At 34.6% G+C, this 50,504-nt stretch carries 47 protein-coding genes and 1 tRNA gene; 26 read left to right on the top strand and 22 right to left on the bottom strand.

From position 1 onward, the window contains the following. Window positions 1-164: 164 nt before the first annotated feature. On the bottom strand, window positions 165-1,385 hold the full coding sequence (locus AACZ92_RS09500; RefSeq protein WP_339700293.1) for a site-specific integrase: 1,221 nt from the start codon (window positions 1,383-1,385) through the stop codon (window positions 165-167). A gap of 233 nt (window positions 1,386-1,618) precedes the next feature. Continuing rightward, window positions 1,619-1,692, bottom strand: a tRNA-Arg gene (locus AACZ92_RS09495). Window positions 1,693-1,797: 105 nt separating this feature from the next. On the opposite strand from AACZ92_RS09495, the gene AACZ92_RS09490 reads away from it, so the two are divergent. Next, complete coding sequence (locus AACZ92_RS09490; RefSeq protein ID WP_339700290.1) at window positions 1,798-2,310, top strand: adenine phosphoribosyltransferase; 513 nt, start codon at window positions 1,798-1,800, stop codon at window positions 2,308-2,310. On the opposite strand, the gene AACZ92_RS09485 is transcribed toward AACZ92_RS09490, so the two are convergent. The 3 genes from AACZ92_RS09485 to AACZ92_RS09475 form a co-directional block, all read right to left on the bottom strand. Then, entirely contained in the window at window positions 2,304-2,459 is a 156-nt protein-coding gene (locus AACZ92_RS09485) for an SsrA-binding protein (protein WP_339700286.1), read from the bottom strand. The genes AACZ92_RS09490 and AACZ92_RS09485 overlap by 7 nt on opposite strands. Before the next feature lie 66 nt (window positions 2,460-2,525). Further along, window positions 2,526-4,313, bottom strand: a complete 1,788-nt coding sequence (locus AACZ92_RS09480; RefSeq protein WP_339700283.1) for a M56 family metallopeptidase — start codon at window positions 4,311-4,313, stop codon at window positions 2,526-2,528. 1 nt (window position 4,314) lies between these two features. Next, entirely contained in the window at window positions 4,315-4,668 is a 354-nt protein-coding gene (locus AACZ92_RS09475) for a BlaI/MecI/CopY family transcriptional regulator (RefSeq protein ID WP_339700280.1), read from the bottom strand. Window positions 4,669-4,883: 215 nt separating this feature from the next. Here AACZ92_RS09475 and AACZ92_RS09470 point away from each other — a divergent pair, with 215 nt between their 5' ends. The 15 genes from AACZ92_RS09470 (at window position 4,884) to AACZ92_RS09400 (ending at window position 25,019) form a co-directional block, all read left to right on the top strand. Continuing rightward, window positions 4,884-5,843 carry a calcium/sodium antiporter gene (locus AACZ92_RS09470; RefSeq protein WP_339700278.1) on the top strand — a complete coding sequence of 320 codons (960 nt, stop codon included), beginning with the start codon at window positions 4,884-4,886 and terminating at the stop codon, window positions 5,841-5,843. A gap of 163 nt (window positions 5,844-6,006) precedes the next feature. After that, window positions 6,007-8,193 (top strand): glutamine synthetase III, encoded by a 2,187-nt coding sequence (locus tag AACZ92_RS09465; protein ID WP_339700275.1) that lies wholly within the window; start codon window positions 6,007-6,009, stop codon window positions 8,191-8,193. 890 nt (window positions 8,194-9,083) lie between these two features. After that, window positions 9,084-11,936 (top strand): hypothetical protein, encoded by a 2,853-nt coding sequence (locus AACZ92_RS09460; protein WP_339700272.1) that lies wholly within the window; start codon window positions 9,084-9,086, stop codon window positions 11,934-11,936. Window positions 11,937-12,668: 732 nt separating this feature from the next. Continuing rightward, a complete protein-coding gene (locus AACZ92_RS09455) occupies window positions 12,669-14,132 on the top strand; it encodes a curlin (RefSeq protein WP_339700269.1) in 1,464 nt (487 codons plus the stop codon). 127 nt (window positions 14,133-14,259) lie between these two features. Beyond that, complete coding sequence (locus AACZ92_RS09450; RefSeq protein ID WP_339700266.1) at window positions 14,260-14,781, top strand: curlin repeat-containing protein; 522 nt, start codon at window positions 14,260-14,262, stop codon at window positions 14,779-14,781. 10 nt (window positions 14,782-14,791) lie between these two features. Continuing rightward, complete coding sequence (locus AACZ92_RS09445) at window positions 14,792-15,565, top strand: CsgE family curli-type amyloid fiber assembly protein (protein ID WP_339700263.1); 774 nt, start codon at window positions 14,792-14,794, stop codon at window positions 15,563-15,565. Between the two features lie 4 nt (window positions 15,566-15,569). Continuing rightward, window positions 15,570-15,974, top strand: a complete 405-nt coding sequence (locus tag AACZ92_RS09440) for a curli production assembly/transport component CsgF (RefSeq protein WP_339700260.1) — start codon at window positions 15,570-15,572, stop codon at window positions 15,972-15,974. Between the two features lie 12 nt (window positions 15,975-15,986). After that, entirely contained in the window at window positions 15,987-17,354 is a 1,368-nt protein-coding gene (locus AACZ92_RS09435; RefSeq protein WP_339700257.1) for a CsgG/HfaB family protein, read from the top strand. Window positions 17,355-17,383: 29 nt separating this feature from the next. Then, window positions 17,384-18,907, top strand: a complete 1,524-nt coding sequence (locus AACZ92_RS09430) for a carboxypeptidase regulatory-like domain-containing protein (RefSeq protein WP_339700254.1) — start codon at window positions 17,384-17,386, stop codon at window positions 18,905-18,907. A 90-nt stretch (window positions 18,908-18,997) separates the two neighbouring features. Next, a complete protein-coding gene (locus AACZ92_RS09425; RefSeq protein WP_339700252.1) occupies window positions 18,998-20,179 on the top strand; it encodes an AIR synthase related protein in 1,182 nt (393 codons plus the stop codon). A 22-nt stretch (window positions 20,180-20,201) separates the two neighbouring features. Continuing rightward, on the top strand, window positions 20,202-21,320 hold the full coding sequence (locus tag AACZ92_RS09420) for a DUF3078 domain-containing protein (protein WP_339700249.1): 1,119 nt from the start codon (window positions 20,202-20,204) through the stop codon (window positions 21,318-21,320). 306 nt (window positions 21,321-21,626) lie between these two features. Next, on the top strand, window positions 21,627-22,139 hold the full coding sequence (locus AACZ92_RS09415; RefSeq protein WP_339700246.1) for a hypothetical protein: 513 nt from the start codon (window positions 21,627-21,629) through the stop codon (window positions 22,137-22,139). 152 nt (window positions 22,140-22,291) lie between these two features. Beyond that, window positions 22,292-23,368, top strand: coding sequence for a peptide chain release factor 1 (gene prfA / locus AACZ92_RS09410; protein ID WP_339700243.1), 1,077 nt, complete (start codon window positions 22,292-22,294; stop codon window positions 23,366-23,368). A gap of 66 nt (window positions 23,369-23,434) precedes the next feature. Next, window positions 23,435-24,253, top strand: a complete 819-nt coding sequence (pyrF, locus tag AACZ92_RS09405; protein ID WP_339700240.1) for an orotidine-5'-phosphate decarboxylase — start codon at window positions 23,435-23,437, stop codon at window positions 24,251-24,253. Next, window positions 24,243-25,019, top strand: coding sequence for a helical backbone metal receptor (locus AACZ92_RS09400; RefSeq protein ID WP_339700237.1), 777 nt, complete (start codon window positions 24,243-24,245; stop codon window positions 25,017-25,019). Before pyrF ends, AACZ92_RS09400 begins: the two co-directional genes overlap by 11 nt. Window positions 25,020-25,021: 2 nt before the next feature. Here AACZ92_RS09400 and AACZ92_RS09395 read toward each other — a convergent pair whose 3' ends face one another. The 3 genes from AACZ92_RS09395 to AACZ92_RS09385 all read right to left on the bottom strand — a co-directional run bounded on the left by AACZ92_RS09395 (window position 25,022) and on the right by AACZ92_RS09385 (window position 27,057). Beyond that, window positions 25,022-25,204, bottom strand: coding sequence for a Lacal_2735 family protein (locus AACZ92_RS09395; RefSeq protein WP_339700235.1), 183 nt, complete (start codon window positions 25,202-25,204; stop codon window positions 25,022-25,024). Window positions 25,205-25,328: 124 nt separating this feature from the next. Further along, window positions 25,329-26,039, bottom strand: coding sequence for a DUF4197 domain-containing protein (locus AACZ92_RS09390; RefSeq protein ID WP_339700232.1), 711 nt, complete (start codon window positions 26,037-26,039; stop codon window positions 25,329-25,331). A gap of 94 nt (window positions 26,040-26,133) precedes the next feature. Further along, window positions 26,134-27,057, bottom strand: coding sequence for a T9SS type A sorting domain-containing protein (locus AACZ92_RS09385; protein ID WP_339700229.1), 924 nt, complete (start codon window positions 27,055-27,057; stop codon window positions 26,134-26,136). Between the two features lie 175 nt (window positions 27,058-27,232). Between AACZ92_RS09385 and AACZ92_RS09380 the strand changes: the two genes are divergently transcribed. From AACZ92_RS09380 to AACZ92_RS09370, 3 genes are all read left to right on the top strand, one after another. Then, window positions 27,233-30,658: a methylmalonyl-CoA mutase family protein gene (locus AACZ92_RS09380; RefSeq protein ID WP_339700226.1), complete on the top strand. Its 3,426-nt coding sequence runs from the start codon at window positions 27,233-27,235 to the stop codon at window positions 30,656-30,658. Window positions 30,659-30,724: 66 nt separating this feature from the next. Next, on the top strand, window positions 30,725-31,234 hold the full coding sequence (locus AACZ92_RS09375; RefSeq protein WP_339700223.1) for an antitoxin Xre-like helix-turn-helix domain-containing protein: 510 nt from the start codon (window positions 30,725-30,727) through the stop codon (window positions 31,232-31,234). A 15-nt stretch (window positions 31,235-31,249) separates the two neighbouring features. Continuing rightward, window positions 31,250-31,708 (top strand): RES family NAD+ phosphorylase, encoded by a 459-nt coding sequence (locus AACZ92_RS09370; protein ID WP_339700220.1) that lies wholly within the window; start codon window positions 31,250-31,252, stop codon window positions 31,706-31,708. A 3-nt stretch (window positions 31,709-31,711) separates the two neighbouring features. Here AACZ92_RS09370 and AACZ92_RS09365 read toward each other — a convergent pair whose 3' ends face one another. Further along, window positions 31,712-32,107, bottom strand: a complete 396-nt coding sequence (locus AACZ92_RS09365; protein WP_339700217.1) for a hypothetical protein — start codon at window positions 32,105-32,107, stop codon at window positions 31,712-31,714. A 131-nt stretch (window positions 32,108-32,238) separates the two neighbouring features. Between AACZ92_RS09365 and AACZ92_RS09360 the strand changes: the two genes are divergently transcribed. Beyond that, window positions 32,239-32,676, top strand: coding sequence for an Lrp/AsnC family transcriptional regulator (locus AACZ92_RS09360; protein ID WP_117159034.1), 438 nt, complete (start codon window positions 32,239-32,241; stop codon window positions 32,674-32,676). A gap of 102 nt (window positions 32,677-32,778) precedes the next feature. After that, window positions 32,779-33,024, top strand: coding sequence for a hypothetical protein (locus AACZ92_RS09355; RefSeq protein ID WP_339700212.1), 246 nt, complete (start codon window positions 32,779-32,781; stop codon window positions 33,022-33,024). A gap of 7 nt (window positions 33,025-33,031) precedes the next feature. Here the strand turns inward: AACZ92_RS09355 and AACZ92_RS09350 are convergent, their stop codons facing one another. Beyond that, window positions 33,032-34,288, bottom strand: coding sequence for an MFS transporter (locus AACZ92_RS09350; RefSeq protein WP_339700209.1), 1,257 nt, complete (start codon window positions 34,286-34,288; stop codon window positions 33,032-33,034). Between the two features lie 279 nt (window positions 34,289-34,567). On the opposite strand from AACZ92_RS09350, the gene AACZ92_RS09345 reads away from it, so the two are divergent. Continuing rightward, complete coding sequence (locus tag AACZ92_RS09345; RefSeq protein ID WP_339700206.1) at window positions 34,568-35,176, top strand: DUF1684 domain-containing protein; 609 nt, start codon at window positions 34,568-34,570, stop codon at window positions 35,174-35,176. On the opposite strand, the gene crcB is transcribed toward AACZ92_RS09345, so the two are convergent. Together crcB and AACZ92_RS09335 are read right to left on the bottom strand one after the other, a co-directional pair. Next, complete coding sequence (gene crcB / locus AACZ92_RS09340; RefSeq protein WP_339700203.1) at window positions 35,173-35,544, bottom strand: fluoride efflux transporter CrcB; 372 nt, start codon at window positions 35,542-35,544, stop codon at window positions 35,173-35,175. The genes AACZ92_RS09345 and crcB overlap by 4 nt on opposite strands. Further along, window positions 35,545-36,600 (bottom strand): SRPBCC family protein, encoded by a 1,056-nt coding sequence (locus AACZ92_RS09335; protein WP_339700200.1) that lies wholly within the window; start codon window positions 36,598-36,600, stop codon window positions 35,545-35,547. Between the two features lie 121 nt (window positions 36,601-36,721). Here AACZ92_RS09335 and AACZ92_RS09330 point away from each other — a divergent pair, with 121 nt between their 5' ends. Next, the gene (locus AACZ92_RS09330) at window positions 36,722-38,758 is read left to right on the top strand and encodes a dihydrofolate reductase (protein ID WP_339700197.1); all 2,037 of its coding nucleotides are present in this window, start codon (window positions 36,722-36,724) and stop codon (window positions 38,756-38,758) included. Between the two features lie 163 nt (window positions 38,759-38,921). Here AACZ92_RS09330 and AACZ92_RS09325 read toward each other — a convergent pair whose 3' ends face one another. From AACZ92_RS09325 to AACZ92_RS09285, 9 genes are all read right to left on the bottom strand, one after another. Continuing rightward, window positions 38,922-39,707, bottom strand: a complete 786-nt coding sequence (locus AACZ92_RS09325; RefSeq protein WP_339700194.1) for a hypothetical protein — start codon at window positions 39,705-39,707, stop codon at window positions 38,922-38,924. Then, a complete protein-coding gene (locus AACZ92_RS09320; RefSeq protein WP_339700191.1) occupies window positions 39,680-40,858 on the bottom strand; it encodes a CHASE2 domain-containing protein in 1,179 nt (392 codons plus the stop codon). The genes AACZ92_RS09325 and AACZ92_RS09320 overlap by 28 nt, the downstream gene beginning before the upstream one ends. Then, a complete protein-coding gene (locus tag AACZ92_RS09315) occupies window positions 40,855-41,541 on the bottom strand; it encodes an ion transporter (RefSeq protein WP_339700189.1) in 687 nt (228 codons plus the stop codon). The genes AACZ92_RS09320 and AACZ92_RS09315 overlap by 4 nt, the downstream gene beginning before the upstream one ends. Window positions 41,542-41,577: 36 nt before the next feature. Further along, the gene (locus AACZ92_RS09310; RefSeq protein ID WP_339700187.1) at window positions 41,578-43,362 is read right to left on the bottom strand and encodes a sel1 repeat family protein; all 1,785 of its coding nucleotides are present in this window, start codon (window positions 43,360-43,362) and stop codon (window positions 41,578-41,580) included. A gap of 46 nt (window positions 43,363-43,408) precedes the next feature. Next, window positions 43,409-43,915 (bottom strand): hypothetical protein, encoded by a 507-nt coding sequence (locus tag AACZ92_RS09305; RefSeq protein WP_339700184.1) that lies wholly within the window; start codon window positions 43,913-43,915, stop codon window positions 43,409-43,411. Continuing rightward, window positions 43,916-45,361, bottom strand: coding sequence for a C1 family peptidase (locus AACZ92_RS09300; RefSeq protein ID WP_339700182.1), 1,446 nt, complete (start codon window positions 45,359-45,361; stop codon window positions 43,916-43,918). Window positions 45,362-45,383: 22 nt separating this feature from the next. Continuing rightward, complete coding sequence (locus AACZ92_RS09295) at window positions 45,384-46,049, bottom strand: hypothetical protein (protein WP_339700179.1); 666 nt, start codon at window positions 46,047-46,049, stop codon at window positions 45,384-45,386. A 27-nt stretch (window positions 46,050-46,076) separates the two neighbouring features. Next, window positions 46,077-46,778 (bottom strand): hypothetical protein, encoded by a 702-nt coding sequence (locus tag AACZ92_RS09290; RefSeq protein WP_339700176.1) that lies wholly within the window; start codon window positions 46,776-46,778, stop codon window positions 46,077-46,079. A 64-nt stretch (window positions 46,779-46,842) separates the two neighbouring features. After that, on the bottom strand, window positions 46,843-47,250 hold the full coding sequence (locus AACZ92_RS09285; RefSeq protein ID WP_339700173.1) for a LuxR C-terminal-related transcriptional regulator: 408 nt from the start codon (window positions 47,248-47,250) through the stop codon (window positions 46,843-46,845). Between the two features lie 342 nt (window positions 47,251-47,592). Between AACZ92_RS09285 and AACZ92_RS09280 the strand changes: the two genes are divergently transcribed. Next, on the top strand, window positions 47,593-47,979 hold the full coding sequence (locus AACZ92_RS09280) for a nucleoside triphosphate pyrophosphohydrolase family protein (protein WP_339700170.1): 387 nt from the start codon (window positions 47,593-47,595) through the stop codon (window positions 47,977-47,979). 52 nt (window positions 47,980-48,031) lie between these two features. Here the strand turns inward: AACZ92_RS09280 and AACZ92_RS09275 are convergent, their stop codons facing one another. Then, window positions 48,032-49,102 carry a branched-chain amino acid aminotransferase gene (locus AACZ92_RS09275; protein ID WP_339700167.1) on the bottom strand — a complete coding sequence of 357 codons (1,071 nt, stop codon included), beginning with the start codon at window positions 49,100-49,102 and terminating at the stop codon, window positions 48,032-48,034. A gap of 111 nt (window positions 49,103-49,213) precedes the next feature. On the opposite strand from AACZ92_RS09275, the gene AACZ92_RS09270 reads away from it, so the two are divergent. Further along, the gene (locus AACZ92_RS09270) at window positions 49,214-49,759 is read left to right on the top strand and encodes a DUF4920 domain-containing protein (RefSeq protein ID WP_339700164.1); all 546 of its coding nucleotides are present in this window, start codon (window positions 49,214-49,216) and stop codon (window positions 49,757-49,759) included. A 2-nt stretch (window positions 49,760-49,761) separates the two neighbouring features. After that, a complete protein-coding gene (gene mnmD, locus AACZ92_RS09265) occupies window positions 49,762-50,433 on the top strand; it encodes a tRNA (5-methylaminomethyl-2-thiouridine)(34)-methyltransferase MnmD (protein ID WP_339700161.1) in 672 nt (223 codons plus the stop codon). The last annotated feature ends 71 nt before the right edge of the window (window positions 50,434-50,504 follow it).

Here is a 50,504-nt window from a genome sequence, read left to right as displayed (position 1 = left end):
AAGAATAACTGTGGGCAACAATGTATAACCGCAATTACGGCGGATTCGACTGCGTCCGAATCTGACCTCCTCCCGATAAACTGTACCGTTTAAAACTAGAGAATTGCTGTAAAACAAATAATTTATTTTAAATAAATTATTATTTGATCACACACCAAAACCAATTATCCAAGTTTTTGTTTTAATTTTTCCATATCCTCTCCCACCTTTTTCTCAAGAACACGTGCATAAATTTGTGTAGTCGCAATTTTGGTATGGCCTAAGAGTTTTGAGACCGTTTCAATAGGAACACCGTTAGAAAGTGTGATTGTAGTCGCAAACGTATGACGAGCCATATGGAATGTGAGGTTTTTCTTGATACCAACATGATTGGCTACTTCTTTCAAATAGACGTTCAACTTTTCATTAGTAATAATAGGTAAGAGTGATGAGGTTACAGCAGTCATCGGGTGGTTACTGTATTTCTCAATGATTTCTTCTGCTTTTCGAAGCAACGGCACCTTCACGGCTGATTTAGTTTTTTTCCGTTTGGTAGTTATCCAGTTTCCGCAGTCGATGCTTTTCATCACATTGTCTGCTGTGAGGTTCATAATATCAACGTAGCTGATACCAGTATAACAGCTGAACACGAATAAGTCTCGCACTCTGTCCAACCTGTCGCTGTTGAAATCATGGGACTCGAGGTTCTCGAGTTCGGTTTCAGAAAGAAACTCTCGATTAGTTTTCTCGTACTGCGGTTTCCACCGGGCAAATGGGTCGCGCTCGAGCCATTCCATATGATATGCCAACGTTACCATCTTCCGTAGTCGCTGGATGTGTTTCATAATGGTGTTCTGGCCCATTGCTCTTGGATGCCCAATTGGCCAAACATTAGCTAAATAATTCTCAAAATCAATCAAAAATTTATAGTCCATCTGTTTGAGGTAGATATCTGTGGTTTTCTTATGTTTCTGCAGAAACTTGTTTAGGTAGTTCTCAGTAACACCAAAATTTTTGATAGTGCCTTTTGTTAGGGTATTTTCTATTTTCTTGCTGTGATAGGCGATGAGGTCGAGTAGAGATTTTGATTTTTCATCATCCCCAATAAACCTTGCTTTGATGATTTTGGCTGTTATGAGCTCTTCCTTGTACGTCAAGTCTTGATATATTTGGAAAAGTTTGGTGTAGGTCTGGTCAAGGTAATTGTTCATCTGTTTTGTGGCAATACCAGTACCTTTGCTTCTATTTTTCTTTGCATCCCAAAACTTTATTGGCACACGCCTTTTTAAACTTATGTTCGCTCTTTTTTGGTTAACTGTAATTCGAGCATAAACTAGAGCTTCGTTGTTTGTAGCATTCTTTTGGTCTGCCCAAAAGAGAATTGAGAAGGTGTTTGTTGATCGCATAGTTGTCGTCTTTAAGATTATACAAATCGTCTTGACGAAAGTCAAATCAACTATGGCAAGTGTTTCAGTAATTTCTAAAAATCTGTCAGTTGAACTGACATCTTAAAAATTAACTGACGGTTAACTACTATATTGTAGCAAATCATATCATTTTAAATGTTGGTCTAAAAACCAGGAAACCACGCAAATCCTATGAGTTGCGTGGTTTTGATAAGGATTATAATCCTTAAAAGTGACCTTGCCAGGATTCAAACCTGGAACCTCCTGAGCCGTAATCAGGTGCGCTATTCAGTTGCGCCACAAGGCCATTATGTACTTGAAACAATGAAAAAAAATAAAATTCCATTTGTTTCGGGGTGCAAATATATTTCTTTTTACCTTTATAGACAAAGCACTTTCGTAAAAAATTACAATGGATATAGAAAAATACATTCGCGAGATACCAGACTTCCCAAAATTGGGAGTAAATTTTAAAGATATAACCCCTCTATTAGCTAGTGCAGACGCTACTTCCTTTTGTTTGGAACAGTTGTTAGCATTAACCGAAAATCAAAAAATTGACAAGGTGGTGGGAATTGAATCTCGCGGATTTTTATTTGGGACCTTGTTAGCAAAAGAATTAAAAGCTGGTTTTATACCCGTACGAAAAGCGGGTAAATTACCATACGATACTTTAAAACAGCCGTATGCACTGGAATACGGTATGGATGCTTTAGAGATTCACGAAGATGCGATACAAAAAGGAGATAAGGTGTTATTGCACGATGATATTTTGGCAACAGGAGGAACTGCTAGAGCAGCTTGCCAGTTAATAGAAAAATTAGGTGGTGAGATTGTGCAATGCAACTTTTTAATTGAATTGGAATTTTTAAAAGGAGCAGCTAAATTAAAATCGCATGAAGTACGATCATTACTTTGCTATTGATTAATCGCATTTTTTGTCACCCACAACTTATAGCCAAAAAGCGCCAACTGAAACTTGGAAGCCTTGGCAAGATCCACACCCTTTTTAGTAAAATTAGGTAGAATTTTTTTGTTCAATTTAGCTAATGCTTTAAAAAACTTCTTTTTCATAACTATATAAAAATAAAAAAACCTTCCTAAAAAAAGGAAGGTTTAAGAAACTTATAAGAGTTTCAATTACTGCTTGGTAGTTATTTCAACAACACCGTTTATCCCTTTACCGCCATATTTTTTAAGGGCTTTTTTACCTTTTAGAATGTTTATTTTTTCGATAGATTCTGGTGTTATTTTTTTTTCTTTAGCTTCTTTTGTTTCTTTTCCATCTACATAATAGATTGGATTATCTGCTTGATTGTTTGTTCCGGTACTAATAATTTCTATTCTTTCATTAGAAGGGTTTTTGCTTCTATATGCAAGCCTTGAAGAATCTCCAGTTCGTTCTCTTACTACTTTTAATCGCTTTTTCATCGATTGATTTCTTTCTTTCATGCGCTCTTCTTGCTCCTCCATGCGCTCTTTTTGCCTAACTTCTATTTCTTTACGGCGTTCTTGCATGCGTTTCTTCATTTGTTCCATTTCTTCATTTCTTTCCGAAATCATCTCATCACGTTGTGCCATCATTTTTTGTCGTTGCATTTTTTGTTCTTCTGTTAAAACCGTTCTTGAACTGATGGCTCCGTTTTCTGAAACAGTAAGCAAATAATCGCTTATGGGTTGATCGCTGCTTACACTGTAATTGTTATTATTGCCCCGGGAATCGCTAAATGCAATAGAAATTCCGGTTATTTCGCCTTTTGTATTGCGTTTCACATTTTTGTAGTTAAAACTGGCCTTGTCCTCAGCTTTCAGTTTTTGTTTATACGCTTCAAGCTCGGCATCGCTGGTGTTTTTAGTAATTATTATTTTAATGGGCTTTACTGAATCTTGCAAGACTGCGCCGTATCTTTTTTCTGAAGAAGAGCTCGTTTTAGTCTTTTTTTCTTCAGAAGAAATTGCTTCACTATTTAAAGCGCTTGCAACTGTATTGTTGTTCTGTATTTTGGAAACATTCTTTTCAATTTTCTGAATAACAGGGTCAGCAGGAGAATTTTCAACTTCAGCATATTGGACGGTTTCATTTACATTAAAACCCCATAGGAATAATGCCAAGAGTGGGACAATAGCTATTGATTTTAAATTGTTTACTTTTTTTGAATTGTTTTTGTTTAGCATGACGATTCGTTTTTTGATGAATGATTGATAAAAATTAGTAGTCAACGCTGGAATAGGATAAGTAGATGAGGCTCTTACCAGCGCAACTTGATATTCTTTTTTAGATGAAACTTGTGTGGCAGTTTCATTATCTGCAATAAATTCTAAATTTTCTTCTATGTTCTTTTTATATAACCATGCAAGGGGGTTGGCCCATTGAATAGCAGTAAGCAAATTTGCTATAAGAATGTCTATGGAATGCTTTTGATGTGCATGTACTTCTTCATGCTTAAGTATCATACTAAGTTCGTCTGCATGGTGTAAAGCAGGGTTGTAAATTATATAGTTGAAGAATGAAAAAGGCAATACTCTTTCCTCAGTCAGTATATATTTGTACCCACCTTTAGTAGTAGTGGGATGTTTTTGTAATAATAAATAAAGTGAATAGCATTGCTTACTGAACCGTATTAAAAATAGTGTGGTCATTAATATATATGCAATAAGTGCAATACCCCACCAATCTATTTGTTGAGATGCTGTTGCCAAATAAGCAGGAATTTCTTCAGAATATCCTGCTAAGTTTGTTTTAGGAGCGGGAATAGTAACTGTTTTGGTAAATTGAATAAATGGAAAAACAAAAGACAGAAGGAGTCCGCTCAAGAGAAATAGTCTATTGGTTGTAAAATGAGTATCACTTTTTAAAAGTGCTACGTATACAATTTGAAACAGCGAAAGTACTATTGCGGCCTTGCCTATATAAATAAGGAAATCCATATTATTTGTTTTCTATTAGCTCTAATATTTCTCGAAGCTCTGTGGCGCTTATTTTTTCTTCTTTAGCGAAAAAGGAAACCATGCTCTTATAACTGTTGTTGAAATATTTTTTAGTGGCAAGATTCATATAGCGTTCGGTGTATTCAGCTTTGCTAATAATAGGAAAGTATTGGTGTGTTTTACCATAGGCAGTGTATGATACAAACCCTTTTTCTTCCAGGTTCCGAACAATAGTTGATACAGTATTGTAATGATTTTTTCCAGGCAATAGCGTTATAATTTCTTTAACAAAGGCTTTTTCTAATTGCCAGAGTGCTTGCATTATTTCTTCTTCTTTATTTGTAAGTCGTTCCATAGGGGATAAATATAAAACTATTAATTTAGTTTTGAAACTATTTTTGTAGTTATATAACTGAATTTTTAGTTTATTATTGTGTTTTAGTTGCAAGTTTTTAGTTAAACACGGTTTTACATATTCATTCTAGCAGCCAGATATCAAATCGTATTTCGCATTTTGTATTTCGAAAATCGTACTTCATTTTAGTATCTTCGCAGTCTAAAATATCTTTTATGGGAGTTTCGATACTTTTTGTTTTTCTTGGTTTATTACTATTAGTTGTAGGAGGAGAATTTTTGGTGCGTTCTTCCGTGGCCTTATCCTTTAAACTGCGCTTGTCAAAAATGGTAATTGGTTTAACGGTGGTTTCTTTTGCTACATCGGCCCCAGAATTATTGGTAAGTATAGAGGCTGCTCTTAGTGGTTTTAGCGATATTTCTTTAGGAAATGTTATAGGTTCAAATATTGCAAACATTGGTTTGGTACTTGGTATAACGGCTTTTATTTCGCCTTTGGCTATAGATAAGGATTTTTATAAATTCAATTGGCCGGTGATGATGTTTCTTTCCATTGCACTATATTTTTTGTTGAAAAATGGAAATGGATTAAATAGAATGGAGGGGGGAGTCTTCCTTATATTATTAGGAGTATATCTCTACCTATTAATTAATAGAGCTAGAAAACAAAAGAAATCAAAACCAGTAGATGATGGAATTGATGAAGGACTTTCTAAAACTTCAAATTTCAAAATAATCATTTGGCTTGTATTAGGAGGTCTAGGTTTGTGGGGTGGAAGTGAATTATTGGTTACAGGTGCCGTGGATATGGCTACAGCATTAGGAGTGACAGAGCGTGTTATTGCTGTAACGATGATCGCTATTGGTACAAGTGTTCCTGAATTAGCAGCATCGGTAATTGCAGCAATAAAGAAAGAAAAAGCAATTTCATTAGGAAACTTAATAGGCTCAAACATCTTTAATATTGCTTCGGTATTAGGAATCACCGCAATTATCAAACCGATAACGGTACAAAGCCAAGAAGTGTTGACCAATGATATTTTCTGGATGTTAGGTTTTGCAGCTATTTTAATTCCATTAGCATTTCTTCCAAAGAAATTTGAGATAGGTAGATTTAAAGGATTGTTTATTCTTGCCGCTTATGTAATATTTATAAGTTTAGCTCTTCTTGAATAATAAAGTTGCTTAAAATTGAGTCGTTTGTATTTTAACCCCTATAATTTTAGGGGTTGTTAGTAATAAATCATCATTTATTAATAAGTTAACATTAAAAATTAGGGGGTATAAAAAAAATAAACCTATTTTTGTCCCATTCTAATTTTAAACAAAGTATATCTGTATGTCAACTTTACGATTTCACGCAATCAAAGAAACCTTTAACAGAAAACCTGTAGAAGTACAAGAACCTGAACGACGTTCCGCTATCTTCGGAAAAAACGTATTTAATGAGTCGGCTATGCGCCAATACTTGACAAAAACCTCTTACAATAGTGTAATGGATGCTATTGAAAATGGAAAGAAAATTGAGCGTAGTGTAGCAGATCACATTTCAACAGGAATGAAAGAATGGGCCATTTCAAAAGGAGCAACCCATTATACGCACTGGTTTCAGCCTTTAACAGGAGCAACTGCTGAAAAACACGATGCTTTTTTTGAAACTATCGATAATGGTCAGAGTATCGAGAAATTTGGTGGCGGACAGTTAGTACAACAAGAGCCAGATGCCTCTAGTTTTCCTCACGGGGGTATAAGAAATACCTTCGAAGCTCGTGGTTACACAGCATGGGATCCAACCTCGCCTGCTTTTTTATATGGAACCACATTATGTATTCCAACTGTTTTTGTTTCATATACAGGTGAAGCGTTAGACTATAAAACACCATTATTGCGTGCATTACAAACAGTGGATCAAGCAGCAACCGCTGTAGCAAAATATTTTGATAAAAATGTAACTAAAGTAAACCCAACACTTGGATGGGAGCAAGAGTATTTCCTTATTGATAAGGCATTAGCCCTTTCTCGCCCAGATATTATGCTTTCCGGTCGAACTTTATTAGGACATTCTTCACCAAAAGGACAGCAGTTAGACGACCACTATTTTGGCTCTATACCTATGCGTGTCCTTAATTATATGCGTGATTTGGAGACTGAATGTATGTTGTTGGGGATTCCCGTAAAAACAAGACATAATGAAGTAGCTCCCAATCAATTTGAATTAGCACCAATTTTTGAAGAAACCAATCTTGCTGTAGACCACAACTCCTTATTAATGGACTTAATGGATAAAATAGCAGACCGTCATAACTTTAAAGTATTATTTCATGAAAAGCCATTTGCAGGTGTAAATGGAAGTGGAAAGCACAACAACTGGTCATTGGCTACTAATACAGGGGTTAATTTACTAGGCCCTGGAAGTACACCAATGAAAAACCTTCAATTTTTAACCTTTTTCATTAATACTCTTAAAGCTGTAAATGATCACGAAGAATTGTTAAGAGCTTCAATTGCAGGAGCAAGTAATGATCACCGTTTAGGAGCTAACGAAGCACCGCCTGCTATTATTTCAGCATTTATTGGTTCACAATTGACTGATGTTTTAGATGAATTAGAAAAGGTAACCGACGGAAAACTATCTCCACAAGAAAAAACGGACCTTAAATTAAATGTGGTGGGTAAGATTCCTGAAATTTTAATGGACAATACAGATAGAAACCGTACTTCTCCTTTTGCCTTTACTGGTAATAAATTTGAGTTTCGTGCTGTAGGTTCTACTGCTAACTGTGCTAACCCAATGACAGTGCTTAACGCAATTGTTGCAAAGCAGTTGATTGACTTTAAGGAAAAAGTTGATAAGCTTATTAAGGGTGAAAAAATGAAGAAAGACGATGCTATCTTTAATGTATTGAGAGAATATATTAAGGATTCTAAACGCATTCGTTTTGAAGGTGATGGCTATGGAGAGGCTTGGGAAAAAGAAGCAAAGAAACGTGGTTTAAGTAATAATAAAACAACTCCAGAAGCTTTAAAAGCACGAATCTCTAAAGAATCCATCGCACTGTTTGAAGAGCTTAACATAATGAGTAAAGTTGAGGTTGAAGCTCGCTATGAAATTGAAATGGAAGAGTATGCAATGCGTATTCAAATTGAAGGAAGAGTTCTAGGCGATATTGCTAGAAACCATATAATCCCTACGGCTATTCAGTATCAAAATATATTGATAAGAAACGTTAGGGGCTTAAAGGAAATTTACGGAGACAACTTCAAAAAATTTGGGGGAGAACAACTAAACCTTATCGAAAAGATATCACATCATATTGAAAGTATTAATAAGGGAATCACAGAGATGATAGAGGAACGTAAAAAAGCAAACAAGATTGAAAATGCTGAAAAACGGGCCAAAGCATACTGTAATAAGGTAAAGCCTTATTTTGATGATATACGGTACCACTGTGACAAATTAGAGCTTTTAGTAGATGATGAGATTTGGCCACTAACTAAATATAGAGAGTTGCTCTTTACTAAATAAGATTTAATGCGTGTAAGTATAAGGTCGTTTAACGAAAGTTAAGCGACTTTTTTTTGCTTTTTCTTGTCCTGAAATAAGCTAAGATAACATCCGCTTATTCAGTAAAATTAAATTAGAATCTTTTTAGACACAACTTATTTAGAAATTTATTAAAATCACTAATGATATGTATTGTGGTATTTTTAAAACTCGAGCTATCTGTATAGTAAATGCCTCAGGATATTTTAAACCAGAGAAAAAAAACTCTTTTCAATATTTTAAAGAAAATGAGTGCGCTTGTAAAATGTAGGAAAATACTATTATTCTGCCTTTAATCAAGTCTATTAAGACTTTAATGGGTGGGGTCTTCTTACAACATTAATAAGTTTATATTTGTTTTTTTGTAAAATGACTCATTATTTTAATAATTTATATTCAATTAAATAAAACCTATTTGTTTCTTACAAAACAATTATTTTATTGCTTAATTAGAATGCTTGAAATAGTAGTTAGTAAATAATACTTACAAGGTAGTAATTATTTTTTTTAACAAAAACTTAACAAGTGCTTCCTACAAGTAAATTTTAGGTATTTCACCGTTTTTTTTATTTCATTCATCCTCAAAATTCAACTTTTTTAAATTATAAAATTGTTTTAAAACTCTTACAAATAGGGTCTGAAAGACCTCTTTGTAGGAAAATACATTTTTTTATTGGACATTTGAGCTGTAGTTAAAAAATAATGATCTGTTTTTTAAATACGCCCTCAAATTTAGAATAACAAACTTTCTCCTCAGACGCATGCCCAAAATGGATATCCTACAATCCATTTTAAAAAATCATAATATCCCCATTATGTAACGAATAAGTTTATTTTAATTTTTTAACCAAATATTTAATTAAATTTTAATTATGAAGAAAGTTATTTTAAGTGCAGCAGCACTTATGTGTGGGGCAATGATCTTTGCACAAGACAATGTAAGTAATGTAGATCAAAATGGAAACAATAACGGTTCTGCTGTTATTCAAACCGGAGGTAACAATGACAGTCAAGTGTTTTCCACTGGGGATGGAAATTCATCTGAAGTTACTCAAGATGGTACTATCCATAATTCTACTGTCAATCAAATTGGAGATGATAACTCAAGCAAAGTTACTTCTATTGGTAGAAACAACAACTCAAAAGTAGGTCAGGTAGATGAGCGCAACTCTAGTGTTGTAAAACAAGAAGGTGGTAACAATAATACCTCAAGAGTAAACCAAGGAATAATAAGTAGCAATGGCAACATAAGCAGAACAGGAAGGGATAATGAAAGCACCGTTGCTCAAGATGGTAACAGCAATAAATCTGTTGTAGAGCAATTTGATTCAAATGCACTTTTAGGAGAATTTAATAAATCTGCAGTTTCTCAAGTTGGGGATGCCAATGAAAGTAATGTAAAACAAACAGGAGATTTTAATGAGTCTGATGTACAGCAGCAAGGAGATAGAAACACAAGTAGTGTAAACTCTGATGGTTTGTATAATACATCTTCAGTAACGCAAAATGGCGATGACAATACTTCTAGTGCAGATCAAACTGGGATTGATAATAAATCTACAGTTTATCAAGGCCTTAGTGGTAATGACAGCGAAGTGTCACAAATAGGAAATGAGAACAATAGTAATGTGCAACAGTACAGAAATAATAATAATGCAAACATTACTCAAGATGGTTATGATAACAGAAGTAGAGTAAGACAGCGTTTAGGTGATGATAATGTCGCTACTGTATCTCAAGATGGAGACGATCATACTAGTGATGTTTTGCAATCTGGTACTTTAAACAACGCCGAAACCATTCAACAAGCTACAGACCATAATTCTAAAGTTACACAAACAGGAGACAGTAACAGGTCTCGTGTAAACCAGGGTGCGGGAACAATGGATGATGCTAATGTGTCTCAAATAGGAAATGGTAACGATAGCTATGTATTACAACGTGCATCTTACAACGTGGCAGACGTAGACCAAATTGGTAATGAAAATATAAGTCAATTGCGTCAGAGAATGGGTGACTCTAATATGGGTACTGTATTGCAAACAGGTGATGAAAACATTAGTAATCACAACCAAAATGGAAACTTAAATAATTTATCTGTAAACCAATCTGGGTTTAGTAACAGGTCTGTGGGAATCCAAACAGGTGATAGTAATAAAAATACAGTTTCTCAAACTGGTGATGATCACGAGTCAAGTGTAGATCAATTAGGAGATTTCAATGTTGCTAAACTTATACAGCGTGATGGTGACAGAAATAATTCTGATTTAATACAAACTGGTTCAAGAAACCATACCAATTCTGTTCAAGATGGATCAGACCATCAATCAGAAATTACTCAAACAGGTAATAGTAATGGAGCAAGCGTTTCTCAATATGGAAGTGCTAACGAAAGCGTTACAACACAAACAGGTGATTTTAATGGAAGTGCAGTAGCACAGTCTGGTACTTTGCATATGAGTACAGTTGAACAAACTGGAACTTATAACCAAAGCGGTGTAAAACAAAATGGAGGAGATGCTAATAGTAATACTGTTTCACAAAGCGGTAATTTCCACGAATCTCTTGTAGTTCAAACTGGAGATTTAAACGTAGGTAAATTAATACAGCGTAATGGTGATAGAAATAATTCTGAATTGACACAAACTGGTATAAGAAACCATACTAATTCAGTACAGAATGGATCAGATCACCAATCAGAGATTGCTCAAACTGGCTTTAGCAACGGTGCAAGTGTTTCACAATACGGAAATGTTAATAAAAGCACTACAACACAAACAGGAGATTTAAACGGAAGTGCAGTAGCACAGTCCGGAAGTTTTCAAAGGAGTACTGTTGAGCAATCAGGAGATGACAACCATAGTGATGTAAGACAAAACGGAGGAAGTTCTAATATGAGTAGCGTGTTGCAAGTTGGAGACGATAATGAATCTGATGTTGACCAAATAGGAAATGATAACGTTTTAAATTTCAGACAAAAAGGTTCTCGTAACACTTCAGATGTTGCACAAACAGGAGATGATAACCAAGGTGTATTACGTATTATAGGTAGTGAAAATATTACACACCTTCAGCAATTGGGTAGCCGTAATGATGCATCAGTAGATGTTGCAGGTGGTAACGGAAGTGATTTTAACAACGTGAGTATTGATCAAGTTGGTGATGATAACTATATGGTGACAGATGTTTTTGGAGATCTTAACGATGTGGATGTAAGACAATATGGTAACCGTAATAATAGCAATTTGATCAACGATCTTCATCCAGGTGATGGAATTATTATTAAGGGTGATGAAAACGTAGCAGAAGTAGTTCAAGCTGGTGATGATAACAATGGTTCTATTAAAACTACAGGAGATAACAACAGCGCAAAATCTGCATCTACCGGAGACTTTAATAATACCTCGATTGTGCAAGAAGGAGATACTAACCATGCGTATGCACGTCAAGTAGGTAATATGAACATTAGCACTATTAGCCAAACAGGAAATGGTAACGATGGTCTATTATTAGGTCAAACAGGTAATTCTAATTCAAGTGCAATGGATCAAACTGGAGATAATAACACTTCTATAGTGACACAAGATGGAGAATTTCATATAAGTACTGTAGCACAGGACGGAGTTTTAAACTCGAGTACTGTTTCACAAATGGGTAATGACAATAATAGTATGGTAAATCAACTAGGTAATAATAATATATCTACTGTAAACCAAGGAAACTAATTCGGTACCCTTTTACTGAAATATATATTCTTGAAAAAGGCGTCACACGACGCCTTTTTTCTTTTTTAAGTCATATAATAGCTTTAATATCCTAAGAACCTTAACAGTAATTAGTAGGAAACTATACCAACTATTTGCTTTTGAATATTTTTCAAAAAGCTATTTTTTACCACACAGATGTAGTTGTAAGTAGCATAATTAAATGGAGTAAAACCTTTGTTTTAGCGCATACCTAAAGAGAATTACAGTTTTTTTAAAGTTAAAATGTGCTGAGGATCAATGGTATATAGGTTTGTGCAACAGAATGTAGGATAGTGACCACATCATGATAATTTTAACATAATTTTAACATATTGAATTTTATGTCGTTTAAAGGTAGTTGAACGGTTTTTTTATATGTACGCCCTTTAGCAGTAATTCTTTTAACAGGAAAAATCCTACAAATCAATTTGTTAATTGCTACGTACGTGTTTACACTTAGTGGAGATTGTATTTTTTTTTGCAAATTTGAATTGTATTTCAAACGAGATTAGAAGTTTAAATACAACTCCTCACTTAAGTCCCCTAATCGCTAAGACATTATAGTATATTAATTTCTGTTTAGTAGAACAGTTGTTAATTTAAATTGATCAAGATAGTAGTCTTGTTCATATAGTAAAGTATCACATGTTGAGAGTCAATGTGTGTAGATTAAAACCAATATAAATCAATTAGTAACTAAATTTTTAAATTATGAAAAAAGTAATGTTAAGCGCAGCAGCGCTAATGATTGGAGCGATAGGTTTCGCTCAAGTAAGTGGAGCTCCTAAGGCAGTTGCAGTACCAGCACAAGCAGGTGCGGCAGCCGGTGCCAATACAGGTGAATCCATTCAAAATGGAAATGATAACCGTGTATGGGTTCGTCAAGCTGGAACAAGTCAATCTGTTTATACTAACCAAAACGATGGTGCTGGTACTGGTGGTAACTTAGCTCGTGTAAGACAAATGGGGGCTGTACAAGCTACTAGTGGTGTTGAAAATTTAGCAGAGGTGCTACAATCTGGTGATTTAAACCAATCTACTACTTTGCAAGAAGGAGATAGAAACAACGCAGTAACTCGCCAAGGTCAGAATGATAATAGTAGTGCGAGCAACATGGCTAGAATTCGTCAAGGAACGGGTCAAAATGCTGAAGATAACTTTGCAGCTATCGATCAAGATGGTGACGGTAACAGTGCTTGGACAAGACAAACGTTTGATAACAGTGATGCGTGGACTCGCCAAGTGGGTGACGGTAACAAATCAGAAATTGATCAAAATGCAGGGCCAAATGGAACAGATGGTCATTTAGCTGAAGCAGAGCAAGTTGGTGATGGCAACATGTCTATTATTAACCAAAGCGGAGCTGGTGCTAGAAATACAGCAAGAACATTCCAAGATGGTAATGGTAACTATGCTGAGCAAATGCAAACAACAGATGCAGTTATGGGTGGAACAGGTAACACGGCTATTATAGCACAAGGAAATGTTACAACTGGACATACTTTTAGCTCAATCTATAGTGATTTACTAACTGTTGATGACATAGAAAACGGATCTCAAAGTTTAGGTTCTTTTGGAGGACAAGCGTATCAAGACCAAAGTGGTAGCGATAACGACGCAGACATCCGTCAATTTGGAGATGATCCTGCAAACGCAAACTACGCAGAACAAAACCAGTCAGGTTCAGGTAACTCTGCTTTTGTAGTGCAAAACTTATACGGTACTCCTTCAGGAGCTGGAAACTATGCACGTCAGGACCAAGATGGGACTAATAGCGAAGCAGGTATTGGCCAAAATGGTTTTGATCATAAAGCATACCAAAGACAATCTGGTAATGACAACGTAGCGCTTTCAACTCAAAGAGGAGAAGACAACTTAGTGAATACATACCAAGATGGTGATGGTAACCGTGGTATGACAGCACAAAGAGGTCAAAATAACCAAATATTATTGGTGCAAAGAGGTGGTCATAGCTATAGCGTAACGCAAAACTTGCCAAACGGTTCTCCAGTAGGAATGCCTAATGGTGGTAACGTAGCTGATGTACTTCAATTAGGACCTAACGGTGACTTTGCTACAGATGGTATCCTTTGTGAGTTCCCAGATATGAATACTCCAGGTACTCCTAACATGCCAGGTGACTTTGACATCGATGATGTTTGTCCAGGTTGCTAAGCCTTTGGCATAGCAAGTGGGATTTAAACCTAGATAGTTTATAAAAAAGGAGGGCTCATTATTATGATGCCCTCCTTATTATAAAATTATAACGATTATTAAATAATTATTTAATATATTTATTATTATGAAAAAATTAACAAGTACTTTTATTATTATGTTGTTTGTGAGCGCGATATCGTTTTCGCAAACGTATAAGAATGAAAAAACAGAAAGTCAGAAAACTGGAGAAGAGCAAATGGCAACTCCAGAAATCTTTAAATCCTTGGGGATTGACAATAGCGTTAACCCTAGAAATGCTGCATTAACCGACAATTCGGTTTTTATAAGGCAAGTTGGGGAAGGCAATCGCGCTGCTATAAGCGCTGCTACAAATGCCAGTGAGATTAATCTAACACAAAACGGTTTTCAAAATGGAGTCGATTTAGATTACACCGCTAATACGGTTGTAGCAGATTTACGCCAAAACGGAAATTATAACTTTATAAAAGATTATGTATACGATCCTACGGTAGATGCCTCATTAGAATTAACACAAGATGGTGACGGGAGTTATTTTGAACGCTTTGGTACTAATGAAATAACAAAATCATTGAAGTTTAGGCAAACCGGAAATTCCCCCGATATTATTGTCAGAAGCTTTCAATAAACAATAGATTTTGAAATTAAATACCTTTTTTATAATTACATTTTTTCTATTTGGCTTTATACCTACAGCATCCCTTCATGCTCAATTTTATAATAAAGAAGTAAAAGCTGAGATTTTTGTTGAAAAATCTAGTGAATTTACAACCTTCAAGGCATCGGCAGAAAATCTAACTCCTTCAGATTATCCGTTGCAATATGATTTTATGGTTTTTAAAACCGATGCTAATGGCAATACCACAAAAAGTAGTCAAGCAAACGATTTTTTTATAAAAGGCAACGATAAAATACTGCTTGCCCAAGTAAACATAAATTATAATGATGACGGTAAAATAATCATTGCGTTGCTAATCTTCGATAAGGATGGCAAACCCATTGGTAAAGACCGAATAGTTCTAAAAGATGGCGGTAAATCTGAATTAGATTCTGCACGCGAACAAAAGATTGCTACATCACAAGATCAGGCCAAACCACAAGATGGCTTTGTAATAAATGGATTGGTTATAGAAAATACTTTAACAAAAGCCGGTAGGGACTTTTATAGATATTTTTACTCTGAATATTTTAATAGGGGAATCATATCTGCTAAAAATATTACCATTGATGAAGCACCAGGACGAGGTCGTACCACAAGAGTTAGTGTTAAAGTTGGTGATGATTTAGTATGGCAATTTTTCTCCCAGCCTAGAAAAGAATTTTTAAAGGAAATGGCAAGTACTGCATTAAATCGTTCAATTGCTTATTTGCAAAGACTTCAACAACAAAAACAGCAAATTACTAGATATTGATATTATGAAATACCCAATCTATTTATTACTTATGTTTTTTACTTGTGCTTTAAGTGCACAGCAATTAACCTACGAACCTATAAACCCTGCATTTGGAGGCGAAACATTTAACTATCAGTGGATGTTAAGCTCTGCCAGTGCTCAAAATGGGTTTACGGCACCTTCAAATGCCAGCGCAGATCAGTCAGATTTGGATCGATTTGGAGAATCATTGAATAGCCAGATTTTAAGCCAAATATCAAGAAGTTTATTGCAGCAACAACTTGAAGGTATTGGCGACCTTACCCAACCTGGTACTTTTTCTTTTGGTACCCTCGCTATCGAAGTGTTTGAATCTGGAGAGGGATTAGTAATAAATATACTCGACACTTCCAACGGAGAGCAAACTCAAGTAATAGTTCCTAATTAACCAAATATACATATGTTTAAAAAAATTACATTGGTTTGTATAGCCTGTATTGCTTTGAGTTCTTGCAGTACTTACTTTAACCAACCTTTACAACAAACACCATCAAGAGTTGGTGAATTCTCAAAATCTACACAAACTTTATTAGACCTTCCAGAAGCCGCTGATCCTGTTGAAGTTGCTGTGTATAATTTTAGTGACCAAACTGGACAATATAAGCCCGTTGAAAATGGGAGTACTTTTAGTACTGCCGTAACTCAAGGAGCAACCACAATATTGATAAAAGCATTGGAAGACTCTGGTTGGTTTATCCCAATTGAACGAGAAAACCTAAGCAACCTATCCACTGAACGGAGCATTATAAGGAACACCAAGCAGGAATACATTAAAAATCTAAATCCAAATGAACCACCATTACCACCTTTGTTATATGCAGGACTTTTATTAGAAGGTGGAATCGTTTCGTACGATACTAATATAGTTACCGGTGGTATAGGGGCTCGATATTTTGGCATTGGCGGATCATCAAGGTATAGACAAGACCGAATCACCATATACTTACGTGCGGTTTCCACTAGTAATGGGGAAATTTTAAAAACCGTATATGTTTCAAAAACAATATTGTCACAATCGTTGGATGCAAGTTATTTTCGTTTTGTAAAATTTCAGCGCCTGTTAGAGGCTGAAACTGGGATCACACGTAATGAACCATTACAAATAGCCGTTAAAGATGCAGTTGAGAAGGCTGTACATGATTTAATTGTTGAAGGGATAAAAGAACGCTTTTGGTCAACAAAAGAGGGTGCTGAAACCAATAAACAATTAGTTGAAAATTATACCAAAGAAAAAGAAGAAGAAGAGTCTATTGAGCTGTATAATAGAGTTTTCAAAAAACGAACAGCCAGAAGTAGCTTAAGTTTGTCGGGAGGAATTTCATTAATCGATGCTGATTACGCAAAAAGGAATGCAGGTTTCTTAACTCGTTTAGAATATCAAGGAAATATTACCGAAAATCTAGGGTATGGTTTGTCTACTTCTTTTATGCAATTAGATAGTGGTGAGCAATTTTCAGATACCTTTAGTGACCTGAATTTAAGCGCTTACTTTAACATATTGCCTGATGACGATTTATCTCCATACATTTATGCCGGAGCGGGTGGAGTTTTTAACGTTAGTGGTGCATCAAATAAAGAAAAAGATACCTTTTTTAAAATGCATTATGGAGCCGGACTAAAATATTACCTTTCACAAAGAATAGGTTTAAAGCTTTTTGCAGAGCATAACCTAGTGTTCAGTGATGAGCTGGACCATACGATAAATGGAAAAAGAAACGATTTTTATTATAACTTCGGTCTTGGCCTTGATTATTATTTTGATTTTTAGAAGAACGTAAACACAAAGCAACCTAGAAGATGAAAACTAAATACTATTATATCTATTGCCTGTTATTATTTGTTGCACTATATAGTTGTAATGAAGATACCTTGGAAATTGAACGAAAAGGATCGATAATAGGGACCGTATTAGATAAAGAAACCGGTGACCCCTTGGAGAACGTACAGGTATCTACAAATCCTGCCTCTTCAACGGCAATAACAGATGAAGACGGGAATTTTTCCATTTTAGACATTTTAATAGATGATTATTCAGTACAGGCAGAATTAGAAGGATACAGGACTGGTTTTGAACCAGTAAATGTAGTAGAGGGTGGTGTTTCTGAAGTAGTAGTCAACCTTGAACTAAGCGATGCAGATAATCTACCGCCTACACAACCAGAATTGGTTTTTCCTGAAGATGGTGCCGAAGAGGTTGAGCTTGAAGTGCAATTTACTTGGGAAGCCTCAGACCCTGAAAACGACGATATATTTTATACCTTAAAACTCCGTAATGGGGCTACTAGTGAAATGCAAGAATTTGAGGTAGAAAAAGATACATTTTTCACTGTTGACAACCTTCAATTAGCAACTAATTATTTTTGGCAAGTATCTGCTAAAGATGAGGATAGTGATCCTGTAGAGTCCGCTATTAGTGAATTTAGAACATTGACAACACCTAATAATCCTTACTTTTTTGTGAAAAAAGAAAATAACAATAATGTTATTTATTCAGGGAATTCAGATAGTGATACCATAACAAATACCGTAGATCAAAACCTATTTAAGCTTACTAGTGAAAACGCTAACAGTTTTAAGCCTAAAAAAAATAATACATTACAGAAATTGGCATTTTTACGTACTGTTGGTGGAGACGCACATTTATTTACTATGAATTTAGATGGTACGGATGTTAATCAAATAACATCTAATGTACCCGTGGCAGGTTTCAGACAAGAACAAATTTCATACACGTGGTCTAATGATGGTGCTTTTTTATACTACCCCTATTTTGATAAGTTATACAGAATAAATAATGATGGTAGTAACCGTACCTTAGTGTACCAGACTACAGATGGTTCTTTAATTTCTGAAATTGAAATTCCTGAATTTGATACTGATCTGCTATTACTTAAAACAAATGATAACCAGGGGTATAATGTGCGTATTTACACTTATCGATTGTCAACAGAAGCTGAAGAAACAGTTGTGCTTGAAAATGTTGAAGGTGCTGCAGGAGCTATAGATATTACAGCAGATGGAGATTTAATATTATATTCAAAGGACACTTCAAATTCAGAAAATCAGGTTTATCGGCAGTTTGAGGCAAGGATGTTCTTGTACGATGTGGCTTCATCTGGACCTGCAACAACAATCGATACCGACGTTGTTTCTGGAGAGAATGAATTGCAATGTCAATTTTCACCTAGTGAAGGAGGTGTAATCTTTACAAGAGTGGCTAGTAATTTTAGCGCTAAGCCAAAAATATTCTCATTAATATTTGGTGGAGATATAGATGATGATGAACTTTTTACCGAAGCCTCCATGCCCAATTGGGAATAAAGTTATAAATAAATCAATTTAATTAAAAAAGCGTCCTGTATTTCCGGGACGTTTTTTATTACTTATTTTTGCAGTTGAAAATATATTGCTATGAGTGAAGAAGTTTCAAAAAGATATGCAAAACGAGGTGTTTCAGCTTCAAAAGAAGATGTACACAAGGCTATTAAAAATGTGGACAAGGGATTATTTCCTAGTGCTTTTTGTAAAATAGTGCCAGATTACCTTACAGGAGATGATGATTACTGTCTGGTTATGCATGCAGATGGGGCTGGAACAAAATCTTCTTTAGCATATATGTATTGGAAAGAAACTGGAGATGTATCTGTATGGAAAGGGATTGCTCAAGATGCGTTAATTATGAACTTGGACGACCTTCTTTGTGTGGGGGCCACCGATAATATTATGCTCTCTTCTACTATTGGGCGAAATAAAAATATGATTTCGGGTGATGTGATTTCAGCAATTATTAATGGCACGGAAGAACTTATCTCAGATCTTAAAAAACATGGTGTTTCCATCCACTCTACGGGTGGTGAAACGGCAGATGTTGGTGATCTGGTTCGTACTATTATTGTTGATTCTACGGTAACTGCAAGAATAAAACGTAGTAATGTTATTGACAATGCAAATATTAAATCTGGTGATGTTATTGTTGGTTTGGAATCTTTCGGTCAGGCTACTTATGAAACTGAATATAATGGCGGTATGGGAAGCAATGGATTGACATCTGCAAGACACGATGTGTTCCATAACTATTTAGCAAAGAAATATCCAGAAAGTTTTGATGCTTCAGTACCAGAAGATTTGGTGTATTCTGGTTCAAAAAAATTGACCGATCCAATAGCCGAAACCTCTCTAGATGCAGGTAAATTAGTATTGTCTCCAACCCGCACATATGCTCCTGTTATTAAACAAATACTATCACAATATACCAATGAACAAATTCATGGGATGGTACATTGTAGCGGTGGAGCACAGACTAAAATTTTACATTTTATAGAAAATCTTCATATTATAAAAGACAATTTATTTGAAGTACCACCTCTATTTAAACTTATACAACAAGAAAGTAAGACGGATTGGAAAGAAATGTATCAAGTTTTTAATATGGGTCACCGTATGGAGCTATATGTTCCAAAAGAAATAGCTTCAGATATAATTAAAATTTCTAAATCTTTTAATATTGACGCACAGATTATTGGGCGTGTAGAAGCTTCAGAAGAAAAGAAATTGACAATAAACACATCTCAAGGTAGTTTTACGTATAAGTAAAAAATTACTTAATATTTTTTTGATGATGCGATTTGCAATTATTTTATTGTTAATGCTACCTATAGTTGGGTTGGCACAAGAGGATAGCGAAAGGGGATACGTTTTTATGGTTAACACACTCCATACTGCAAATCCAGTATATTTTCATACTCCAGTTCCTCAAGAAGAGAAAAGAGATCCTGTTTTAGCTGTTAATAGTTTGCAAAGTAAAAGGCCTGTTTTTTTTCGAGTTCCTTTAAAACCTAAGCCTATTAAAAGAAGTAGTGTGTACGGTTTTGTGAAACCTACTTTGTGGGGCTCATATAATAGAATTGGTGTTAATGTTAGTGAAGTAGCTTTTGTAAATTGGAATGCTGGTGGTGTGAGTTCTGTTTCAGGTTTACTGAATGTAGATTTAAAGCGAACCTACAAAACCAAAAACACGCGTTGGAAGAATGAGCTATTTGCCAAATACGGTATCAATAAACAAAAGGAATTGGGGGTGCGAAAAACAGAAGACATCATAGAGTTAAATAGCTCTTATGGATATCGAAAAGATACCTTAACCAATTTATATTATACTGCAAAGCTACGTTTTGCAACTCAATTTTCTAATGGATATGAGTATCCAGACACCTCAAACGAAATTTCCACGGTTTTCTCTCCCGCCTATCTTTTCTTGGGGATCGGAACAGAGTACGGTGCTAATGATGGTAACCTGTCTGTTTACCTCTCTCCATTGACAGTAAAATCTACAATAGTTTTAGATCAAGAATTGGCAAATAATGGTGCTTTTGGTGTTACTCCGGCAGTTTTAAATGATCAAGGTGATGTAATAGAAGAAGGTAAAAATTTGCTTACCCAGATGGGTATTTTGATTACCAGTGAATATAAAGCTGAAATATTTAAAAACGTCAGTCTTTCAAATAGAGTGACCTTATATACTGATTACTTAGACGATTTTGGTAACATAGACATTGATTTGCAAACAGAGTTTAACTTTCAAGTAAATCATTTTATAGTTGCTAATATTGGCTCTCATTTCAAATATGATAATGATGTAAAAATGACAGTGGAGAATGAAGAAGGAGAGCTAATCGAACAGGGGCCTATTGCACAATGGAAACAGCAATTGGGAATCGGTATAATAGTCGAGTTATAATTTTAATCTATTAAAAACCTAATTAAAGGTTTTTTCGTAGATTAAATAAGTTTAACTAACTTTTAACCACTCAAAACCAAATTATGATTTCTCATTACTTGCCTAGCAAGTACGTCAAGCTAACTATTGTTGCTGTGATGCTACTTGTAATAAACATCCTTGTTGTTCAATATTTTGAAATTGATGAAAGCCGAATTTTACGAGTAGCTTCAGTATTCTCCTTGCTTTTGTTTTTCTTTTATTACAAATCTTATTCAGAAAAATTAATCCTTTTTTGCACTTGTACTATTTACAATCAGGGATATCATGATTTTAGATTATGAAAATGTTTTTTTTAAAACTGTTTCTTTTATCTTAACAATTGTTGCATACTCTTCCATTTTATTACTAACTATTAAAAGACTTAAAATTTCAAAATCTACTCCAATAATAATATTGTTAGTTACTATACTTATTTTTTTAAATGCTTTTAATGTGTACTACCTTTCTGATATTATAAAAAGCGGTTTGGATAACCAATTGCAGTTCGTCTTGTTTTTTATTCAAGGTGGGGTGTTAATATTGCTAGGTTTTGCTGCTTTTATGTATAATGAACGTTTCCAAGGTAAAACACCTTTAATATACCTATATATGGTATTGTGTTTTGTGCTATCAGATTGTTTTGGTTTAGGGGCTTATTTTTATGAGGCACAATTGGCTTATTTCCCCGAACGCGTTTTCTATCTTTTAGCCCTTGTTTTCTTGGTCAATTTTGCACTAAACACAAAAACACAAAAAGAAGAGGGGATTTTACTTACCGAAAAAGAATACATTCTCTAAATTTTTAATGTAATCAACAAAACCATATATTGTTCTTGATGTATTTGTGTTAAAAAAAATATTTCTTTGATTTCTATACAAAAGAAATATTCTTCAAATTATCGTAAATTTGTATTCTCTTGCTCCAACGGCAGGTTATTATAAAAAACAATATGTTAGAGAAACTTCAAATAGTAAAACAACGATTTGATGAGGTAAGTGACCTTATTATTCAACCAGATATAATCAGCGATCAAAAAAGATATATTCAGCTAAATAAGGAATATAAAGATCTTAGATTGTTGATGGATAAACGAGAACGGTATCTTACCCTTACTAATCGTATTGAAGAAGCCGAAGAAATTATAAAAGAAAGCGGCGATGATGAAATGATTGAGATGGGTAAAATGCAGCTGGAAGAAGCTCAAGAGGAATTACCAAAATTAGATGAAGAAATTAAATTTCTTTTAATTCCTAAAGATCCAGAAGACTCTAAAAATGCCGTTATGGAAATTAGAGCCGGTACAGGTGGTGATGAAGCAAGTATTTTTGCAGGAGACTTATACCGCATGTACACTAAATATTGCGAAAGCAAAGGCTGGAAAGTAAATACTGTCGATTACAGCGAAGGTACTAGTGGTGGTTTTAAAGAAATTCAAATGGAAATTGAAGGTGATGATGTTTATGGAATCTTGAAGTTTGAAGCAGGCGTACACCGAGTACAACGAGTACCACAAACCGAAACACAAGGACGAGTGCATACCAGTGCTGCAACAGTTATGGTATTTCCTGAAGCAGAAGAATTTGATGTGGAAATTGATCCTAAAGATGTTCGTATTGATTATTTCTGTTCTTCTGGACCTGGTGGCCAATCTGTAAACACAACTTATTCTGCAGTACGTTTAACGCACGAACCAACTGGTTTAGTAGCGCAATGTCAAGACCAGAAGTCTCAGCATAAAAACAAAGAAAAAGCATTTAAAGTACTTCGTTCTAGATTATATGATATGGAGTTGGCGAAGAAACAGGCCGAAGATGCAGCAAAAAGAGGCTCCATGGTAACTAGTGGTGACCGTAGTGCTAAAATTAGAACCTATAATTATTCACAAGGACGTGTTACTGATCACCGCATTAACTTAACATTATACGATTTAAGTAATATTATTGATGGAGATATCCAGAAAATAATAGACGAACTACAAATGGTGAGCAATACAGAAAAACTGAAAGAAGCGGGAGAAACCTTTTAGTATTTTTTTAATTAAATAGATTTATTTTTCTCTCCCTTTGGGAGAGATGCCGAAGGCAGAGAGGTCATGACAACACAGCAGCTAATTTCAGAAATATACAAGAAAAAGTCATTTTTATGCATCGGGTTGGATGTCGATTTAAATAAAATCCCAAAGCATTTATTAAAGGAAGAAGATCCTATTTTTTCTTTCAATAAAGCTATTATTGATGCTACCCATCACTTGGCGGTTGCCTATAAGCCAAATACAGCTTTTTATGAAGCCTACGGAATTAAGGGGTGGAAGTCGCTCCAAAAAACTATAGAGTATTTAAATAACAACCACCCAGAAATCTTTACCATTGCCGATGCTAAGCGAGGTGATATAGGGAATACCTCTTCCATGTATGCTCATGCTTTTTTCAATGATTTAGGTTTCGACTCGCTAACGGTGGCTCCTTATATGGGGAAAGATTCAGTAGAACCCTTTTTAGCTTTTGAAGACAAGCACACGGTATTATTGGCTTTGACCTCTAACGAAGGAGCTTTCGACTTTCAAACAAAGAAGATAGATTCTGAAGAAGTGTATAAAACCGTTTTAAAGACCTCAAAAGGCTGGAAAAACTCGCAAAACTTAATGTACGTGGTTGGAGCAACCAAAGCAGAGTATTTTTCAGAAATACGAAACATAGTTCCAGACAGCTTTCTGTTAGTGCCGGGAGTCGGTGCACAAGGAGGTAGTTTGACCGAAGTCTGTAAATATGGAATGAATAAAAATATAGGGCTGTTAATTAATTCTTCTAGAGGTATTTTGTATGCTTCAAATAATTCAGATTTTGCTGAAGCTGCTCAAGCTGAAGCTGAAAAGTTACAACTGCAGATGCAAAAGCTAATGCATGCAGTTTAAGGACCAAATAGGAAATATCATTTCACTGCCCATAACTCCTAAGAGGATTGTTTCTTTAGTGCCTTCTCAAACTGAATTATTGATAGATTTAGGTTTAAAAGAAAACCTAGTTGGAATCACCAAATTTTGTGTACACCCTAAAAATTTAAGGAAAGAAATAAAAGTAGTAGGAGGTACTAAAAGCTTACATTTTGATAAAGTGGAAGCAGTTAAGCCAGATTTAATAATTTGCAATAAAGAAGAAAACACTAAAGAAATGGTAGTTGAACTTCAGAAAATTGCACCAGTTTGGGTAAGTGATATTTTTTCTATAGATGATAGTTTAGAAATGATTAAAAGAATAGGTTCAATGTGTGGTGTGGAAGATATTGCGACATCTATTTGTTCAAAAATCATTTCTGAAAAAGAAGATTTTTTAAATTTCGTAAAAGATAAACCTACTAAAAAAGTAGTCTATGTCATTTGGAAAAAACCTCTAATGATAGCAGGTAAAAATACCTTTATTAATGAATTGTTAGTGCTCAACAATTTTGAAAATAGTTACGAAGACGAATCCTCACGATACCCAGAAGTGAAAAAAGACTTTTTAAAACAAGCTGATGAAATTTTATTGTCAACAGAGCCTTTTCCTTTTAAAGAAAAAGATGCTATAGCTTTGAGTAAAGAGCTAGATAAAAAAGTTTCGATAGTAGATGGGGAGTATTTTAGCTGGTATGGGTCAAGACTTATAGAAGCCTTTTCATACTTTAAAAGCCTACACTCTTAAGTTTATTTCTCTGCGTATTGATATCGAAGTGATTTTATTTGTTCAAAAACCGCTTCGGCTTTATCATGAATATAATCGCTTTTTTCTTTATCCTTTAATGCGATTTCATAAGATTTTCGCATTAAAAATTTATATCGTTTTTTTAACTTATCGAGCTTCGTTTCTCTTTTAAACCAATTCATCATAACTGCTATCTTTCATGTTATACAAAAGTAGTTGTGATAATAAAAAAGTGCTGTTAGTGTTAGGTTAATTCTATCACAATTGTTTATTGTATAGATAATAAAGGCGTTAATACCTTAACAGATGTTAATCTTGGAGGGCAAAAACTTGTCTTAGTAATGTAGTTGTTCTAGATTGGACAGAGTTCCTGATTTCCTTTTCTTCAACTCCAATCATAGTATAAACACCTTTTAAAGCTTCGTTTGTTACATAGTCGGTAAGGTCTGGGTTTACTTTGTTTACAAAAGGGACGGAATTGTATTTTGTAATGATATTTGTCCAAATTCTATCAGCACCGACTTTTGAAAATGAGTTTTTAATTACAGGATTAAATTTAGCATATAATTTAGAATTCGTTCTGTTTTCTAGATAACTAGTAGCGGCATTGTCTGAACCTAACAGAATGTTTTTTGCATCATTAAAAGTAATTTCTTTTACTGCGTTTACGAAAATTGGTGTAGCCTCTTTAACAGCATCTTCAGCTGCCCGGTTCATCGCTTTTAGTCCTTCATCGGCTAAGCTTCCTAGTCCGATATCTCGTAAGGTTCGATCCACTTTTTGAAGCTCTTCTGGAAGTAGAATCTTTACTAATTGATTTTTATAAAAACCATTCTCTTTAGTTAATTTGGTAACTTGTTTATCAATACCAAAGTCTAGGGCTTGACGCAATCCATTAGCAATCATAGTGGGATCAGTACCCATTTGACCAGTAGGCAGCGTGTTGACGACGTTTTGAAGTTCGGCGCAAGAAACCAACATAAATATTGAACAAAACAAAGCTATTTTCTTATAAAGCATAGGAGCGTGATTTTTATTTAAAGTAAAGATATAAAAAAGCCCTTCAATCCTGATATAAATCGGGAGAAGGGCTTTAAAAAGTGATTAATTAAAATTATTTAATCACTTTAACTGTTTTAGAAGCACCATCTATAGTTACTTGTACTAAGTAAGCACCAGAAGAAAGAGCGCTCATATCAATACTTGGAGAAATAGCATCCGGTTGAGCCGTAAGTACTGTTTTACCAAGAACATCATATACAGTTACATTGTTTACTGCAGCAGCAGACTCAATGTTTAGTACATCTTTAACTGGGTTAGGGTATACGCTAAATACATCTGCAGCGAAATCGCTTGTACTTAATACGCCAACTCCAGCAGTTACATTATCCACATAGAATAATGAAAATTCACTTGGCGCAAAAAAGTCAATACCACCTAAGTAAGGTGCTGTTGGTTCATTAAATTCTGTTCCTGCTGGTATGGCTTCGGCGCCGTCAACAAATAATTGATACTCTCTATCATCAAGGTCAAAAATAATTTCTACCTCAAACCAAGCATCGTGAGGAAAAGACCAAGTAAAAGTAGCATCAGCTGTTTGTCCCTGTCCTGGAGTTGCGTTGTCTGGGTTAAAGTAGTGATCTGTTAATAAAAAACTATTAGCATTAGTTTGATCTGGCGTTATCTCCCCTTGAATATTAAAAAAGCCTTCTTGACCTGTAGGTATGTACATTTGCCATTTTAAAGTGTAAATTCCAGAATTGGGTTGAGACTGCACCAGATATAATTGATCTTGTGGTCCTCCACCTGATTGACCAGGGCCTATAACCACAGATTGAAATCCTGAAACAGCTTGGTCAAAAGTTACTTGACCTTCTTCAGCGCCACCTTCTTCACCAGACCACGTTCTCCAATCATCAGATTGTGGCGAAATATCTCCTATGGTGTAAGAATCGATATCATCGAATTGTTCAATTTGTGCAGTGCCTGTAAAAGCAAATGCGCACAATGCAAAACCTAATAAGTAAATTTTTTTCATAATGTTAAAATTTTAGTTGTTTTAAAGTTTATTTATGATAGTAGCAATATACAAAAATATTATAATTATTACTAATTTACTAAATTTTTCTTTTTTTGTTACCTATCTTATGAAAGCCTTTTATTGTTGGCTTTTTCGTAAATTTGTACTTTAAAAAAAAATACGAAAGCTATTTATGAAACAAGCAAAACCCTATATTCCAAAAAATAAAGTACGAATTGTAACCGCCGCCTCGCTTTTTGATGGTCACGATGCCGCAATAAATATCATGCGACGTATCATTCAGTCAACCGGAGTTGAGGTTATCCATTTAGGGCACGATCGCAGTGTTGAAGAGGTAGTGAATACTGCGATACAAGAAGATGCAAATGCAATAGCAATGACGTCCTATCAAGGGGGGCACAATGAGTATTTTAAATATATGTATGATCTGCTCAAGGAAAAAGGTGCAGAGCATATTAAAATTTTTGGTGGTGGAGGTGGAGTAATTCTTCCCGAAGAAATTGAAGAATTACAAAACTACGGCATTACTCGTATTTATGCGCCAGATGATGGTAGGGAACTTGGTTTGCAAGGAATGATTAACGATTTGGTTGAAACATCCGACTTTCCTATTGGTGAAAACTTAAATGGAGAAGAAGCAAAGCTTTCAGAAAAAAATGATAACGCTATTGCTCGTGTTATTTCAGCAGCTGAAAACTTCCCAGAAGTTGCCAAAAAGACCTTAGATTCCATTCATAAAAAGAATGAAAAAAGTACGATCCCTGTTTTGGGAATCACAGGTACAGGAGGTTCAGGTAAATCGTCACTAGTTGACGAATTAGTTCGCCGTTTTTTAATCGACTTTCCAGAAAAAACAATTGGGATTATTTCCGTAGATCCTTCAAAACGGAAAACAGGCGGAGCTTTATTGGGCGATCGTATTAGAATGAACGCTATAAACTCACCGCGTGTATATATGCGTAGTTTGGCTACGCGTCAAAGTAATTTGGCACTTTCTAAACATGTTGCTGAGGCGGTTCAAGTTTTAAAGGCTGCCGAATACGACCTTATTATTTTAGAAACTTCGGGTATTGGTCAAAGTGATACCGAAATTTTAGATCACAGTGATGTTTCTCTTTATGTAATGACGCCAGAATTTGGCGCTGCAACGCAATTGGAGAAAATCGATATGTTAGATTTTGCCGACTTAGTTTCTATCAATAAATTTGATAAACGAGGTGCTAAAGATGCGCTTCGAGATGTGAAAAAACAATATATGCGTAACCACCAACTGTGGGATACCGCAAAAGAAGATTTACCGGTTTTTGGGACTATCGCTTCTCAGTTTAACGATCCAGGGATGAACAAGCTTTACAAATCCATTATGGATGAGATTGCTTCTAAAACAAAAGCCGATTTAAATAGTAACTATGAAATTTCAGATGAAATGTCTGAAAAGATTTTCGTAATTCCACCGGCAAGAACGCGTTATCTTTCTGAAATATCTGAAAATAACAGAGCTTACGACAAAAAAGCTTCCGAACAGGCCGAAGTAGCTCAAAAACTGTATGGTTTTTTTAAAACTATAGAAACCATTTCTGGTGCTACGCCTACATTAGATAAATCTGGAATTGATTCTGGAGCACTTAATGTTTCCGAAGAAAATGAAGATTTAGTTAAACTATTGGTAGCAGAGTTTGATAAAGAAAAATTGAATTTAGATCCTTACAATTGGGAAGTTATTACCAGTTGGGACGAAAAAGTAAATCGCTATCAAGAACCGGTTTATAAATTTAAAGTTCGTGACAAAGAAATTAGTATCGATACACATACCGAATCATTGTCGCATACTCAAATTCCAAAAGTCTCATTGCCTAAATACCAAGCTTGGGGCGATATATTAAAATGGGTGTTACAAGAAAATGTGCCAGGGGAGTTTCCATATACCTCAGGCTTATATCCATTTAAACGTACAGGAGAAGATCCTGCTCGAATGTTTGCCGGAGAAGGTGGCCCAGAGCGAACCAACCGCCGTTTTCACTATGTAAGTATGGGGTTGCCTGCTAAGCGGCTTTCTACTGCTTTTGATAGTGTAACGTTGTATGGTAACGATCCCAATCACCGTCCCGATATCTATGGGAAAATTGGAAATGCAGGTGTATCTATTTGCTGTTTGGATGATGCTAAAAAACTATATTCTGGATTCGATTTAACCCATAAAATGACATCGGTGAGTATGACTATCAATGGTCCCGCCCCTATGTTACTTGGCTTTTTTATGAATGCAGCCATCGATCAAAGCTGTGAAAAATATATTAAAGAATATGATCTTGTAGATGAAGTAGAAAAGAAAATCGCTAAAATTTACAAAGAAAGCGGAATGGATCGCCCAAAATATAATGGCGAACTACCTGAAGGGAATGACGGCCTAGGTTTAATGCTATTGGGGGTTACTGGAGATCAAATACTGCCACAAGATGTGTATCAAAAAATTAAGTATGATACGTTAAAACAAGTTCGAGGAACGGTACAAGCTGATATTTTAAAAGAAGACCAGGCTCAAAACACCTGTATTTTCTCTACTGAATTTGCACTTCGTTTAATGGGTGATGTACAGGAGTATTTTATCGAAAAACAAGTTAGAAATTTTTATTCCGTTTCTATTAGTGGTTATCATATTGCTGAAGCTGGAGCTAATCCAATTACACAATTGGCTTTCACTTTGGCAAATGGCTTTACCTATGTAGAGTACTATTTAAGTCGCGGGATGGATATTAATAAATTCGGACCTAATTTATCGTTCTTTTTTAGTAACGGTATTGATCCTGAGTATTCAGTAATTGGTCGTGTGGCTCGTAAAATTTGGTCTAAAGCTTTAAAAGAAAAGTATGGTGCCAATCCAAGAGCACAGATGTTGAAATATCACATTCAAACGTCTGGACGTTCGTTACACGCACAGGAGATTGATTTTAACGATATTAGAACTACGTTACAAGCATTATATGCGATTTATGATAACTGTAATTCATTACATACCAATGCGTATGATGAAGCGATTACAACACCTACGGAAGAAAGTGTGCGTCGTGCAATGGCAATTCAGTTAATTATTAATAAAGAGCTAGGATTGGCGAAAAACGAAAACCCAATTCAAGGGTCGTTTATAATTGAAGAGTTGACCGATTTAGTTGAAGCAGCTGTTCTAGAAGAATTTGATAGATTAACGGAACGTGGTGGTGTATTAGGTGCGATGGAAACCATGTACCAGCGCGGAAAAATTCAAGAAGAAAGCTTGTATTATGAAACGTTGAAGCACACAGGAGAATTTCCTATAATTGGTGTAAATACCTTTTTAAGTAGTAAAGGTTCGCCAACTATTCAGCCTAAAGAAGTAATTAGAGCTACGGAAGAAGAAAAGCAAGCTCAGATTACTACATTAGAGAAACTTCATAAAACATACGAAGATAGTGCAGAAGAAACATTAAGTAAAGTGCAAGATGCGGCTATTGAAAACAAAAATATGTTTGAAGAGCTTATGGAAGCAACCAAGGTTTGTTCGTTAGGGCAAATTACTGAAGCCTTATTTGAAGTAGGAGGGCAGTACCGTAGAAATATGTAACAAGCTTGAAAAAATTATAAATAATTTGAGATTAATTCTTAAACTACGACAAAAAACCGTATATTTATGACAAATGTCGTAACCATGGAAAAAGGTAAAGTTATTAATTTAGTACAAGAGCCCGAAGTTTTTTATCGTATTCAAAATAAGTATGATAGGATAATAAGTGTTTTGGGTGGTAGCACACAGGTTTCACAAGTTGTAAATAGTGATATAGACCTTATTGAAATTACCCGCAAAGGATTACCAACATCGGTTGTTTCTACCTTAAGTGCTGTGTTGGGTATTTCCATGGAAAAAATGAGCAGTTTGCTTCATATTTCGCATCGTACTATACAGCGCAAGAATAGCAGCGATTTATTAAATGTGTATAGCAGTGAGCAAATTCTTGAAATCGCCGATGTCATTTCCCGTGGTATCGAGGTGTTAGATACCCTTGATAACTTTACAAGTTGGTTGCATTCAGACGTACGTGCTTTAAACTATGCTAAACCTCTAGATTTTCTAGATACCAGTTTTGGTACCAAGCTCGTTAAAGATATTTTAGGCAGGATAGAGCATGGAGTTTATTCATAATACATCGTATTTATTTTGAAGCTTTATAGAATAGCAAAAAAGAAGTTTATAAATGATGTTAGTGGGGAAGGTGCTCGGCTTTATGGTGGGCGTTGGAACAAGGTTGGCGATGCTATGCTCTACAGTTCTGAACACTTGTCACTGTGTGTTTTGGAGGTTTTGGTACATATGGACTACCAATATTTTACCGATGAATATTATTTTATTGAGGCCGAAATTTCAGAAAAGGATATTTTTTTTCTGAAAGATATTGAAAAGGTTACCACTAATTGGCGAAACAACCCTCCTTTGTCTCAAACACAAGATTATGGCTCGTACTGGTTGGAAAAATCAGAACAGCTTGCTATAGCTGTGCCTTCAGCTGTTTTACCTTTTGAGTATAACATTCTTGTTAATCCAAGGCATCCCAAATTTACTGAAATTAAATTTTCAAAAGAAAAACGCTTAGGTCTTGATGCAAGAATGCAGGTTTGATGTTTACAAGGTCAGCATCCAAGTGCGCTGTAGTTTTCTAAACTTTTTAAGCTCGTGCCTTAACAGGTTTAAAAACTCTTTCCCGTTGCTGTTGGAATGTTCTAATCGTTCACAATTTTTGTAAAGTAAATTGGTCAATCGAGCTACCGAAGCAGCGTGTTTGTGTTTTGCTTCAGAAAAAAGTTGGTTTTCAGCTTTTAATATTTCAGGAGCTAAGTTTGTAGATTGTTGTACAATATCCCCTGTAAAATAAACGTGCGGATCTTCTGTTCCATCTTCTTTCAAACTAGCTAAATCGTGTACCAGATATTCTGAAACTCTTCGTGATAAAGCAAAAATTTCCTCAGCCTTTTTATAAAGGGCTGTCTGTGGAAATTTATTTGGAAGAGGTGTTGCCATTATAGCTATTATTAATATTTAAATACTGAAACCCAAATTTACTAAGAAAAACGATTAGTTGTCAGTTGAAATTAAGGTGTTTTGTTATATTTGAATTAATATTTAACGTATTTTAAAAATAAACTTTAAAAATGATTGATGACTTAAATTGGAAGATTTTAAAGCATTTACAAAAAAACGCAAGACTGTCCAGTGCCGAAATAGGAAGACAAATTGGTATGAGCTCACCAGCAGTTTCTGAGCGGATAAAAAAAATGGAGGATGCAGGTGTAATTCATGGATATCACACCGTTGTTTCTCCATTTGAAGCTGGCTATCAATTAAAGGCCATTATAACACTACGGGCTTTTATGGGGAAATTAAAACCCTTTTTAGAAAAAGTAAAAACATATGATGAGGTTTTAAACTGTTACCGAATAACTGGTAATGAAAACATCGTGATGGAAGTAGCTTTACGAAATCAAAAACATTTAGAGGCGTTCATTGACCAATTGATTGTGTATGGCGAAACTAAAACCCAAATAGTGTTGTCTCATGTAGTTAAAAATAATGAAATTAAGAAAGCTTAACGTTTCATTTTAATTCAGTTAAAGTTATATCAATTAAGGTATTATTAATACAAAAGTGAAGTGTCGTATTCTAAATTTGTAACGAATCAACTACTACAAATTATGAAAAATTATACACTTCACTTTTTAATACTTACTATTATTACAGCTATTATCGGATTTTCAGGCCTTGAATTTATTGGAGGTTCTGTAGTTCGATTTATTTGTTTGGTTTCTGGTATTGGGTTGTTTATTTCCTGTTTAGATTCAGTGCTTATTACTCGAAAAAATAGAAAATTTAAAAAGCAAGTTGAAGCTAAAAAGGTGAAAAGCGATTCTGGATCAAGAAACTTCAGTAATAACCATTAATTGATTATTACGAAATAACCTCCTTTTCTATAGTTACTGTCTTTGTAGGAGTTACGCTACTTGATTTATTCATCAATTTGTGTAACCACCATACGGCTAAGCATATTACCACAAGGAAAACAAACATTGTATACCAAGTAAGGCTGAATCCTAGACCATCTACAAGATTCATCCCTGCATTATGACCAACAATATGAGAAATTGAAAAGCTCATACTGTATAGCCCCATATAGCTTCCTTTTCTTCCTTTTGGAGCCATCTCAAGTGCTAGAGCATTTGAGAACGGTGAACCTATCATTTCTCCAAACGTCATTAATACCATTCCTATTAATAATACACCACTCCAATAGCTTATATTTAAAACAATAAAACTTATTGCCAAAAAGAAGACGCCCCAAAATGTAGCCATGGTTTTCGACATTTTTTTTCGTTCTAACCAAGTTATTAAAGGCATTTCAAAAATTACAATCAATGCCCCGTTTATGAAAAATAACCATCCAATGAGATCCTCACTTAAAAAGTGTGCCTTCTCATAATACAAGGGCATAACTGAAAAATATTGTACAAAACAGATGCTATTTGCTACCATGATGATAAAAAATAGAATGAAAAGTCCATTTAAGTATGGAGGAACTCCCTCCTTTTTTACTACTTTTTCGGTTTCATTTTCTTTAGATTTTTTAGGCTTTAAGAGGATAAATAGACCAATAGAAGCTATTACGCAAGTAAGGCCATCAATCCAAAATAGAGAAGTATAGCTAATTGTAGCTATTATAATTCCACCAATTAATGGGCCTATTGAAAAACCAAGATTAATAGCTAATCTAATTAGTGTTATGCTTCTAGTTACATTGCCAGGCTTACTATATACTTCACATGCTACAAAAATGGCTGGGCGGTACGCATCGGCTACCAAAATGAGGGTGAAAATTCCGAAACAAAACCCATAAAATGTATCTACAAACTGTAGAAAAACAAATCCTATACCTCCTAAAAATAAGCTGGAAACAATTACTTTGTAAAAACCTATGGTATCGGTCAATCTACCACCAATCCAAGTTCCGACTAAAGAACCTACACCAAAGGAAGTCATAATCCACCCTACTTGCGGCAATGTAAACCCTTTTGCATTTACTAAATACAATGAAAGAAAAGGAATTACCATCGCTCCAACTCGGTTAATAAACGTAACCAGTGAAAGTAACCAGATTTCAGGTGACAAGCCCCGAAAGTTATTGATGTAATTGGTGTATAGTTTTTTCATTTTGATTTGTATAAAAATAAAACGTCCCGGAAAGTTCCGGGACGTTTTTATATTGATTTAATTTATGTTTACATAACTCAACACATACATATCCCGTTTCTATGGCTAATCACCACAGATTGTTTAACAGAATTATAGGTGCGTTTTTTCATTTTTTGTTTAATTGATTATTCAAAAGTAGTAAAAAAATGAATTCAATTTACATGTAAGGGGCATTTCTGAAATATAATGCAATACGTATCTATTAAAATGATTTGTATATTGAGTTAAAATTTTAGTATGAAATATCTTTTTACCTCGATAATATTATTAATTTCTTTCTTCTCCTTAGCACAAACTAATGAAGAAATTATTCAGGAAATTGAAACCTATCATGCTTCAGAAAATGAAAAATTTAGTACTGCTGAAACCACCATTTTAACCGAAAAAGATTTTAAAGATTTTGAACAATTAGCGTTTTATCCAGTTGATTTGAAATATAGAGTCGAAGCTAAACTTATAAGAACACCTAATGAAGAACCTTTTTTAATGCCAACTACGACAGAGCGTTTACCAGAATACGTGAAATATGGAGAAGCTCATTTTACTTTAGAAGGAAAAAATTTTAAACTAAATTTATATAAAAGCACAGAACCCTACGAAGAATCAGGTTATGAAAACTATCTTTTTTTACCGTTTACAGACTTAACAAGTGGAGACGGCTCGTATGGTGGAGGAAGATTTCTAGACGCTAGAATTCCTGAGGGAGATACCATCGTTTTAGACTTCAATAAAGCGTACAATCCATATTGCGCTTATAACTCGCGGTATTCGTGCCCAATTCCGCCTAAAGAAAACGATTTATTGGTTAGAATAGAAGCAGGGGTGAAAAATTTTGGAAAGCACTAAATAAATTTAACTAAGTACATTCCTAAAAAAACGGCAGCAAAACCAATTACAAAACTTCCTAATGTGTAAAGTGCAAAACTTAGAAAATCACCCGATTTTAAAAAGATGTGATTTTCGTAAGCAAAGGTAGAAAAGGTAGTAAAACCACCACAGAAACCTGTGGCGACTAATAAAACAGTGTTTTGAGAAACAGAGTTATTCTTTAAAGCTAAACCTAATACAATCCCTATAATAAAGCTACCTATAATATTTGCGGCAAATGTGCCGTAAGGAATACCCGTTTCTACGCTATTTAAGTATTTACTTATCCAGTAGCGTAGTGAACTACCTAAGCCACCACCAATAAATACCAATAATAGTTGTTTCATTTAAAAATCTTCTTCTGATTGAAGCACGGGAATGTAAATTTCTGTAATCCAATTTGATGGATTAGGAACTTCCCCTGGATCTGTTGCATAGACTTCAAACATATTGGAATAGGTGTCTATTTCCAAATTGTTTTCTGCTATATACTTTTTTGCTGTTTCATAAGCTTCGGGCAAGTTATCGTAGTTTCCCTTTAGGGTAGTTTTAACAGCGGTAGTAGTTTCCATAAAGCCTGTTAAAACAGGACTGCCCTCTGGTGTGATAACTCTATCTTTTATAGGAATAGCAGCTGAAAAAATTACGGCTCCATTTGCTTCATCTATATTATTGTAAATAGTGAAAGGCATCCCAGAAGACCGTATGTTGTTTTGTTGCATATATCCCATAACTTGACCTAACATTGGCCCCATTTTATCCCCAATTTCACTCTGTTTAGCTGCTGTAGTATTGTACATATAGTATCCACCACTATAAAGGGTAAGACCATCAACATTAATAGTGTATTGTTTCATGCTTTCTTCAACTACTTCTTCAAGATTGTTCAACCCGTTTGCAAACATTTTTGACAAACCGGTCTCCATATCGTCTTCTTGAAATGACATAAATACTTTTTCCATAAACGATTGCTCACCTTTCATACCCCAAGTTACTTTGGTCTGTCCGTCATTCTCAGTTTCTTCAAAATACCAATACACATCACTCTTACTGTCACCTATTGGTGTATTGAAAACAATCTCTTGGTTAATTTCTTTGTTGGGTATTACTTTTACTGTTTTCATAGAACCATCACCTACTGCTTCGCTTGTCCAAGAATAAGAAGCTCCTTCACCTTCTGTTTTTTCGGCATAATCAATTTTCATATTCTCATCTTCTTCCATCCAAGGTCCCCATTGTGACCAACTTTTAAAGTCTTTCACATTATTATAAACAACTTCAGCAGGAGCATTTATTACTTTTGTTTCAGCAACATTAAAACTACCATCTTTGGTAGCAAAATAGATAGCTCCGCCAATTATGACAATTAAAAGTAAGAAAAAGAGGTATTTTAAAATTTTCATGAAAAGAAGTTTGTTGGTTATAATCCATAAAGATAATCATTTTAACATAATAGCATAGTTTATAAACCTTCTTTGAGTAAAATGAATTTGCTACATTTGTTGAAATCTAAAAATCAACAAAATGAAGAATACTTTTATTATAGCTGCTGCTATGAGCGGGTTTTTGTTTTTTTCTTGTGCTGAAGAGAAAAAAGATAAACCTGAACAAGACATTGCTGAAGTGAAAACCGATGACTTTAAATATCAGGTAGATACCTTTGGTGATATTAAAGTACTGCGTTACCAAATTCCTGGATGGGAAGACCTTTCTTTAAAGGAGCAGAAATTAGTGTACTATCTTACACAAGCTGGCTTGGAAGGACGTGACATTATGTGGGACCAAAACTACCGTCACAACCTTAAAATTAGAAAAGCCTTTGAAAATATCTATACTTCGTACGAAGGGGATAAAACTACAGATGACTGGAAAAATTTTGAGACGTATCTAAAGAGAGTTTGGTTTTCTAACGGAATTCACCACCATTACAGTACGGCAAAAATGAAGCCTGACTTTAGTAAAGAGTATCTTCAAACGTTATTAGATAATACTAACTCTGAACTTACAGGTGAAGCTCTTGAAGTCTTATTTAATGATGAGGACTCTAAAAAAGTAAACTTAAGTAAGGATGCAGATATAGTAAAAGAAAGTGCTATTAACTTTTATGGACCAGATGTTACTACTGCAGATGTAGAAAAATACTACAGCTCTATTGAGGTAAATAAGGAAGAGCCTATAGAAGTAGGCTTAAATTCTAAGCTTGTAAAAGAAAATGGAAAGCTAGTAGAGAAAACTTATAAAAGTGGCGGAATGTATGGTGCTGCTATCGATAAGATTATTGAATGGCTAGAAAAGGCAAAAGGTGTTGCTGAAGATGAAAATCAAGCAAAAGCTTTAGGTTTATTAATTGAGTATTACAAAACAGGAAGCCTAGATACTTGGGATGACTATGCTGTTGCTTGGGTAAATTCTACCGAAGGGGATATCGACTGGATTAATGGCTTTATTGAAGTGTATAACGATCCTAAAGGGTATAAGGGCTCATATGAAAATATTATACAGATTAAAGACTTCGATATGTCTAAAAAAATGGCTGTACTTTCACAAGAAGCACAGTGGTTTGAAGACAACTCACCTTTAATGAAAGAACATAAAAAGGACAGTGTAAAAGGAGTTTCATATAAAACAGTGATTGTTGCAGGAGAAGCAGGAGATGCTTCCCCAAGCACCCCAATTGGAGTTAATTTACCAAACAACAACTGGATTAGACAAGCTCACGGAAGTAAGTCTGTTTCTTTAGGAAATATAATCAATGCATATAATAATGCAGGCGGAAGTGGCCGTTTACAAGAGTTTGCTCATGATGAAGAAGAGATAGCTCTTGAAGAAGAATACGGAAAAAATGCAGATAAACTACATACAGCACTACACGAAGTTGTAGGGCACGCTTCTGGACAGATTAATCCAGGTGTAGGTACACCTAAAGAGACATTGAAAAGTTATAAATCTACTATTGAAGAAGGTCGTGCCGATCTTTTTGGATTGTACTACTTAATGGATCCAAAATTACAAGAACTAGGCCTTGTTGAAGACTGGGAAAAAACTGGAAAAGCTGCTTACGATGGTTATATTCGTAATGGTTTAGTAGGGCAATTAGTTCGTTTAGAGTTAGGAGATGACGTAGAAGAAGCACATATGCGTAACCGCCAATGGGTGAGTGCTTGGGCTTTTGAAGGAGGACAAGAAGAAGGTGTTATCGAAAAAGTAACTCGTGACGGAAAAACGTATTACGACATCAAGGACTACAGTAAATTACGTGAAATTTTCGGTGAATTATTGCGTGAAACACAACGTATCACTTCAGAAGGGGATTATGAAGCTGCTAAAGCACTTGTTGAAGATTACGGTGTAAAAGTAGACCAAGAACTTCATAAGCAAGTAATTGATAGAAATAGTCAATTTAAATCACCTCCTTACAGCGGTTTTGTAAATCCAGTAATTGTTCCGAAGATGAACGATGAGGATGAAATAGAAGGCTTTACTATTGAGCAACCCGCTTCTTTTGAAGAGCAAATGTTGATGTATTCTAAAAACTACGGAAATTTGCCGGTAGAAAACTAAATTAATGGATTCTATTTAAATCAAAAACCTCCCGAATATTTTCGGGAGGTTTTTTACATTCAAATATGAAACAAAATCTGATTAGTTAGTAGTCACATCAAAGGTAGGCTGTTTTTGAAGTAGATAAAATACCCAATTTCGGGTATATTTTTCCTTCTTAGTACTAATTACATAAATTGTAAAATTGGCATAGCTCTTTGTCAATTTCTTCTTGAGATAGCCCTAACCTTGATAGGTTTCCTGAAAGATTTTCGATTTCTTCCTTTTCTCTTTCATAGTCTGCTGTTGTAAGATACTTAAAGGTATTAAACTTGATTTGTGTGAAATTAGGAAACTCTTCTTGCGATACGCCCCAAGAAAATGAATTACCCTTGGTAAGAAGTACATCATCGACAAATAATGTGATGGAGTTACCGTGAACACCTATTTTTGATAGGGTATTTAATGTATTGTTTCGTAAGAAAAAATAATAATAAGCACTGGGATTTTTTTCATCCCAAGAAAAAGTAACGTCATTGCTAAAAACACGAATACTATCTTTTGGGGTTACTAAAATATCTAATAAATTATCCCTATAGACATTACCAGTATGTTGTTTAGTATTTTCAGCTCCTTTTAATTGTTTCCACACATAGGTGAAATATTTTTTTGAAAAGGCACCATCGTCAATAGGTTTTGGATGGCTTTTAATTTCTGAAATTTTATAACTCCCAGCATCGGCAAGTTCATATAAAGCTCCAGCTTTATCAATAAAAAGAGCCATATTTTCTTGTGAAATTTCTATAGCGCCGTTGTTGACCAGCGTTCCTTTTTTAAGGGATTTGGTGGTGTTTTCAACTTTATTAATAGGTGTTCCTTTTGTTTTATAAACCACATATTCTTGTGCTTGAATTGTAAGTGATGTAAAAAAGAGTATATATATTACTCTTGAAAAAAGTAGCTTTTCCATTTGTATTTTCTATTTAATTTAAAAATCAAAATCTTATATAATCCAATAAATTCAACACTTAACACTAATACAGCTATAATCAATTCTGGTTTAAAGAGTATTTTATTTTTATATAACCACAACGAAAACCATAATAAAAAAACGGTAAATAGAAGCTGAACAACTTTTTTATTAAGCATATAACTAACAGGTTTTTTTGTACTTGCATACATAAAATATAACAATGCTGTATAAGTGATAATTACTGTTATTAAAAGAATAATCCATTGAGGAATCACTTTAATAAAGTCTTTGTTAATAAGCATCGCAATAATATTGGCATGTATAAGTACTCCAAACATATCTGGCGGACTTTTCCCAGCTGTTTTAGTATTTAAAGGAGTGAAAAACTTGTCTTCAATATCATAAACACTAGTGTGCGGTGTACCAACGTAACCAACCAAAACAATTTTATCTTTTACAAAAGGGTGTGTTTCAGTTTCCATAAATTCTTGATAGGAGAACGTAAAAAATTGATCCGTTGTCCCGCTGTAATTTATGGGAATAGGTTTTGAAAGTTTGCTTTTCATATTTTCAGCTTCCCATTTTTCACCTACATATTTTTTTGAAACTAATGTAGAAAAAGATGTTTGTGTAGTATCACTAAGGTCTTGATAGCCTTCAAACTCCCTGATAACATCTGTTTTTAAATTGAAATTTAAATTGGAGTACCCAACGAGTTCGTGATTTTTCTTAAAAGGAGCTGCATTGTACGCCCAAGTGTCACCTAAAAATGCTTTGGAAAGAATGATGTTTTCAGACTGTAAGCTTTCTCCCAATAAAGAATCTAAGAAATTGTCTTTTCTGTCTTTAAATACGATATCGAGCCCTATAACCTTAGAATCTTGTTTTTTTATATGTTCTATTAATTGTTGTATTTCAAACCTGTCTTTATGTTCTATATTAACCACGACAATGTCTTTAACAGGTTTTTTCTCGAACATTTCTTGTGAATAATAAAGATCTAAAAAGCTAAAATCTTTAAAAGCATTTGTAAATGGATTGAATATAGAAAGGTTAACAATTAGAAAAGAAATAAGATATAAAATAATAACTGAAAATAGGAGGCATAGGCCGGCATCCTTCATTAATAATTTAATGTTCTTCCTCATTCTTTACTGGCTTTAGTTGCTTTTGAAAGAGCAGCAGCAACAATACCTGCCGGCACGGTTACAATACCCAAACCAACAATTAAAATACAGAAAGTAAATAATTTACCTCCAGTAGTAACTGGATAGACATCGCCATAGCCCACAGTTGTTAAGGTTGATATAGACCACCACAAACTGTGGAAAATCGATTTAAACTTTTCCGGTTGTACATCATGTTCAAAATAGTAGATGCCAACAGCAGACAGATAAATTAAAATAGCAGTTATGAATAAAAACAAAATAACCTCTTCTTTAGCTTCTACAGCGGCTGTTTTAAAACGATTTAAGGCTTTATTATAACGAACAAGTTTTAAAACTCGGAAAATTCTGAAAACTCTAAAAGCTCTCAGCGATCTTAGATCTACCCCAATGGCGATGTAAAATGGAAGAATGGCCAATAGGTCAATTAGTCCATAGAAACTGAAAATATATTTGAGTTTAGAAGCTGCATAATAGACGCGAAAAATATATTCAATTGTAAAAACCACGACACAAAAAACGTCGAATACTTTTAAAAAAAGTACTGTGTTAGGATGAAGGTTTGGTATTGTTTCAACTGCAAATGCAATCATAGAAAGCACAATGAGTATTTGAATAAAAATATCAAAACGCCTCCCTAATTTGGAGTTTATATTGGTAATCATGTTTTTTAAAAGTTGCAAGAAATAAGTTTTGTTAGCTTACCATTCTCCTAACCTTGTTAGGTTGTTAATAGCATCTACATTTCCTTGCCTAGCAGATTTTTTCCACCACTCTACTGCCAAATTTTTATTCTTCCGAATGCCTTTACCTTTATAATAGAGCCATCCTATTCGTTCTTGTGCATATGCGTTACCCTTATTGGCAGGTGTTAAGTACATTTCAAAAGCATCTGAGTACATTCTTTGGTTAAAATAGGAGTCTCCTTTAATTACTTGCTTTGCAATGGTTTCTACGTCTGTTTCTCTTGTTTCTGTTTTTACAACCGGGGTAGGAGTCGATTTTTTTGCATTCTCATCAGCCTCTATTTTAGCTAAACCTTCTGCTGCTTTTGGGTGATTTCCTTCTGCTGCTTTACTAAACCAAAAGCGTGCGTTTTTCATATTTTTAAACACACCATAGCCTTCATAATAACAAGTTGCTGCCATATATTGCGCTTCAACATAGCCCTGTTGTGCAGCGGTAATGTACCAGTTTAAGGCCTTTCGGGCATCTTTATCTACTCCTCTTCCAGAAAGATATAAATCTCCTAATAGATGTTGAGCTTGAGCATTTTTACTTTCTGCTGCTTTAGATAATAACTCAAACGCTTTACTATATTCTTCATTTTGAATATAAAGAGCACCTTTTTCTACAGATTCTTCTACACTCATTCCGTTAATACCCTCTTCAATCTTTTCAAACTCACTAGTTGCAATTACTTCAATTATATTGCCATTTTTGTCAGGGTCTTGCGAACGGGTTAAAAATTGATTTCCAAAAGTAATTGCCTTATCATAGTTTTTACCTTTATAAAATGATTTACTTAAATGGTATACTACCGATGGATTAGCAAAAAAGGCAGTATTATTTATGGATGATTGTGTATATAATTCGCTAATTTCTTTAATTCTTGGTTCTTTATCTAATCCCTCTATACTTAAATAGTTAACATACGCATCCATTGCTTTTTCATCATCTCCTACTCCTGCGTAACAAATGGCTTCAAAATAACGAATGTCTTCAGTGTAGCCTTTATAGTATGAATTTCTAGCTACGCTTAATTGTTTTAAGGTTTTTCTATAGTCTTCCTTGGTTAGTGAGTTGTTTTTTAACTTATTGTCTATAATTTCGACTAATTTTAAAGCTACTTTGTTTACGTCTTCTTTTCTAACTTTTATAGTAAGTGCTTTATTCTTCACTGATTTCCAGCCATCTTCTGCTTTTTGAGCTCTATCTGCTCTTGCGGGGTGAGAGGAAGATGCTTTTTCGGGTAACCTACTTGTTACCAATAATGTTTCTTCTAAAGAGGCTCCTAAATTTGCCAGAGCACGTCCAGCAAAGTAATCTGCTTGCAGTTCATAATCGTGATTACTACTTCCGTTATTAAGACTATGGCCATTGAGGTGATGCCCAATTTCATGAGCAAGAACAAATTTACCAGACCAGTCATTAGAAGTACTGTTTATAAGCCCCTGTAACCAATCGCTATCATAGATAATATAGCGGACATCTTCACCACCAATAGGAATGATTTTGGCTACTGCATTTTCAATGTTTGAACATTCTTTAAGCTCAAAACCTGCTTTGCTTACTCCTGCTGTTTGTACAATTTCATTAACAATGTCTTCTACTTCTTTTGGCGTACTCATAAAGCCTAAACCAACAGTTTGACAAAGTTCATCTACCTCTTCTTCGGTATCGGCTTGTACTACATCTTGAAATTTCTGCGATAATACAGGGCTTACTGTGAAAAAAATGAAACCCCAAACTAGTATCTTCTTCATAATAAAAATTTATATAAAATTTGAGCAATACATTAATATTGCACTTCTACTTTTTTTCTTTTTTTAAAAACGAAACAAAACTGTCTCGGACGCTAATTACTTCTTGACCTTCTAAATTTATAAATCCTAACTTTTTATTTTTTGAATCTAATAAAATTGAAAGCTCACAATTTTCGGCGCATAATTCATATTGATAATCAGGTTCAAATGCTATGTTTTTATCTTCAGTGGTGTTATAATTGTTTGAGTTTGTAATTTCAGTAAGAAACGTACTTGCTTCTTTATTTATCAAACTATCTTGTTTAACTGCCTTTTTTCCATATTCATTGGTTGTCCCTTCAATTAACACATCCTCAATTTTATAAATAATTACTTTTTGAGTGTTTTGAACATGATCCAACTTTGCGGTACCAACTGTTGCTTCTAGATTGATACTTTCCATTTTATCTTCGGCTTCTTTTACAACATCTTGCGAACTGTATAAGCTTTCTTTTTGTCCTTTACAGCAAATAGTCAAGGCGCAAACCATTAAGGTGACAGTTATTTTTTTCATTTAAGATCGTTTTATATCTAAGACCATCATTGCTGTCGTCCCTTTTTTGAAAGTTGCATCAAATTTCATTTTGTCTTTTGAAAGTTCTATGTTTTCCTTTGGAATTAGGCTATCATTAAATATTACATATAGCTTATCAAGCATATCACCTTCAAGCGTGTCTAACTGTTCTTTAACTTTATGAGAGTCTATTTTTTCAAGTGAAAAGACAACGATTGTGTAATCTGAATCTACGTCCTTATTAAGCCTAAAAAAATACTTTTCTCCTGGGATTACCAATTCGGCTTCTGTATTATCAAAATATGGAGAGATTCCTTCTTGGTGCGGGAAGAGTACACCATTTTCACCAGCGCTGTCTGCAGCAAATACATATACGTAACTTGGTTGATTAACCTTAGCATACATGCGATATCTGGTCTCTTTTGGGTAGGTAGCAGTAGTTTTATAATCGCCTACTGTTTTTTCGTCGGCTTCTTCTTCTTTAACCACATCTTGCCAACCGAGAACACTTTTCTTGAAAGTGGCATCACCTTTAACAACTTCCATGGCATGTCCGCCTTTTAATTCGATCCGTAGTTCTCCTGCTAAAGTTTTAAATTCGTTTACTGGTTTAGGCTTCGGAATAATTTCTAAGGCATAGCGAGTGTAGGTTACAAAATCATCATACTTTACCCATATGTATCCATTGTTACCCCAGTCTGTACCCCAGCTGTTTATAATTTCAAAAGCTCCACCGTATTTTTCATCGTCAAAACCAACCACACACATGGCATGACCACCGCCTGTTAATTGATTATCTGGCACGTAAACTCCTTTGGCTATATGTAGTGCTTTTTCTACTTTAAAACCAATTATCACAGGATTTCCGTTGTGAACGGCCCGTTTTACATTTTCTATTTTTTCTTGCTTTGTTTCGCTACCAACAATAACACGATTGTATTCTTTAATAACATTTGATTTCGCTTTTTCAAAGACATTTTCTGGAATGGCATCGTCACAAAATTGAGCATCTTTATAATCTTCAAAATAAGGAGAGCCATCATTTATTAATGAACGTAATGCACGATCTAATGAAGCTCCTTTTTGACAGTTATAACTGTTTTCTTTGGTTGCAGCGTTTAAATAGGTGAAAATAGGGGAGAAGGCTATTTTATTTATTTCTTCTTGGTCTTTTAACCCCAACTGTTTAGCTTCTACTATGGTACGACCGTAATAAGCTGTAGCCCAGCCAGTACAAGTGCCATATCCCCCTTGGCTTCTAACAACCGGAGCATATTTTTTAATTGAAGCGCTTGATATGTCGGCTAGATCATCAAAAAAAGCGACATTTTTAGGTTTTGACGGTATCTCTTCGTATGCTTCATCATCAAACACCAACCCTGTGCCATGCTGAGCAAGACACAGAGAGGTGGTTAATAAAATAAAAAAGAAAACAAACTGTTTCATATGTTTTTTTTAAAACTTAAAATTATTGACGATCTGATAATCCATCGAAGTCTTCAAATAATCTTCCTTCTCCTTCATCTATCAATTCATCTTCCGTATCACCAGTTTTTTCAATTATTATAAATCCAGATTCTACATTCAAAATACCTTCTTCTGATATAGTTCCTGAAATAGCAAGGCCATTAGTTATTGAAACATTGTTTCCAGATCCGGTTTGATTTACTCCGTTTGTTCTAATAATTATTGTAAAATTGTTTCCCGAACCAGTTATAAAAGATTCAGCACCAGTTTCTGTAGAAGTTACATTGCCTTCAGGATCAATTTGAGCACCACTGTATTCAATGCTTAAGTCATCATTGTTTTGGGAAAAAAATGAAATTCTTTTATCGAAAAACCCATCACCAATATCAAAACCATCGTCAGGTATATTTGTTGCTTTTAAAACATTAGGGCTTATTAAATAACTTCCAACTACATCTGGAGGAGTATTACCCGTATTAACATTAATTCCTAAGTCTAATAATCCTTGATATGCATCTTCTGTTAAAAAGTCTATAATATCATCCTCTGTTCCGGTAAAGCCTAAATCTTCACCATCTTCAAGAAAAGACGCTTCAGAATCAACATCACAAGAAGACAATCCTAATAGCGATATAAATAATGTAATATATAAGTATGATTTTTTCATCGTATTGTTTTTTAAATTATAAGTGTATTAAAGGATGTTGAAACGTAAAGAAATGTTTAGTGTAACAGGAGTTTTGTTTTTAAAATTCACTTCGTCCACTTCACCATCAACTCCTAATAATTTTTCTTTATTGAATGCAAAAAGTGTTGGTGTTGTTAAAGCATCTGCCCCTACAAAAACTCCATTAACAATTTTCCAAGTTAATCGCAGTCCACCCGCTACATAATAACTGCTTCCGTAGTTAGCTTCGTCCGCTTTTCTTTGAAACTGCAACCATCCCAAACCTAGTAATGGAGATATTTCAAAGTTTGTATCAATAGGATCACCTAACGCGAAATCATATTTTAAAGCAAAAAATCCATCATAAGCTCTAATGTCTTCTCCGCCAATAATCGAGAAATAACCCATAGAACCAAATCCTAGTCCAGATTCGTTAAAGTCTGCATTTACTACTAGACCTATACCTACGTTAAAGATGTTCTCGTCATTAGAAAAATTCTGCGTATTTCCATCTTGAGTAATTTGAATTTCATCTATAAATAAAGGAATAGGCATAAACATAACACCTAAAGAGTATTCCTTGAATGTTTGCACCTTATCTTGAGTAAAAGATTCTTCTAAAGAATATTCATATGTTTCTCCAGGGGCTTGCAGTAACATGCTAGTCTCTTGTGCTTTAGTAGCACTCCAACACAAAACGCATAAAAGAATAAGTGTAATTTTTTTCATAATTAAAATTTGGTTTATAATTTTTGTTAAAAGTAAGTTAAGACGGAATGTTACAAAATACCCACTATTGGGTATTTTTTGTAGGAAAAGGATTAACTGCCTTGTTTTCAGTGTATTTGTAGGCCAAGGCTTGTAACTGTCTACTTCCTGTTATGTTTAACTTTTTGATTATATTTTTTCTGTGAGTACCAACGGTAGCTTGGCTTATAGAAAGCATTAGTGCAATTTCTTTAGATCGAAAACCATTGCCAACTAAATTAAATATTTGAGACTCTCTACGGGTAAGATTTTTAACCTTGGGGCCTTGCTGCTTAAGTACTAAAGCATGGTAAATAGTCTTATCCAGAATTTTTTTGTTTTCTGAAATATGCTTTAAAGCATCTAGAACGGTTATCGTTTCATTAGTATTTAACTGAAACGAGTGTTCTTTGGCTTCTTCTAGAAGTGTAGTTAATTTTGTGTAAATATTCACAGCCCAAAAATAGAAGGCCTGAGCAATACTTAAAATACCCGATTTTGGGTATTTTCTTAGTAATCGGTTCTTTTTTTAACCGAATTATAAAGTAAGAAAGGGTTTTTTTAGCCTTTCACATATGTTTTAATGGCTAAAAGAAGTACTATGAAAATAATAAAGCCAATAAGGATCCAAAAGCTTCCTTTGTAGTATTTTTTATGAAGCTTTTTATCTTTTCGATAACTAAAAAGAATAATACCTATAAAAGCGAAAGCAAAAATAGCAGCAAAAATCCATTGACCGGTACTAAACATAAATGTGTAATTTTACGTTTGCAAAAATACAATTAAACTACATATTATGAAGAATAAAATTGCTGCTGTTGCTGAATTTCATGAGGCTTTTGGCTTAGGAAGAAAAGAAACCCCAACAGCCACCTTAGGAAAGGAAAAAAACCTATTGCGTTATAAATTAATGCGGGAGGAAAATGAAGAGTATCTAGAAGCTGCCAACGATAATGATTTAGTAGAAGTAGCCGATGCCCTTGGTGATATGCTCTACATACTGTGTGGAACAATAATTGAACACGGCATGCAGCATAAAATAGAAGAGGTGTTTAGTGAAATACAAAGAAGTAATATGAGTAAATTAGGTGCAGATGGAAATCCAATCTATAGAGAAGATGGGAAGGTTTTAAAAGGTCCTAATTATTTTAAACCAGACATTCAATCTATTTTAGACAAATAAAAAAAGCCGAAAGAAGTTTTCTTTCGGCTTTTAATTTTATAAAGTTAGCTTATTAAGCTAAAGGATATCTCCACCCAAAAGGATCTTCTGCTCTGTTTTGCTGAATATCCATTAATTCTTTTTTAAATCGAACAGCGTACCCATCGTTTGTTTTAGGAATATCGTACACTTCTTCTTTGTAGCTAAAAGCGCTTACTGGGCTAATTACCGCAGCAGTTCCAGCTCCAAATATTTCCATTAACTCATTATTTTTTGCAGCCTCAACTAGTTCTGAAACTTGTATACGTCTAATTTCAGTTTTTATTCCAGCACGTTCAGCTAGCTTTAAAACACTCTTCCTTGTTACGCCGTCTAAAATTCTATCACTAATTGGAGCAGTAATCAATGTGTCCTTAATTCTGAAGAAAACATTCATCGTTCCAGCCTCTTCTAAATACTTATGCTCATTAGAGTCGGTCCATATTATTTGTTGAAAACCTTTTTCACGAGCTAAATTAGTAGGATAAAATTGTGCGCCGTAATTTCCAGCTGCTTTGGCATAACCAACCCCGCCATCTGCAGAACGACTAAATTTTTCAGCGATTACAACCCGCACATCGCCTGTATAATAGGCCTGGGCAGGTGCCATAAGAATCATGAATTTATATTCATCTGAAGGGGCTGCCGAAACACCAACTTCAGTAGCCATAGCAAATGGGCGTATGTAAAGTGAATTTCCATCGCCTGGCTGTACCCAATCTTTATCAAGCTGTAAAAGTGTGTGTAATGCTTCAAAAAAGAACTCCCTAGGAAATTCAGGAATCGCCATCCGTTTTGACGATTTATTTATACGCTCAAAGTTCTCTTCAGGACGAAATAAGAACACTTCGCCATTATCATCTTTATAAGCTTTCATTCCTTCAAAAACAGCTTGGCCATAATGAAAAACCTTTGTAGCAGGCGATAAAGTTAAATTGCCATAAGGTTTAATAGTAGGGTTTTGCCATTTACCATCTTTGTAGTCACACTCAAACATATAATCTGTAAAATTCTTGCCAAAGGTCAATTTATCAAAATCTACTTGATCTATTTTTGATTTTTTGATTTTTTCGATTGAAATATGCTCATTTGCGGTAAGACTCATGGAATACGTTGTTTAGCTGTCAAAATTAATTAAAAAATACTCTAAAAAAAATGTAAAAATTCCTTAAAATTGTAGAATTATAATATACGATTAATTTCTGAAAAAAATATCATGAAAAATATACTATTTGCCATTACCTTCCTATTTATAGCTATAAGTTGTAATGAGAACAAAAAAAGTGAAGACGTTGAAAACGAGATGACAACAGTAGGTGAAGTTACTGAAACTTCAAAAGAAATGGCTTATCAATCTTTTGGTGAAAAAATAAACGACAATAATGTTATGACAGCTGCCGAAATGAAAGAAAAATTTGAAGCCATGAAAGTTGGTGATACGGCAGAAGTGAAATTTCGGTCAAAAGTGAATTCGGTTTGTCAGAAAAAGGGATGTTGGATGCGCCTAGATATCGGTGATGAAGACGAAGCTTTTGTAAAATTTAAAGACTACGATTTCTTTATGCCAAAAGATATCGCTACCGATGAAGTTATTGTTGCTGGAAAAGCATATGTTGAAAAGACGAGCGTAGAAGATTTAAAACACTTTGCAGAAGATGCAGGTAAAAGCGAAGAAGAAGTTGCTGCTATTACAGAACCAGAACTTACATATGCGTTTTTATCACACGGAGTATTATTGCCAGAAACTGCAGAAAAGCAATAATAATGAAACGTACATTCCTTAAAACTGGCGATGGATCTATAACGATCCATTTGCCAGATTGGGATGAGCAATACCACTCAAAACATGGAGCAATAGCTGAAGCTCAGCACGTTTTTATAAAAACAGGTCTTCATTATTTCTGTGACAAATACACCCCCAATACACTTTCTATTCTCGAAATTGGTTTTGGCACTGGGTTAAATGCTTTTTTAACTGTTATAGAATCCAAAAACAAACAACTACAAGTAGAATATACTGGAGTGGAAGCATATCCAATTGAGGTTAAAGAATTGGAGGCGTTAAACTATGCTGAGGTTTTAGAAGTTTCAGAAAATGATTTTCAAAAGCTTCATTCTGCAGAGTGGGAACGAAAAACCACGATTGTTCCAAATTTTCAGCTGCTAAAACGAAAACAATTTTTTTCTAAAATAGAAGATAAAAAAGCATTTCATCTTATCTATTTTGATGCTTTTGGAGCACGGGTCCAACCTGAATTGTGGACCTTAGAAATATTAAAAATAATGTACGATTCACTTAAAGAGAAGGGTATGTTAGTTACCTATTCAGCAAAAGGAAGCGTACGCCGGAATATGGAAGCTGTTGGTTTTACAGTAGAGCGGTTGCCAGGACCTCCCGGAAAAAGGGAAATGCTGAGAGCCTCAAAAAATTCGTAGAATCTAATTGATAAAATCCTTTTAACAATCTTTAGCATATTCCACTCTTAATATTGCGTTAAGTGCTTTGG

Origin of the sequence: uncultured Marixanthomonas sp., from assembly GCF_963974425.1 — a bacterium.
Taxonomy (GTDB): Bacteria; Bacteroidota; Bacteroidia; order Flavobacteriales; family Flavobacteriaceae; genus Marixanthomonas.
This window is presented reverse-complemented; position numbering and strand designations above follow the sequence as displayed.

What these genes read in the sequence shown, in the direction of transcription:
- AACZ92_RS09500 (WP_339700293.1), bottom strand. Translation starts at nt 1,385, where the DNA reads ATGCGATCAACAAACACCTTCTCAATTCTCTTTTGGGCAGACCAAAAG.
- AACZ92_RS09490 (WP_339700290.1), top strand. Translation starts at nt 1,798, where the DNA reads ATGGATATAGAAAAATACATTCGCGAGATACCAGACTTCCCAAAATTG.
- AACZ92_RS09485 (WP_339700286.1), bottom strand. Translation starts at nt 2,459, where the DNA reads ATGAAAAAGAAGTTTTTTAAAGCATTAGCTAAATTGAACAAAAAAATT.
- AACZ92_RS09480 (WP_339700283.1), bottom strand. Translation starts at nt 4,313, where the DNA reads ATGGATTTCCTTATTTATATAGGCAAGGCCGCAATAGTACTTTCGCTG.
- AACZ92_RS09475 (WP_339700280.1), bottom strand. Translation starts at nt 4,668, where the DNA reads ATGGAACGACTTACAAATAAAGAAGAAGAAATAATGCAAGCACTCTGG.
- AACZ92_RS09470 (WP_339700278.1), top strand. Translation starts at nt 4,884, where the DNA reads ATGGGAGTTTCGATACTTTTTGTTTTTCTTGGTTTATTACTATTAGTT.
- AACZ92_RS09465 (WP_339700275.1), top strand. Translation starts at nt 6,007, where the DNA reads ATGTCAACTTTACGATTTCACGCAATCAAAGAAACCTTTAACAGAAAA.
- AACZ92_RS09460 (WP_339700272.1), top strand. Translation starts at nt 9,084, where the DNA reads ATGAAGAAAGTTATTTTAAGTGCAGCAGCACTTATGTGTGGGGCAATG.
- AACZ92_RS09455 (WP_339700269.1), top strand. Translation starts at nt 12,669, where the DNA reads ATGAAAAAAGTAATGTTAAGCGCAGCAGCGCTAATGATTGGAGCGATA.
- AACZ92_RS09450 (WP_339700266.1), top strand. Translation starts at nt 14,260, where the DNA reads ATGAAAAAATTAACAAGTACTTTTATTATTATGTTGTTTGTGAGCGCG.
- AACZ92_RS09440 (WP_339700260.1), top strand. Translation starts at nt 15,570, where the DNA reads ATGAAATACCCAATCTATTTATTACTTATGTTTTTTACTTGTGCTTTA.
- AACZ92_RS09435 (WP_339700257.1), top strand. Translation starts at nt 15,987, where the DNA reads ATGTTTAAAAAAATTACATTGGTTTGTATAGCCTGTATTGCTTTGAGT.
- AACZ92_RS09430 (WP_339700254.1), top strand. Translation starts at nt 17,384, where the DNA reads ATGAAAACTAAATACTATTATATCTATTGCCTGTTATTATTTGTTGCA.
- AACZ92_RS09425 (WP_339700252.1), top strand. Translation starts at nt 18,998, where the DNA reads ATGAGTGAAGAAGTTTCAAAAAGATATGCAAAACGAGGTGTTTCAGCT.
- AACZ92_RS09420 (WP_339700249.1), top strand. Translation starts at nt 20,202, where the DNA reads ATGATGCGATTTGCAATTATTTTATTGTTAATGCTACCTATAGTTGGG.
- AACZ92_RS09415 (WP_339700246.1), top strand. Translation starts at nt 21,627, where the DNA reads ATGATTTTAGATTATGAAAATGTTTTTTTTAAAACTGTTTCTTTTATC.
- prfA (WP_339700243.1), top strand. Translation starts at nt 22,292, where the DNA reads ATGTTAGAGAAACTTCAAATAGTAAAACAACGATTTGATGAGGTAAGT.
- pyrF (WP_339700240.1), top strand. Translation starts at nt 23,435, where the DNA reads ATGACAACACAGCAGCTAATTTCAGAAATATACAAGAAAAAGTCATTT.
- AACZ92_RS09400 (WP_339700237.1), top strand. Translation starts at nt 24,243, where the DNA reads ATGCAGTTTAAGGACCAAATAGGAAATATCATTTCACTGCCCATAACT.
- AACZ92_RS09395 (WP_339700235.1), bottom strand. Translation starts at nt 25,204, where the DNA reads ATGATGAATTGGTTTAAAAGAGAAACGAAGCTCGATAAGTTAAAAAAA.
- AACZ92_RS09390 (WP_339700232.1), bottom strand. Translation starts at nt 26,039, where the DNA reads ATGCTTTATAAGAAAATAGCTTTGTTTTGTTCAATATTTATGTTGGTT.
- AACZ92_RS09385 (WP_339700229.1), bottom strand. Translation starts at nt 27,057, where the DNA reads ATGAAAAAAATTTACTTATTAGGTTTTGCATTGTGCGCATTTGCTTTT.
- AACZ92_RS09380 (WP_339700226.1), top strand. Translation starts at nt 27,233, where the DNA reads ATGAAACAAGCAAAACCCTATATTCCAAAAAATAAAGTACGAATTGTA.
- AACZ92_RS09375 (WP_339700223.1), top strand. Translation starts at nt 30,725, where the DNA reads ATGACAAATGTCGTAACCATGGAAAAAGGTAAAGTTATTAATTTAGTA.
- AACZ92_RS09365 (WP_339700217.1), bottom strand. Translation starts at nt 32,107, where the DNA reads ATGGCAACACCTCTTCCAAATAAATTTCCACAGACAGCCCTTTATAAA.
- AACZ92_RS09360 (WP_117159034.1), top strand. Translation starts at nt 32,239, where the DNA reads ATGATTGATGACTTAAATTGGAAGATTTTAAAGCATTTACAAAAAAAC.
- AACZ92_RS09355 (WP_339700212.1), top strand. Translation starts at nt 32,779, where the DNA reads ATGAAAAATTATACACTTCACTTTTTAATACTTACTATTATTACAGCT.
- AACZ92_RS09350 (WP_339700209.1), bottom strand. Translation starts at nt 34,288, where the DNA reads ATGAAAAAACTATACACCAATTACATCAATAACTTTCGGGGCTTGTCA.
- AACZ92_RS09345 (WP_339700206.1), top strand. Translation starts at nt 34,568, where the DNA reads ATGAAATATCTTTTTACCTCGATAATATTATTAATTTCTTTCTTCTCC.
- crcB (WP_339700203.1), bottom strand. Translation starts at nt 35,544, where the DNA reads ATGAAACAACTATTATTGGTATTTATTGGTGGTGGCTTAGGTAGTTCA.
- AACZ92_RS09335 (WP_339700200.1), bottom strand. Translation starts at nt 36,600, where the DNA reads ATGAAAATTTTAAAATACCTCTTTTTCTTACTTTTAATTGTCATAATT.
- AACZ92_RS09330 (WP_339700197.1), top strand. Translation starts at nt 36,722, where the DNA reads ATGAAGAATACTTTTATTATAGCTGCTGCTATGAGCGGGTTTTTGTTT.
- AACZ92_RS09325 (WP_339700194.1), bottom strand. Translation starts at nt 39,707, where the DNA reads ATGGAAAAGCTACTTTTTTCAAGAGTAATATATATACTCTTTTTTACA.
- AACZ92_RS09320 (WP_339700191.1), bottom strand. Translation starts at nt 40,858, where the DNA reads ATGAGGAAGAACATTAAATTATTAATGAAGGATGCCGGCCTATGCCTC.
- AACZ92_RS09315 (WP_339700189.1), bottom strand. Translation starts at nt 41,541, where the DNA reads ATGATTACCAATATAAACTCCAAATTAGGGAGGCGTTTTGATATTTTT.
- AACZ92_RS09310 (WP_339700187.1), bottom strand. Translation starts at nt 43,362, where the DNA reads ATGAAGAAGATACTAGTTTGGGGTTTCATTTTTTTCACAGTAAGCCCT.
- AACZ92_RS09305 (WP_339700184.1), bottom strand. Translation starts at nt 43,915, where the DNA reads ATGAAAAAAATAACTGTCACCTTAATGGTTTGCGCCTTGACTATTTGC.
- AACZ92_RS09300 (WP_339700182.1), bottom strand. Translation starts at nt 45,361, where the DNA reads ATGAAACAGTTTGTTTTCTTTTTTATTTTATTAACCACCTCTCTGTGT.
- AACZ92_RS09295 (WP_339700179.1), bottom strand. Translation starts at nt 46,049, where the DNA reads ATGAAAAAATCATACTTATATATTACATTATTTATATCGCTATTAGGA.
- AACZ92_RS09290 (WP_339700176.1), bottom strand. Translation starts at nt 46,778, where the DNA reads ATGAAAAAAATTACACTTATTCTTTTATGCGTTTTGTGTTGGAGTGCT.
- AACZ92_RS09280 (WP_339700170.1), top strand. Translation starts at nt 47,593, where the DNA reads ATGAAGAATAAAATTGCTGCTGTTGCTGAATTTCATGAGGCTTTTGGC.
- AACZ92_RS09275 (WP_339700167.1), bottom strand. Translation starts at nt 49,102, where the DNA reads ATGAGTCTTACCGCAAATGAGCATATTTCAATCGAAAAAATCAAAAAA.
- AACZ92_RS09270 (WP_339700164.1), top strand. Translation starts at nt 49,214, where the DNA reads ATGAAAAATATACTATTTGCCATTACCTTCCTATTTATAGCTATAAGT.
- mnmD (WP_339700161.1), top strand. Translation starts at nt 49,762, where the DNA reads ATGAAACGTACATTCCTTAAAACTGGCGATGGATCTATAACGATCCAT.